Here is a 54,478-nt window from a genome sequence, read left to right as displayed (position 1 = left end):
ATCCCGGTCGCGGCCAACCGCCGCGAAGGCACCCTCGCGTTCCACGTCACCGCCCCGCCCCCCGCCGAGCACCCCCCGGACGAGGACGGGGCCCCCCGCTCCCCCTGGGAAGGCATCTCCGGTGCCCCGGTCTTCAGCGCAGACCACCTGATCGGGGTCATCACCCGCCACGACCTGCCCGAAGGACCCGGCCGGCTCGTAATCGAACCCGCCACCCGCCCCGACCCCGACGGGCGCACCATCACGGCCCTGCTCGACGCCCCGGGCGGGACCACCCCTGGCGGGTTCACCGAGGTGGTGCCCGCCCCGGCCGGGCAGACGGTCCGGGCCGCCTACCACCGGCAGATCGCCGCCGCCGCCCCCACCGACCTGCAAGACCGGCAGCCAGAGCTCGCCGCGCTGACCGAGTTCTGCGCCGGACCCGGCCAGTACCTGCGGATCGAAGCCGACTACCGGGCCGGTAAGACCGCACTGGCCGCCTGGTACGCCACGCACCCCCCGGCCGGGCTCGAGACGACCACGTTCCTGATCACCCGCCGCCAGGCCGGCCAAGCCGACACCGACGCGTTCCTGACCGCGGTCACCGACCAGCTCGGCTACCTGGCCCCCACCCTCGCGGGCGCCGCGCCGAACCGGCCCGGCCGGCTCGGGCACTTCTGGCAGCTGCTCGACGCCGCCGCCGAACGGCTCGAGCAGCACGGGCAGCGGCTGGTCCTGATCGTCGACGGGCTCGATGAGGACATCGCCGGCACCGCCCCCGGCCCGGGCCGAAGCTCGATCGCCGCGGCGCTGCCGGCCCGCCCACACCACAACCTGCGGGTCATCGTGACCAGCCGCCCCGACCGGGACCTACCGGCCGACCTGCCCGACGAACACCCCCTGCGCGGCTGCCCGGTCATGACGCTGACCCCCTCACCGGTAGCCCGCCGCGAGGCCGCGCACGCCGACGCCGAGCTGGACGAGATCTTCACCACCGGCGGGCCCGGCCTGCAGATCATCGGCTGGATCGCGGCCGCCCGCGGCGGGCTGACCGGCCCCGACCTGGCCGGGCTGACCGACCAGATCCCCTACCAGGTCAACGCGTTCCTGACCAGCCGCGCCTCCCGCTGCCTACAACCCCGGCCCGGCGGGGACCTAGACACCCCCAGCGACGACCCCGCCACGCGCACCTGGCAGTTCTTCCACGAGACCATCGCGGCCGCCGCCGAAACCAACCTCGGCCCCCGGCTGCTGCGCGGCTACCGCCACCAGCTGCACGACTGGGTCACCGGCTACGCGCAAGCCGGCTGGCCCGCGCACACCCCCAGCTACTGCGCCACCGGCTACCCCGCCCTGCTCGCCGACACCACCAACCCCGCCGCCGACCCCACCGACGACACCACCCGGCTGGCCCGCCTGGCCACCGACCCCGCCCGCCACCACTGGCTGTACACCAGCACCGGCACCGACCACGCCGCCCAGCACCAGCTGCGCACCGCCCAAACCCTGCTCGCCCAACAAACCCCACCCCCCCTGACCGACCTCCTGAACCTCGCCGTCCACCGCCACCAACTCGACCAACACGCCCACACCATCCCCGAGGCCCTACCCGCCCTCTGGGCCACCCTCGGCCGACCCCACCACGCCGAACACCTCGCCCGCACCATCCCCAACCCCGACCAACAAGCCCAAGCCCTCACCACCATCGCCGCCGCCATCACCAACACCGACCCCGACCACGCCACCCGCCTCACCGACGAGGCCGAGCAGCTCGCCCACACCATCACCGACCCGGACCTGCAGGCGTACGCGCTGTCCGGCATAGCCCGCGCTCTCGCCGGCATCGACCCCGACCGGGCCGAACGCCTCGCCGCCACCATCACCGATCCGGACCTGCAGGCGTACGCGCTGTCCGGCATCGCCCGCGCTCTCGCCGGGGTCGACCCCGACCGGGCCGAACGGATCGCCCACACCATCACCCGGCCCGACCCGCAGGCGCGGGCCCTGTCCGGCATCGCCGCGGCGGTGGCCTGGACCGACCTAGGGCGGGCTGGGCGGATCGTCGCCACCATCACCGAGCCCGGCCAGCAAGCGCAGGCGCTGGCCGGCATCGCCGCCGCCATCGCCGGGGTCGACCCCGACCGGGCCGTGCGTCTGGCCGAGGCCGCCGAACACGCTGCCCGCACCATCACCAGGCCCGACCAGCAGGAGTACGCGCTGACCGGCATCGTCGCCGCCCTCGCCAGGGTCGACCCGGACCGGGCCGCGCGGATCGCCCGCACCATCACCGACCCTGGCCTGCAAGCGCAGGCGTTGGCCGAGCTCGCCCGCGCCCTCGCCGAGACCGATCCAGACCGCGCCACCCGCCTGGCCGAGGCCGCCGAACAGGCCGCCCACACCATCCCAGGGCAGCGGGCAGATGCCTTAGTTCGCCTCGCCACCACCCTCGCCAGGGCCGACCCTGACCGGGCCGAACGGATCGCCCGCACCATCACCGGGCCCGACCAGCAGGCAGATGCCCTAGTTCGCCTCGCCGCCGCCCTGGCCGGCACCGACCCGGACCGGGCCGCGCGTCTGGCCGAGGCCGCCGAACAGGCCACCCGCACCTTCACCAACCCGGCTGCGAAGGCGCAGGTGTTGACCGCCCTCGCCCGCGCCCTCGTCGGCACCGACCCCGACCGGGCCGAACGGATCGCCCACAACATCACGGACCCGGCAGCGCGGGCGCAGGCGTTGGCCGAACTCGCCCGCGCCTTGGCCTGGACCGACCCGGACCGGGCCGAACGGATCGCCCGCACCATCACCGACCCCGGCCAGCAAACGCAGGCGTTGGCCGGCATCGCCGCCGCCCTGGCCGGCACCGACCCGGACCGGGCCATGCGTCTGGCCGAGGCCGCCGAACAGGCTGCCCACACCACCACCAACTCGTGGCTGCAGGAGTACGCGTTGGCCGGCATAGCCGCCGCCCTCGCCAGGACAGACCCCGACCGGGCCGAACGGATCGCCCGCACCATCACCGACCCCGGCCAGCAGGCAGATGCCCTAGTTCGCATCGCCGCCGCCGTCGCCGGCACCGACCCGGACCGGGCCATGCGTCTGGCCGAGGCCGCCGAACAGGCCGCCCAAGCCATCACCAGCTCGTGGCTGCGGGCGCGGGCCCTGTCCGGCATCGCCGCGGCGGTGGCCTGGACCGACCTAGGGCGGGCTGGGCGGATCGTCGCCACCATCACCGAGCCCGGCCAGCAAGCGCAGGCGCTGGCCGGCGTCGCCGCCGCCATCGCCGCCACCGACCCCGACCGGGCCGAACGCCTCGCCGAGGCCGCCGAACACACCGCCGCCACCATCACCGACCCTGGCCTGCAAGCGCAGGCGTTGGCCGAGCTCGCCCGCGCCCTCGCCGAGACCGATCCAGACCGCGCCACCCGCCTGGCCGAGGCCGCCGAACAGGCCGCCCACACCATCCCAGGGCAGCGGGCAGATGCCTTAGTTCGCCTCGCCACCACCCTCGCCAGGGCCGACCCTGACCGGGCCGAACGGATCGCCCGCACCATCACCGGGCCCGACCAGCAGGCAGATGCCCTAGTTCGCCTCGCCGCCGCCCTGGCCGGCACCGACCCGGACCGGGCCGCGCGTCTGGCCGAGGCCGCCGAACAGGCCACCCGCACCTTCACCAACCCGGCTGCGAAGGCGCAGGTGTTGACCGCCCTCGCCCGCGCCCTCGTCGGCACCGACCCCGACCGGGCCGAACGCCTCGCCGAAGCCGCCGAACAGGCCACCCGCACCATTACCGACCCGGCTGCGAAGGCGCAGGCGTTGGCCGAACTCGCCCATACCATCACCGATCCCGACCAGCAGATGCCGGCACTTTCCGGCATCGCCGATACGCTCAGCATGCGCAGGACCCAGGAGTGGGCCACCAATCAAACCCTGTCGCGGGCCCTGGTGGCGCTGTTGACCGGCCCGCACTGGGAGCACGCGGTCCCTGTCATGGTCCGGCTCCAGCCCGAGGCGACCCTCCAAGCTGTGTCGATGCTCCTCGAACCATAGGAGCCCCACGACGATGTAGGTTCCCGGTCGATCTGTCGGGTGAGGTTCCCCCCGACTCGTGGAGGTCTTCCCTATGCGGCCGTGTCGGTGCTCCTGGAGCCATAGACGGCTCCCGGTTGCGAGGTTGATGTCCGTTCAACCACCACTGGCGCGGTGGGGTCACGCTCGCGGGTGCAGGTCGGTGCGTGTCCCTCGCCCGGGGCGGGTGGCCAGCCAGTGGGTGATCGCGGCGGGGTCCCACATCAGGGAGCGGCCGAACCGGGTCGGGGCCGGGGCCAGCCCTTGGGCGGCGTAGTGGCGCAGCGTGTCTGGTTTGATCCCGGCCCGCCGGGCGGCTTGCTCGGTGGTGAGCCACCCGCTACCCGCGTCCATGTCAGCCACGCCCTGCCGCCGGGCCGGAGGCTAGGAGGGCGGCTAGGCCGCCGGCTAGGTCCGGCGTGCTTATTGCGGCTGGCAGTGTCGCCACGGTCAGCAGGAACCCGAGCCCGATCGAGGGGGCCATCGGGACCGGCCCGGACCGGCCCGCGGCCCGCATGACGGCCGCGCACAGGCCACCAACGACGAACCCGGCCCCGACCACCCAGACTGCCGGGAGCCACCCGACCCAGCCCAGGCACAAGGCCGCCGTGCCGAACAGCTGCACATCGGCGAACCCCAGCCCCGTGACCAGAGCGAGCCCGAAAACGGCCAGCCACGCGGTCACCCCGGCGGCTACCGCCCGCCCGAGGCTGCCCCAGTCGCCGGTCACCAGCGCGCCGGTCAGCAGGAGAGCCACGACGCCGGCCTGCATGGTGAGCACCAACGGCTCGGGCACCCGATGCACCGCCAGGTCCACCACCGCCCCGGGGGCCGCCGCGAGCACGAAGACCAGCCCGGCCAGCCCGGCCGGCCACCAGCCCGGCCGCAGCAGGCCCCACCCGACCAGCGCGCCGGCGGCGCCCATCAACCCGGCCAGCAGCACCCGCACCGAGGGTAGGCGGGGCAGGGCCGCCTGCTCGCCGGGCCGGCGCCAGCCGCCGCGCTCAAGCCACCGGGCCGCCCGCAGACCGGCCGCGGCAGACCCGACCACAACAACGACGATCACCCATCCGGCCACCCGATCCCGAGCCTCCTCCCGCGATCCCCCGCGACTATACCCTGTCACGGGGTATAGTCACGGGGGTGAGTGAGGACGCCGGCCGGTACGCGTGGTCCCCGGCGCAGCTGCGCCAGGCGATCTGGCTCGGCTACGGCGGCCGGTCCGCGACCGCGCTGCCCACCCGGGCGTTCGCGGGCGAGGTCGGGGTCAGCCAGCGCACCGTCCAACGCTGGCTCGCCGGCACCAGCCGGCCCAACCCGGCCCACGCCGCCCGGCTGCGCGGGCTGCTGACCCCACCGGCCGATGTGCTGGCCCGCCAGGCCAAGGACCGCTCGCACCTGCAGGCCCAGCTGATCGCGATCCGCTCCCCCCGCGGCCGGGCGATCAGCGCGCAGGTGCGGGCGATGGGCTGGCACGAGCCGCACCGGCTGATCCACCTGACCCACACCGGGTACGGCCTGAACCGGCTCATGGTGGTGATCCTGCACTCGGTCAAACCCGCCCCGATCCCCCCCGGCTGGGCCGTCACCGCGGCGATCACCTACGAGAACCGGCCCCTGGCGCTGATCGCCAAACACCAGATCCTCGAGCAGGTCGCGCCCTGGCGGATCGCCGTCCGGGCCGACCTGCTCGCCAAGGGCCGCCACGAAGCCTGGCTCGACACCGCACCGCCGATCGACATCACCACCCTGCCCCACTAGCACCCCGGCCTCACCCGTCAACCAGGCAGCAAGTCGTCCCGGCAGATTCGTCGGCTTGGCCCGTGGCCCCTGCCCACAAGCACCCAACAGCCCAGGGCCCCCGCGGGTGAGGCGGTGACTCAGTAGTGGGTGCTGGTGGCCCAGTCGAGGGTCTCGATGGATTTGAAGTGCCAGTCGCCCATGTAGTGCTCGTTGAAGTGTTGGTGCAGGAAGGCGCTCAGGCCGGCCTCGCCGTGTTCGACCCACGTCTGTTGCATGGCGGCCAGGTCGGTGTCGGTGACCTGCACGGCGGTGGTGCGGGGCCGGTAGTTGCCGGTCTGCCCGGACAGGACGCCTTGGATCCCGCCGACCGCGATCGCGTTCTTGCCCGGTGGGCGCCTGCTCAGCCCGGCCGTCTTGATCGCGCGGGCCCGGCCGCGTTTGGTGGTCATGGCCCGCCGGGAGGCGCTGCGCAGCTTCGAGGCGTGTCGTCTGGTGATGCCGCCGCCGGCCAGCCAGCGCTGCACGGAGCGTTGGCTGACGCCGAGGGCCTTGGCCGCGGCGGCGGTGTCGGGCCGGGTGGGGTCGCGTCGGGAGGCGCCGTACGCGGCGATCAGCTGGGTGCGCGGGTCGCCCTCGTCGAGGGCGCCTTCGACGTCGCGGCCGGTCATGAACCCGAAGATGGTCTCGCGGGTCGCGGAGGAGTGCGCGTGGTACGGGTCGAGCCCGGGCGGCTGCCCCGGGGTGATGCCCGGATCGTCGGGGCCGGGACTCACTGGCGCTCACCAGGCTGGGCCTGTTCGGGGTCGCTGGGGTGATAGTCGGTGGTGGCCTCCAGGCCATGCCACTGCTGCCCGGTCAGGTAGGTGGCGTGCTCGGGTAGGGGCGCGTGCCGGGCGGGTTTGTACGCGCCGGGGGTGCGGCCGAGCTTGGCCGGGTTGCCGGGCCAGCCGGTGTCGCCGAGCTGGTCGACGGCGTAGCCGATCAGGTCGTTGTTGGCCACGACCAGCGGCCAGGGCCCGGCCCCGTGGATCCCGCCGCCGGTGGCCAGGATCTGGTGCAGGATCGCGACCCGGGCCTGGGCGATCGTGGCGTGGAACCAGTACGGCTGGTGCAGCTCGGACTTGGCGGCCGCGGCGTGGTCGGAGGTGAAGTAGCCGGAGAACTGCTTGTAGACGGTCTTGACCATGACCTCGACGGCCCGCGCGTCCGGCCCGGGCTGCTGGTCGAGCTGTTTGAGGGCTAGCCGGATCACCCCGTAGAACTTCTCCAGGGCGCGGGCGGACCGCTCGGGCGGCCACACCCAGGCCTCGCTGATCGCCACGGTGGCCTCGAGGTGCTCGATGGCGTAGGCCAGCGCGGGGGTGGTGACCCAGCGCTGCTGCCCGGCGCTGGTGCCGTGCGGGTCGAGCAGGTCGGGGAACGGCTGGCGCATCTGGTGCCCGTCCAGGCGCGGGTCGGGCACGGTGATCCGCCACCAGCCGGGCTGTCTGGGGTTGAACGTGACCGGCCCGGCCAGGTGGGTCGGGGCGCCGAGCCCGACCGGCAGCCGCGACCAGGTGGCCAGGTAGGACTGGCCCCGGTCCCACAGCATCAGGTGTGCCTTGGCCAGCTCGTCCCGGCTCGGGGTGCGGGTCCAGTCGAAGTGCTCCTCGAGGGTGCGCAGGAACGCCGGCGGCACGGCCTCCCAGTCGACGGGGGCCAGCTTGCGGCGGGTCCCGACCGGGGTGACCGCCTCGAACAGGTCGATCGCGGTCGAGATCGGCGAGCCGCCGGCCGCGAACGGGATCCCGACCAGCTCGGTGAACAGCTGCAGGCGCCGCACGATGGTGGCCGGGTCGGCGACCGGCTCGGTGATGCCCCACTCGTCGGGGAACCCGGCGTTCATCAGGATCCGGATCTGGCCGCGGTCCTGCCCGGCCCGGCGCAGCCGGATGCAGCCACGCAGCACCGGGTCGGTGTCGCCGCGGCCGAACACCCATCCGGCCGCGGCCGCGTCGGTCAGGGCGGGCAGCCCCTTTGAGGCCTTCTTGAGCCAGTCGGCCCGCTTCGAGGGCAGCCCGGGCAGCTTGTCGACCTCGACCCCGAGGCTGGCCCACAGCGCCCGGGTCGGCACGACGATGCCTGCCTCGGGCCAGTCGTGCCACCCGACCGGTGGCGCGCCCAGACCCAGGTCGCGGCCGAGCTGTTCGAGGTGGCCCAGGTGCTCGATCCGGTAGGGCAGCTGCAACCCGGTGCCGTCCGGCAGCCAGGCCCGGTCCACGTCGATGACAGCGGCCGCGGCCCGGAACGGGCTGGCAGTAGCGGGGGTCCTGGTGGGTCGCGCGGCGCCCGCCGGCGCCGTGTCCGCCGCGGGTGTGGGCTCGTCGGGCATGCCAACACCAGCGGTAGCGGTGCCCGCGGTGGTGGTGCGGGTTTGGATCTCGGCGTGGAGTTGCTCGAGGGTGGCTGCGTGGGTGGCCCAGAAGCAGGGAAGGTGTAGCGGCAGCCCGCCCAGCTCGACACTGCATCGTTGTCCGCACCGGGCGCAGGGGCGGGTGTCGAGGTGGCTGGTCTTGGGCAGGGTCAGCCCGCCGGCGTTGGTGTGCTCGGTCGGTGTGGCCGGCGGCGCCTGCATCTGCTCCTCCTCGGGGTCGGTGCCCCACGGGTCGGTGTCTTCGGTGGGTATGGGTGGCTGGTTCTCGCCGGCGTTGTGCCCGGTGCCCTGGCCGGGCGTGGTGGGCTGGTCCGGGCCGGCGCCGGGCGGGCTGGTCGGGGGCTGGCCCCGCTCGGGTAGGTCCTCACCGAACAGGGCGGGCAGGCGCAGCACGATCCGCTTCTCGCGCAGTGGTTTGCCCGGGTCGCTCACCGATGTCAGGCACCCGATGGTCCGGTCGAGGGTGCGGCGGGTGACCGACCCGCCAGGGCGCAGCTCGTGGCGCACCTTCAGCACGCCTTCTTCCTCGAGGGCGCGCAGCACGGTGCCGGGATCCAGCGCCGAGGTGTCGGGCATCTGCGCGGCCGCGGCCTTCAGGACGGCGGCCAGGGCGGCCTTGTCACACAGCAGCTCCGGGTCCGGGTCGGGCCCGTCCGGTCCGCGGTTGACGTGGCCCAGCAGGATGCCGCGCGGGTCCGGCTTCCAGGACGAGCTGGGGTCGCCGGGCTCGGCCAGGCCCTGCTCGCGCCACCCGAGGCGCCGTTCGAGGAACGGCGGCGCCTTGCCGGTCGCGGCGTCGGCGGCATACGCGATCCCGTTGGTCAGGGCGTACCGCAGCAGCTCGCACGCCCGGGAACCGGTGGAGTCGACCAGGTCCGGGTCGTCGGCGCTCTCCGCGGCGACCAGCAGCGCCTGCTGGACCCGGTCGGCCCAGGCGGCCTGTTCGGGGCCGGTAAGGGCGCCGACGTCGAGCAGGAAGTCGAGCAGCAGCCCCCACCCGGCCCAGATCTCGGCGACCTTGACGCCGTGCTCCTCGATCGCTTTGCGGTTGGCGCTGGTCGCGCCGGCCTTGACCGCGGCGGCGTACTCGTCGCGCAGGTGCTTGGCCCGCAGCAGGCTGCCCTGGTGGTCGGCGGCGACCCAGCGCAGGAACGAGGACATCACCAGGGCCCGGTCGTGCCGGGCATCCATGGCGTCCAGGTCGATGATCCGCCCGATGTCGATCTCGTGCCGGTCCATCGGCACGACCAGCGCGCGGCGCCCGCCGGAGCTGCCGGCCCGCGGCGGCAGCTCGGTGGTGATCAGCCCGGAGGTGCGGGGCCGGGACTCGGGCAGGGTGCCCTGCCCGTTGCGGGTGGCCCGGCCGCGGCCCTCCTGGTTGTGGATCATCCGGATCGTCGTCTCGAGCCGCTCCCACGCCTGGGTGGCCCCGTTCGTGGGGGCGTTGTCGTCCAGGAACAGCACCGCGTCCTTGGCCTGGTGCGCGTAGATCCGCAACGCGTTCGCGGTCGCGCCGTTGCCCGACATCGAGGACACCGACCGGTTGCGGTCCCACATCTCGCCGAAGAAGTGCATGGCCAGCGACGCCAGCCCGGTCTTGCCGGCGCCCGGGCTCGCGCTGAGCACGGTCACCCACTCGTTGGGGGCGATCGCGGCCCGGAACGCCTGCCCGACCAGCACCGCCCCGACCCGGTCCGGGAACTGCTCGACCAGCGGGGCGGCGCCGCGGGTGAAGGCCTGCCGGATCCGGGCCGCCTCGTCGCTCGGGTTGGGCAGGTCGAACCGGGCCATCGCCCCGCCCAGGTTGGTGGGCACGTCCAGGAAGCCCTTGGCCCCGATCGCGCCGGCCGCGGTCAGGTAGATCGAGGACCCGTCCGGCTGCCGCCGCCACCCGGTGGCCCGGTAGGAGGTGCGGATCTCGGTGTGCGGGGACACGTAGTTGATCGCGGTGATCACCTTGTCCCGCCCGGCCCGCGAGCGCGCGTAGTTCAGGTGCGGCACCGGCAGGTGGGCCAGGAAGCTGCCGTCCTCGTACTCCTCGTGCGGGATCCGGACCAGGGCCTGGCTGCCGTCGGGTGCCGGCACCGTCAGCACCACGTGGGTCATCGCGGTCAGGTTGCTCACCCGCGCGGTGGCGCCGCGGCCCTGCCGGTCGCCGAGCGCGGCCAGGTCGATGTTCTCCAGGTCGATGTCCTCCTCGGACTCGGCCATCTCCTTGGCGTGCAACGTGATCGGCACGTTGATGACCCGCTTGTAGGTCCGGGTCGCCTCCGCGCCGGCGGACTTCCAGAACACCTGGGTCAGCTCGTCACCGACGATCGCGAACTCGTCGTGCTCGATGCGCACCCCGGCCAGACCGCCGCCTCCCCCGCCGCCGGGGATCACCGCGAAGGTGGGCCGGCCCGGCTCCAGCCCGGGATCGGCGGCGTCCTCGTGCAGGGCGGGTCCGGGGCGCGCGGGTTGGGCCGAGGCGGTGACCGGGTCGGCACGGGTGATCGCGGCGGCCGTGACCTCGGGCGGGACGATCTGGCCGACCTGCTCGAACAGGCCGGCCACGATCCCGGTCAGGGTGCGCAGCCGGGTCTCGGCGATCTCGAGGGCCTGCTCGGCCCACGCCCGCCCGGCCGGGTCGGTGATCTGGTCGGTGATGGCCGCGATCGCCTGCGCGCCGTCGACGAGCCGGGCATGCGCCCGGCTCGCCTCCTTGGCCCACCGGGTGGCGTACCGGCGGTTGTCCCCGGCGGCCGCCTTGCGGCCCTGCTTGCGTTCGTGCTCGGCCAGCCGGAGCCGGGCGTGCACCTCCTCCAGGCAGGTCTCGATCGTCGTCTCGGCGGGGGTGACCTTCGTGCCGAGCTGGTGCCATGCCTGGAACGCCGCGATCGGCAGCTCGAGCAGGCCGGTCACGTCGTGGCCGGCCTGGATGTGGTCGGTGAAGTCCGACTTGGCCGCCTCGGTCGCCGGCAGGTAGTGGCGCACCTGGCCGGCCTGCACCCCGCGCAGCAGCTCCTCGAGCCGGACCGCGCGGGCATACCCGGTCTCGTCCCGGTCGTGCACGCAGTTGACCCGCGCGGCGCCGGCCAGCGGCTCGGCCAGGTGCGCGGCGAAGTTGCGTCCCCCGCCGGGGTTGGTGGTGGCGACCAGCCCGGCCGCCTCGGCGGTGTGCACGTCCTTCTCGCCCTCGAGGATCCACACGTCCCGGCCGGCGGCGACGGCAGCCTCGACCTCGGCCTGCCGGTAGAGCCGGGTGCTCCACGACGCGCCGATCCCGGCCCTCTTCTGCGTCGAGAACCAGTGCGCCTGCCTGGCCGGGTCGGCGCCGGGCGTCAGGTACTCCTGCGGGAAGTTCTTGGCGCCGCAACCCGGTGTGCGGCACTTGTGTCGGTGCACCCGGTGGAACGGCTTCCCGCCGGCGTCGAGGTAGTCGTAGGTCTCGACGGCGACCCAGTCGTGCTCGTGCCCGCTGGACGGAGCCAGCTCCGGCTGCGGGCCGGGCTGGCCGAGCAGCCCCGGCAGGTCCGTGGCGATCGGTTTGGGCAGCGGGCCGAGCCGGCCGAACGTGGCCCCGGTCCGGCGCTGGCGTACCGGCTTGCGGCGGCCCGGCCCGGCCCGCCCGTCGGGGTGGCGCAGGTTCCACCGCCGGTCATCGAACAGGTCGTCGGCCTCCAGCCCGCACCAGTTGGCATAGTCCTCCTGCGAGCAGGCCTGCTCACAGGAGGCGCAGTGGAACAGGGTGCGCCCGCCGTGCTCGGTGACCACGTGCGAGATGTGCATGCTCGGGTGCCGGTCGGGGTGGCCCGGGTTGACGCAGTTGGCCAGCAGGCTGCCATCGCCCAGCTGCCGGACCGATGCGACCCGGCCGGTGAGGGCGGCCCGGACCCGCTCCAGGCTGTCCCCGACACTCCAGGCCGGGCCGGTGCTCGCCGGCAGGCTCACCGCGGCTCACCCCCGCCGCGCCGGCCGCTCGTCAGCTGCCGGGCTCGGCCCCCGCTCGCCGGCGTCGTTCCGCGCGGGCCGCCCGGGCGCGGGCCGCGGCGTCCTGCCGCCTGCGGCGCTTCTGGGTGGTCATCTGGACGGCCACCTGCCGCACCTGCTGCTGAACCGCGGGGTCTTCGACCCAGACCTGCACCAGCGCCGCCAACCGGGTGGGCGGGCTCGCGCCATCGGCCCGCTCGGCGGCCTCCAGCTGGTGGACGTGCTCGATCGGCAGGTCGACGCTCTTGCGCTGCATCCCGTCGGGGATCAAGGAGCCTCCGCAGGTCCTGGACAAGGTGGCCAGCGCCAGCGTAGCCGCGCTCAGATACCAGCCGCCTAGAACGCATCGCTAGTGTCAATGACACGCCGACCGGAGGCATCTCAGGTATGCCCCATCGCACGTTGGGTATGCTCGAACCCAGAACCTCCTTCAAGCCGAGAACCTCCTTCCTCGCTCGAAGGTGAACCAACTGAAGATTTCGCCAGTCGAGCGGCTACTCGGTCTGGCCCGGCGGATCCCCCGGCTAGGGGATCCCCGCCTACCCGTTGAAGTCCTCGCCTCGCCAAAGGCGGGGACTTCGCCTTTGTCAGCTCGCCACGGCGCGCCTCCCATCCCGGTTGACAGGGATGAGCTCGTCCTGCACCACACGTGGGCGAAGCTCATCGGCCGACTCGTACCCGGCCGCAAGACGCAGGATGCTGCGCACATAGGCCGCGTAGTCCACGTCGTGCTCATCGCACCAGGCGTTGATCCGCTCGCCGAGCTCCTCGTCGAGCCGTAGCAGGGCGACGCGGGTGGGAACATCCGATCGGACCGGGGTGCACCGCTCCGGGCTGGACCGCAGCTCAGCCACGTACGCTTGCAGCTCTTGTGCATCGACGGCTGTCGGCAGAGGCTGCATCGTCGGGCGCAGGAAAGGCGACTCGAAGCCGTGCGCCAAGGAGACCACCCGTTCGAGGTACGTGGTCTTCGGGATGCCGGCCTCCGCGCTCTGCTTGACGAGCCGGTCGATGACCTGCGCCTCGATGGACGGTCCGTACGCGAGACGGGAACGACCCAACCGTGGGCGCCCCAGTGACTTCGCACGTCGCATGGGGACAAGTGAACCGCCAATCGGTGGCCATTTCTGAAAGGCGGCCACCTGCGGCGTGTCGCAGCGCTCTCGGTTGTCACGGCACGTGTCTCCCTTCGACCTGGAACGGGTCCCTTTGGTGGCTATGTAGGTGTGCCTGTGCGACTCGGTGTGACATGCCAGCCGAAGGTTTGCGCGAGACCACCCGAAGGACCCTCGGCTCGAGACCGTCCGCGGGCTGATCGGCGGCCCTTCCCAACCGCGCGGTCCGCCATGTGCTGGGCCCGGCCCGCCGGCAGCGCGTGGCAGCGCAGAGCTTGGTAAGACACGTTCCCCTCCTTCTGCTTTCCTAGGGTCTGGTCCAGGAAAGTGGCGTTTGTGGCGCGCAGACTCCACGAAAGTGGCGTTTGCGCAGGTCAGGGACGGTTTTGCCGCGCGCCACCAAGGTGGCGCGCGCAGTGGCGCGCGATACGCCGAAAGTGGCGTTTGCGCAGGTCAGACCCGGTCTTGCCGCGCGCCACCTATCAGGTGGCGCGCAGCCCCCAGAGCTTGGCAAGACACGATCTGGCATGGCTTGCCAAGCCCTGGCCGGTCGAAGGAAGGAGCTCAAACTCGCGCGCCGGCCTCGCCGCAACCCGCCGACCCGGTGCGCAGGTAAGCGGCAAGGGCTCGACCGTGATCGGTGAGCCGTGCCGGGGCATCTGCCTACGGCGATGCGGCACGACTGGAACGTAAAGAGTTGTTCAAGAAACTGGTGGAACCGGCCGACCCGCGAAGTCCCGGCGAGAAGATGACCGGGACGCGTCAAGGAAGGCGAACCCTCCCCGCTGGTCCTTCTCCGAGGCCCTTGACCGTCGGCTTGAAGCGATCCCCCCGGATCGCGTGCTCCCAGGCGAGGGGGCCGAGATGCTCCCCCCGCGTCTCGCCCCTCGCAGCTGGGCTCGGGTGGAGAGCGCCAGCGGGACAGTCTAGTGCTACGCCGGCTGATGCCGCCCGTTCGGTCTGTCGCACCTCGTGGCTACGGTGATCGCCATGACGGTCACGACACCGGTAACAGCGGGGCACTCGCTCGGGCTGCTGCCCCTGCTCCGGCGTGTTCGGGCCCGCCGGAGAGTCAGGCTCATGCTGGACCCGCAGCGCTCGGTGCTCGTGGATGTCGAGACGACCGATCTGCACGGTGCGGTCTGTGAGATCGCCGTCATCTCCCCCACCGGGAAGGTCTTGCTCGACACGCTGGTGAACCCTGGATGCCCCATCGCGGCCGCTGCCACACGGGTGCATGGCATCACCTGCGACGATGTCGCAGGCGCCCCGAGGTGGGAGGAGGTGCTGCCCTGGCTGGAGGATGCGGTGGGCGGCCGGCGTCTGGTGGCGTACAACGCCGAGTACGACCGCGGCGCCGTCGCGCTCATGTCGGGTGCCTGGCACCCGTTGGCGAACCCGGCCCGCTGGGACTGCGCCATGCGGGCCCGAGCCGATATCGAGGGTCGCCCGTGGTGCCGCCTTGACGGCGGCCACCGGGCGCTCGGCGACACGTTCGCGATGCTGCATGTCCTGTGGTCAATGGACTGTTCATAAGCGAGGCCGGCCCGGTCGTGCACGGTAGATTGCCTCCGTGCAACTACCACTCCGACCTCGGTCGCGCCGCGGCCAAGTCGGGTTGTTCGATGCAGGACGTGATCCGATCCGAGGGCTGCCGCGGGTGCCGGTCTCGAAGTTGCGGTACCAGGCGACGAGCTGAGCGATGCGACGGTGGATGCCTACACGATCACGGGTACACGGTGAGCGACCGTGGTCCTGAACTGATCTCCTATGGACATGCGGTTCAGGGCTGCGAACCCCCGCCACGAGCCCTGGCCGCGATCTGACTGGACGCGAGCCGTCGGGACCGCGCGCTTGGCAGCGCCTCGGTACGACGGTGCACACTGTGATACTCGCCCCACCTCGTCGAATACCGAGAGCCGCTGGCCACCCGCGTCTGGGAGCTCGGTGCCGAGCCGGTCCGGGCCAACGTCGTCAAGATCGCCGTGAACTTCCTGCTCGCCGCCGCGATCGAGGCGACCAGCGAGGCGACCGCCCTCGTCGAGGGCTACGGGGTCGCAGCGACCGACTTCATCGAGCTGGTCTCCGCCAGCGTGTTCCCTGGCCCGGTCTACAGCACGTACGGCGGGCTCATGGCCACCCGGGCCCACGAGCCGGCAGGCTTCACGGCCCGGCTAGGACGTCAAGGACGTCCGGCTCGCCCTGGCCGCCGCCCACGATCGGTCCATGCCGCTACCCACCGGCAGCCTGATCCAAGACGCCCTGCTCGAGGCGATCTCGGCCGGCTGGTCCGAACGCGACTGGGCCACCCTCGCCGAGCTCGCCCGCAGGCGAGCGGGACACGCCTGACCATCAAGATGCGTGGGTCAGGGGCAGCAGCGCGTACACACCAATGCCCTCGTCCTGCAAGGTGGACAGCTGCCGTCCCTGATCGGGGTCGGCGAGGTCGACGCGTCCGCTGGGGACGATGACGACCACGACCCGGTCATCGAGCGCACTGACGGCTTGCCACCATCCGGGTGGGGCGGCCGGGTTGGTGGAGTCCTCGAGCAGGGTCTCACCCTCGATGATGAGGCGGAGCCCCTCACCGGGTGAGATGTGCACGGTCCCCGGGGCTGGGGAGGGTCCTGCCTGCCCGAACGTGGTCCAACCGAGGGCCGTCAGCTGTGGGAACAGGATGTCGCCGAGCGGGGTCGTGGCGGTGATCGTGGGCACGGCGAGCGCCGGTCCTGGGATGAGGGTCTTGGCATACACGCGCTCGGCTCGCTTCAGACGGTGGGGATGCCCCAGCCGCGGGCGGGGTCGAGCCGCCCACGGGTGAGGACCTGGACGGTCCGGTAGGCGAGGCTGCTGGCCCAGTACCGGTGCTTGAGGGCGTGCAGCAGGTGCCCAGCCAGCCAAGCGAGCACACCGATGGCCACGATCAGCAGCGTGGTGAGGTCGCCGGTGACGATCATGGTGAGCGCGCCCATGAGCACGAGCAGGACCCCGGCGATGCGCAGGACGATCGAGCCGAGGGCCCAGGCGAGGACCGCGGCCAGGAGGGTGGCTCCGATGACAGCGGCGATCACGGGGCACTCATCTCTTGGCGCCGGCAGGCGGTGGCCTCGGAAGGCGGGGCCTGGGTGGACATGGTCTGGTCCTGTCTGTGGTGGTGTGCCTGCTCGGGTGTCAGCGTTCGATGATGACCTGGTACTCGCCGATGGCGAGGCTGGTCGTCGAGGAGGTGGTCGGGTTGAGGGTGCCGGTGTAGGCGCCGGAGAAGACGACGTCGTAGGTGGCGGTCGCGCGCAGGGTGTAGCGCCCGTCGGGCTGGTTCCGGGAGGTCTTCTGGTACCGGTAGCCGCAGTCGGGTGAGTCACGGAAACCCCAGGAGAGGTCGAACTTGGTTCCTGGCGTGGCGCAAGTGACGGTGTGCCCGTCGCCCATCGACCAGGCCACGGAGCTCATCCGGGCCTGGACGTTGACGGTGATGCCGGCGACACTGGCCGACGCGGTGATCGGGCGCCAGTTCGCCGGGTCGGTCCACAGCCAGACCGGGACCCCGACGGCGCCCATACAGTTCGCGGCCGAGCAGGGCGCCGACCCGATCGTCGGCTTCGGCAGGGTGATCTTCGCGCGCGCCATCTGCGCGACCTGCACGGGTGTGGCTGTGGGCGCGGCGGCCGCGACCGGAGCGGCAGTCACAGGGTCATCGAAAGTGATCATCGGTATCTTCATGCCGAACGACGTCCCGGGATCGACGAGGCTGAGTTTGAAGCTACCGAAGTCTGCACCCCAACGCCCCGGCCCAAGCCCGGTGATTGGGGGGAACCAGAACTCGTCAGGGCCGTCCTCCACGACAGGACTGGATGCGACATGCGCATCTCTCCCGCCTCCGCCTCCTGCAGATCGCGGTGTTGCCACAGTTGCTTCGCACCATGTTGCGCCGTTGGGCAGTTTGATGCACTTGCCGGCGCTGCCGGCGGCAGCAAAGGGGGCGAACCCGATCGCCAATATCGTTGCTGTTGCAACGCTAGCCCCGAGCCGCCTCAACATTGGATCCCGACCTCTCCCGAGTAGACAAAGGTGTCGACCTTCCAGGTCTTTCCGTGGTCGGTGGACACCAGTTGGATCTGGTTGGCGCGAGCTGTGGTTGTCGGTTGCGCGCGCTTGCCGTCCTTGGTGATGGTGACGTCCTTGCCGTTCTTGTCGAAGAATCGGGTGTTTGTCACTGCGCACACCTGTAGCTGGGTGAGTTTGCCGATCTCGTATTTAGTGCCGATGATGTCCTTGATCTTCTGGGTCCACACCATGGTTGCCCCGCTTGCTTTGACTGGAGCGGCCCGCTTGATTTCACCTGTGATACTGGCGATGACCTCAGGCGTGCCTGTAGCCCGGTCGAGCTTTGTGGCGTCGAAGGTTCTTGCGGCTTTGGCGTAGCTGGCGGTGAAGGCGCGGTAGGCCTTCTCGGCGTCGGCGTAGGCCTGTTCCATCTCGGTGAGGGATGTGGCGCTGGGTATGGGTGTGCTGGTCACGGCGGGGGTCGTGATCGTGGTGGTGGGGTGGGCGCTGTCGGCGCCGGCGGGTTCGCTGGTGCACCCGGTCGCGGCCAGGATGGTCGCGGCGGCCGTGGTGAGGGCGGCGAGCCGGGTCAGGGTGCTGCTGCTGGTGGTCATGGGTGGTCCTTCAGGCGGGTGCGGGCTGGCGGGTGATCTGGTCGATGAGGGTTTCGGTGTCGGGTTCGAGGTCGACGCCGAGGGCGTTCATCTGGGCGTGCAGGTCGTGGATGACCTGGTCGACCCGGTCGGGGTCGCGTAGCTGGTGGGCGGCTTTGAGCAGGCCGCGCCAGAGGGTCTCGTTCTCGGGGGCGACGCCCAGGCCTTTGCCGAGCGCCCACAGCGCGGCGCGGGGCTTGCCGTCGTGCAGGTAGCGTTCGCCGAGCTCGTGCGCGACGGCGACGACCATGTCGATGATGGCGGCCTCGTGGTCGACGGCGTAGGCGAGCCGCGGCTTGGACAGGGGCTTGCCGTAGACCAGGTGCAGCGCGTCGGCGAGGTCCTGGCTGTCGGCGGCCGCGACACGGGGGCCGGCCAGGTCCTGGAAGAGGGCCCAGTCGATGGTCATGGCAGTGTCGAGCCGGTATCCGCCGTCGTCGGTGTGCAGCGCCAGGTAGGGGCGCCCGGCCTGGCCGGTGCCGACCCATTTGCGGGCGTGGGCCAGCGCTGCGGCCCGGGAGCCGGTGCGGGTGTTCTGGCCGGGCCACACGGCCTGGTCGAGCTCTTCGTGGTGTCCTCCGGGGGCGAGGGCCAGGTGGGTGAGGATCTTCAGCGCGGTGCCGGGCGCGGCCGGTCGTGGGCCGCGCGGGTTGTCCAGCCGGATCGGGCCGAGCAGCCGCAGGACCGGCCGGTCGGTGGGCAGGGTGCGCGCCGGGGCGGGGATGACGTCGGCGAGGTGGGCCAGGTCCTGCTCGGGGTCGATGATGGCGGCCAGCTCACCGGTGTCGGGCCCGCGCCTGGTCTCGGTCACGGTGCCCGCCGACCCGGGCGGTGCGCCTACCGGGGTGTCGCCGCTGGGGGGTGTCGCCTCGGGGTGGGGCAGAGCGTCGGGGAGCCGCTCGAGGGGGGTCTCGTCGGTGATCCCGTCGGCCCAGGCCGGCCGGTCGGGGTGGGCGGTGTCGGCGGCGCGGAACCCGTCGATGACCCGGGCGAGCGTGTCCGGGTCGAGCCGCTGTGGGGTCAGCTCGATCCCGGCGGGCTGCAGCAGCGCCGCGGCTGCCCCGGTGACCTGCAGCCGCCACTGCCCGAGGGCCTGCTCGGGGTGCTGGGTCTCGAGGACGGCGGCGATCGCGGTGTGCGGCCGCCCGGCGAGGATGGCCTCCAGGCGGCGCCGCTGCGCCCCGGTGGGGGCTGACCCGGTGATGAGCAGGTGCGGGGTCCAGGCGTCCGGCTCGAGCCCGGCGGCGCGGGCCTGGGTGGGGGTGTCGACGTCCGCGACCGTCATGGCCTGGGTGGTGACGGCCGCGGTGTGCTTGAGCCCGGCCAGGACCTGCTCGAGGGTGTCGACGTAGGTGACGTTGCCGGCGCCGAGCGCGTCGGCGAGCTCGGGCAGGATCCCGACGAGGGTGATGTCCGCGGCGTCGGCCCACCCGGAGGCGATCAGCTCGACCGCGAGCGCGGCGAGGACCGGCTGCGCGTCCTCGTGCCGGCCGGTGATGGTCAGGGTGCGGAGCTGTTCGAGGTTGACGAGCAGGTGTGCCTGGTTCTCGTCGTGTCCGATGGTGACGAGTGTCGGGTAGGGCGCGAGGGTGGCCTCGGCCTGGGTTGGTTCGAGCAGGGTGTTGTCCAGGTCGGCCCGGTGCAGGGTCCATACGCCCGGGTCGTCGACGGCGGGGGTGAACGGGTCGGGTAGCTGGCTGGCCGGGTCGGCGAGGTACAGCTCGATCGTGTCGGGGGTGATCCGTGCGGCGCGCAGCGCGGGGATAGGCAGCTGCTGGGTGGTGGCGTTGTGGGCGAGGGTGCGTAGGGCTAGGTCCAGGTGGTGGACGGTGATCGGGTCGGCGGCGGCGCGGAGCTGGGCCTCGGTGAGGGCGGCCTCCCCGGTGGGCAGGGTGATGGGCTGTCCGGGCCGGCGGGTGCGGGCCTGTCGGGCGCGGCGCCGGGTGTAGAGCGCGAGCAGCCCGGCTGCGGCGAGGGCGCCCAGCCCGGTGACGGTGCGGACCGGCCCGTGCCCGCCAGGGTCGGGGGCCGGCGCGGCTGCGCTGCTGATGGTGGAGCTCTGGGTCGGGGCCGGTGTGGGGGTTGGGGTCGGCTGGGGCTGGGCTCGGGGGGTTGTCGCGGTGCCGGGCCTGGTGGGCGCCTGCTCGGCGGGTGTCGCGGGTGTGGATGCCGCGGGGGGTGGGGTCGGTGGCGGGCCGGCGCTGGTCTGGCCGTCCTTGTGGTGGCTGGCTGTCCGGGGTGTTGTCGTGGTGACGGTGTCGGTCTTGCCGGGAATGCTCAGGTGCAGCCCGGGCTGGATCAGGTCGGGGTCGGTCAGGTGCCCGCCGGCCTGGGGGGCCCCCTGGTTGGCGGCGAACAGCTCGTCCCACTGGTATCCGGTGCCGTACTGCTGCTGGGAGATCCCCCACAGGGTGTCGCCGGTCTCGACGGTGACCACGCGGGGCACATGCCTGGTGACCGTTGTAGTGCCGGGCAGGCCGTCACGCTGGCTGGCCGCGGCTGGGACGGGGGTGGCTGCAGCAGCGGCCGCGGCGGTGGGCTGGGCCTGTCCCGCGGTGATGGCGTGGGCGGGTGCCGCGCCGGCCGGCAGGGTGATGGCGGCCGCGCCGAGCGCGAGCACGGCCGCGACGAGGCGGGCGATCCAGTCCGCGCGGACCAGCCGGGGCACCGTCGCGGTGATGACCTTCCCGTGGTGGGCGGAGCGGATCTGGCGCAGCTGGGCGGCCGCGTGGCTGGCCAGGCTGGCCAGGAACCACAGCCACCCGGCCCACCCGGCGTACTTGAGGGCACCGAGCAGCAGGGTGCCGTCCTCGGGCCGGGCCAGGACCGCGCGGACCTGCTCGAGGCTGGGCAGCGTGTCGGGTATGGCCGGGCCGGCGAGCGCGTGCAGCGCGACCGGGATACCGGCGGTGAGCGCGGCCAGGGCGGTCAGGGCGGCGAGCCCGGTCAGGAGGGTGCGTGCGGCGCGGCTCATGGGGCGGTGTCCTGTCATTGGCGGAGGACGCGGGCGGTTGCCTGTCCGGTCATGGCGCGGGTCGCGGTGGTGGCGCCGAACAGGGCGAAGACGGTCGGGGTCCAGGCCTTGCTGGTGGTGATGTGGATGGTTTGCCCGGTGACGGTGACGGTGCCGGCGAGGTCGGCGGCGCGCAGGTAGGCGCGGGCGGCGGCGGCAGCCTTGGCGGTGTCGACCGGCGCGTTGGCCCCGGTCACGGCCTGTGCGCTCAGGTGTTGTCCGGCGGCTCGGGCGGCCTCCTGCGCGCCGGTGGTGGCGGCGCGAGCGGCCATGATCATGTTGCCCTGGTCGTAGGAGAACATGGCCAGCACGATCAGGGTCAGGCCGAGCACGGCGAACTGGATCGCGAAGGAGCCGCGGTCCCGCTCCCCCAGGAGCCGGTGGATGCGCCCGGTCATGGGGTGGTCCTTTCTCGGTAGGTGTCGAGGGCGGAGACTGCGGTGGCGTCGATGGTGCGGGACCCGCCGAGGCCGGGGATGGCCAGGTCGGCGAGGGCGACCTGACAGGTGATGCGGGCGGTGACCTGGGCGGGGGTGCCGGCGGGGGCGTGGAACCCGGTCAGGTCGAGGTGGGTGCTGGCCCCGCCGGAGCAGGTGGTGCCCTGCCGGCCGAGGGCGGCGGCGGCGGCGTGGGCGGCGTCGGTGCGGGCCTGGCCGGGGGTGCGGGCGATCGAGGCGGCCCGGGCGGCGGCGTAGGCGGCCTGGTCGACGGTGGTGGCGGCGCGGGAGATCCGCCCGGCGGCGATGGCGAGCAGGATCAGCACGAGGACGGCTGGGGCGATGATGGCCAGCTGGATGGCGGCGCTGCCGGACTCGCGGTCCCGGACCAGCCGGGTAGCACGGCGGGGGCAGGCGCGGAGGGGGTTGGTCATGGGGTTGTGGTTCTTTCGACGGCGCCGCTGGCCTCGGCGCGGATCGGGGGCAGGGTCAGCAGGGGGATCACCGAGGGGGCGGTGCCGGTGACGGTGACGGTGGCGTGGGCGGGCCCCCGGTTGGCGGTAACCTGCAGGTTGGTGATGCCGCCGACCGCGGCCGCGTTCTGTAGGGCGGCCTGCTGTCCGGCGCGGGCGCTGCCGTGTTGCACCCGGGTGGCCTGCAGCCCGGCTTGGGCGGCGGAGCGGGCGGTGTTGCCGGCGGCGTAGTACAGCCACGCCTGCACGATGGTGAAGATGGCCAGGATGGCGGTCCCGGCGAGCACCGCGAACTGTGTGGCCTCGCCGCGTTCCCGGTGCGCGCGGCTGCCCAGCCGGCCCAGCGGGTGGGTCGACTGTGGGTGCGGGCGCGGCGCGGGCATCCGGGTCAGGGCGCTACTTGATCTGGCTGATGCGGCTGTTGATGGCGGCGGTGAAGGCTGCCACCAGGGCGAGCGCGACGAGCAGCCCGCCGACGATGATGACGGCGTACTGGATGCCGTCGCCGCGGTCGCGGTTGGTCAGCAGCTCGGCGAGACGTTCGCGGGCCTGGTGGGTGATGGTCTGGTAGCGGGCGCTGAGTCGGGTGGTCATGCCGGGTCCTTCCGTGGTTGCTCTGCTCGGGTGCGGGTTGCGTGCTCGGGGATAGGTGGGTTTGTCACGGTTCAGGCTAGGTGCTGGTTGCGACAGGCCGCCTGTTGAACGGAGTGGTCAGGTGGTCATGAGTGTGGTCATGACGGGGTAGAGGATGAAGATCATCAGGACCCCGACGAGCGCGCCGACGGGTGCGTTGACGTTGGTGGCGGCGGTCAGGGCCTGGGTCTGGTCCTCGGCCATGATCCGGTCGCTGAGGGTTTTGGCGCGGGCCAGCAGCGGCTCGTAGACGGCGCCGCCGGCGTCGCCGGCCAGGCGCATGATCTCGCCGACCTCGCTCAGCTCGGGGATGCCGGTGCGGGCGCCGAGCTGTTCGAGGCCTTCCCAGGCGGGGATGCCGGTGACCTGGGCGCGGCGGATCTCCTCACGCAGCCGGGTGAACATCCACGAGTCGCTGATGTCGGCGGCCTCGCGCAGCGCGGTGGTCGCGCCGGCCTCGGCGCGGCGGTGGATCGCGACGATCTGCAGGTAGGCGACGGCGGCCCGGACGAACTGGCTGCGCCGTTGGGCGGCCTTCTTGCGGATCGACTGGTCGGGCAGGAACCAGAACAGCCCGGCCAGCAGGGGGGAGGCGATCGCGGGCAGGGCGGCCGGGACCGGGCTGGCGAGCATGAGGTTGGCCAGGTGCAGCACGATCGGGGCCAGGAACCCGAGGGCGGCGGTGATGGCCTTGTCGCCCCAGTAGGAGCCGGGGCTGATCTGCAGGACCTGCAGGTCGGCGGTGGGGGCGGCCAGCAGCCCGGTTCGGCCGGCGAGCCGCTGTTCGACCCAGCGGCCGATCCGGTCGCGGCGCAGCTGCGCCGCGGTGCCGGCCGGGCCGGTGGCCGGGTCGCGGCGGCGCAGGTTGTCCGGGCCGAGCCGGGCCAGCGCGCCGGCCAGCTGCGGGTTGGGTGGCACGGCTGCCTTGATCAGCAGCCACACCCCGGCCCCGACGATCATGCCGGCCAGGGCGGTCAGGACGGTCAGGGTGCTCATCGCTGCCCCCCGCCCAGCTGGGCCCGGATGTGGGCGGGGGTGCGGATGAACCGGGGCACGACCGGGGGCAGGGAGGCGGCGCGGATCCACCAGAGCAGCCCGCCGTAGATGACGCTCAGGGCGAGCAGGACCAGCTGCCCGAGCGGCTGCTGGTAGGCGGCGCCCTGCGGGGTGAAGAAGACGAACCCGATAAGGATCAGGGTGACGATGCCGGTCACCACCCGGGCGGTGGTGCGCGGGCCGGCCTGGGCGGCGGCGAGCTGGTGGCGGTAGTGGACCTCGTCGGCGGTCATCCGGGCGAGCTCGCCCAGGATCGCGGCGACCGCGCTGGAGGTGACCGTGGCGGCCTTGATGAGGGCCGCGACGACCTTGTCCGCGACGGGGTCGGCCATCTCGTCGCCGAACTGGTAGAGCGCCAGGTGCACGGGTTGCCGGGCCCGGATCCGGTTGACCAGGGCCTGCACCTGCGGCTGGATCGCCGGCGGGGTGGCGCGGGCCGAGGCGATCAGGGCCTCGTTGAGCTGGTGGCCGGACTCGATCAGCCCGGCCACCCGCCGGGTCCACTGGGCCAGCGCGTCGAGCCGCGCCACGGGGGTGGCCGGCGGGGCGGCGAGCAGCCGGGGCAGCCCCCACGCGGCAGCCGGCGCCAGCAGCGCGGCGGCCCAGAACCCGGTCCGCGCCGCGTAGCTGAGCCCGGCCAGGGCGGTCACGGCCAGGATGAGCAGCTCCCGCCTCGTCACGGCCCCGGCCAGCCCGGCCCGGGCCCGCGGGAACAGCCCCGCCCTGGCGCCTGTTGGTGGTGGGGGCCGGTCGCGGCGGGTGGCGCCGAGGTAGACCAGCAGGGCCCCGCCGGTCAGCAGCATCCCGGCCAGGGCGCCCAGCGGGCCGGCCGGGGTCATGACCCGCTCCTGGTGTTCCGGATGCTCGGTAGCGGCTCGGGCCAGGCCGAGCGCCGGCCGCGCAGGTAGTAGCCGGCGTCGAACCCGTACGGTTGCAGGTCCTCGATCCAGTCGGGCAGCTGGCCGGTGGGGACCCCGCGCCCGTCGGGCCCGGGCTGGTAGAGCATCTCGCCGGAGACGAGGGCGTCGCCGGAGTAGGCCGGCGCGTAGATCTCGTCGACGAACCGCAGCTTGCGCCCACCGATCGGCTCCTCGTCGAGCACGGCCAGGTGCACGATCAGGTCGACGGTGTGCGCGATCTGCCGGTAGGCCCAGCTCTCGGTGGCCCCGCCGAACCGGACCGCGCAGGAGACGATCCGGTCGATGGTGCCGCGCGCGTCGGAGGCGTGGATCGTCGAGACCGACGCGGTGCCGATCTGCATGGCGTCGAGCATCGCGATGACCTCATCGGAGCGGACCTCGCCGACGACGATGATGTTGACCGAGTCGCGCAGCGAGATGGGGATGGCCTTCGAGACGGTGATCCCGCCCTCGCCGCCCTCGCCGCCGGTCAGCTCCTGGGCGGGCCACACCTCGCGGTGCCGGTGCGGCAGCCGGTGCAGGTGCAGCTCGAAGTCGGTCTCGATGGTGGCGATCGGCACGTCGGGGTGCAGCTCGTTCAGCACCGCCCGGATGGCCGTGGTCTTGCCGGCCTTCGGTTGCCCGGAGACCACGATCGTCTTGCCGGCCCGGATGCCGGCGCGCAGCAGCGCCTGCATCCCCTCATCGATGGCCCCCATCCGCAGCAGGTCGCCGGTGTCGATGTCGAGCAGTGGGTGGCGGCGGATGGTGACGGTGGGCCAGGCGGTGAACCAGGCGGACGCGGACAGGCGGCTGCCGTCCGTCAGGGCCAGGTCGAGGTGCGGGTTGGCCCGGTTGAACGGCCGCTCGTTCTTGACCGTGCTCGCCCATCGGCGGATGTCCTCGATGAGCTCCTCGTCGGTGTCGGCGACCGGCGGGCACTGCACCACCTTGCCGTCGGCGAAGCGCAGCCGCACGTTGTGCGGGCCGCGGATGACCAGGTCCTGCACGTCGGGCAGCTCGAGCAGCGCCTGGGCGCGGCCGAGCTTGAACAGCGCGTCGTGCACCGCCTTGTGCAGCTGTGCCCGTTCGGGGCCGGTCAGGGGCGGCTGCCCGGCCGCGAGCCGGTTCTGCTGCCACGTGTCGATCTCGTCGTCGATACGCTCCCTGGCCGCGTCGGCCTCCAGGCTGGCCTGCTGCCCGTCGACGCTGTTGCCCAGTGCGGCGCGGATCTCGCGGACGGCCCGGTGGTCGAACGGCTGGTCGTCGAGCAGGTGCAGCCGCCCGTGGCGCTCGATGATCCGGAAGCTGGTCTGGTCCCAGTCCCGGGTCGGGGTCAGCGGCTGGCTCAGCGGCCCGGGGCGACTGGCCGGGCCACCCCGGCCCGCCCGCCCGGGCTGGCTCGATGAGGTGTCCTGCCGCGGGTTCGGCGCGCTGGTGGTGGGCTCGTCCGGCCCGGTGCGGGCCTGCGTCCCGGCGTGAGCCGGGGGGCTGCCCGGGGTGGGGTGCAGCGGCCCGGCCAGGCGGCGCGCCTGCGGGCGCGCCGCCGTCCGGGGCGGGGCCGCGGTGGATGGGGCGGCGGGTCGCGCGGCGATCAGCGGCGGCAGCGCGGCCGGGTCGGGGCTGGCGTGGGTGTCGGTCATCGGTGGTCCTTGTTGTGGGTTAGCCGGCGGCCGCGCTGCCGTCGACGTGGTCGGCTGCGGCGGCCATGAGCGTGCTCACCGCGCGGCTGTAGGCGCCCTGGGTCCAGTCCTTCGGGGCGAGGGTGGCGTGGGCGTAGACCTGGGCCTGCTCCGGGCGCCACGGCAGCGGGCCGAGCACGGCGGTCGGGTCGATGGCCCGGGCGATCTCGGCCTGGCTCCACGGCTGGGCCGCGGCGGTCGGGTCCTGCCGGCGCAGCAGCCCACGGGTCAGCCCGGTCGCGGCCCGGACGGGGACCACGGCGAGCCGGTCGGGGTCCCCCGAGGCTTGCAGGGTGTCGCGGAGCTCATCGAGGGCCCACACGACGGTGTTGATGCCCGGCAGGGTGGCGCTGGTCAGGACCAGGACGGCGTCGGCGGCCGGCAGCAGCGCCCGGGCCGAGTACTCCAGGGTGAGCCGGCCCAGGTCGAGCAGCACGTCGGTGCCGGTGCCGGCCGAGAAGTGCTGGACCGTGTCGGCCAGGCCCGGCCAGGTCCCGGCCAGGGCGCGGGCCTGAGCGTGGCTGGCCACGGCGGGCAGGACCTTGCGGTCGGTGGTCTCGGGCAGCGCGATGGCGTGGTGCCACATCCACTCCTGCAGCTCGGCCGGGTCCCGCTCGGCCAGCAGCAGCACGGAGGTGTCGTGCAGCAGGTTGCCGCGGAACGGGCCGGCCAGGATCGGTGACCCGCCGGTGGGGTCGGCCTCCAGGATCAGGGTCGGCCGGGTGTTCTGGTAGGCCCAGGCGATCGCGAGGGTGGTCACCCCGGGCGCGCCGGACAGGCTGGTCAGGGCGTAGACGGCCACCGGGTCACTCCCCCGCCGATGCCGCGGCGTTCGCGCTGCCCTGATCGAGGACGGCGGCCAGGTTGCCGCCGCCGGCGGCCGCGGCGAGCGGCCCGGCGACCGCCTGGCTGACCTGCACGTCGACGGTGGTGCTGCCCTCGTCGTTGGGCGTCCCGACCGTGACGACGCGGGCCGGCCACAGGGTGCCGGTGGGCTGGTCCCGTCCTGGGGCGGTGCCGGGCTGCGCGGAGGTGATCACGAGGCGCACCTGGTCGCCGGGCAGCAGGCCGCGGGCGGGCAGCTGGGAGGGTTTGAGGGCGACCCCGACGATGGACTGGCCCTTGGGCGGGTAGAGCCCGTCCTGCAGCTGGCTGGGCGCGAGCAGCGCGCCCTTGGGCAGGTTGGTGTTGGCGTACTTGCCCGGCAGGTCGGGCAGCTGCGCGGCCGGGATGGTGTCCAGGCCGGTCCCGGCGGGCAGCTCGATGCTGCCCAGCTGCGCCGCGGTCACCGGCTGCCCGGCCCGGATCGGCGCGGTGAGGGCGACCACGCTCACCTGCTGCCCGCCCTGGCTGGCCAGGTAGGCGCCGGCGAGGCCGCCGAGCGCGACGACGGCCAGGCCGAGCCCGGCAAGCTTGGGGTTGCGCCGCTGCCGGTGGCTCGGCGCCGGGGCGGGCCGGGCAGGTGGGGCCGGCCGGGTGGCCGGGTCGGTGGTGATGGTCATGGTTGGTCCCCGAGAGATGTGGTGTGGGTTGGGTTCAGGTCGCCGGGGTGATGACCCCGGCGTCGGTGAGCAGCTGGCGGATGGCCAGGGCGAACATGTGGCTGCGGTCCCTGGCGGTGGTGCCGGCCAGGGTGGTCTCGATCACCTCGAGCTGGGCGCCGGTGGGGGTGATCTCCACCTGCCGGCGCGCCTGCCGGACGGTGGGCAGGACCTCGTCGAACAGCTCGCCGGGCACGACCCGGGTGCTGCTCTCGCGGGCGGCCAGCTCGTCGATGTGGCGCCAGTGCGCGTTCAGGGCCCGCAGCGCGAGCTGGGTGTTGGTCACGCCCTCGGCGCCCCGGTAGACGCGCATCGGCTCGAGCAGGTCCTCGGGCAGGTAGAGGATCCGGGCGACGGCCGTGCCGGTGGCGCCGGCCTTGACGGCCTGCGCGGCGCCGTCGCGGCCCTTGCGCACGCCGCGGCGGCGTCCCGACGGGGCGGGACGGCCGGCCCGCGCCGGCCCCTCCCCCGCCTGGTCGCTGCCCGCGCCGCGACCAGCAGCGCCAGGCCCAGGGCTAGGCGGGCTGCTAGGGCTGCTGCTAGGTGAGGGGTGGGTGGTCGGGGTGGGTGCCGTGGTCGTGCTGGTGGCCTCACGTGGTTCGGGGACGGGCCGCAGCGGGGTCGGCGCGTCGGCGATGGCCTCGAGGTTGCGCTCGCGCAGGCTGCGGCGTTTCGGCGTGGCCATGCCCCTACTCCCCCACGCTCGCGCCGGCTGTGGCCGGGTGCCCGGTGCTCGCGGCGAGCACCGGTGCCAGCGCCACCTGGTAGTCGAGGGCGGGGTTGGACTGCGGCGCGTAGACGGAGACCGGCATCCCGCACGTGTAGGCGTCCTTGACGGCCACGCCCTCGCGGACGGCGGCGGTGACCTTGCCCGGGTGTCGTTCCTGGGCCATCTCGAGGATCTCCTTGTCGAGGGTTCGGTGCCCGTTGTAGCGGGTCGGCACGATCCACGAGATGTGTAGGCCGGGGCGGATCCGCCGGGAGATCTTGCGTTCGATGACCTCCTCGAGCCGGGCGATCTGGTCGAAGCTCTCGACCTCGCATGCCATGGACACGACGACGACGTCGGCGGCCGCGAGGCCGGCCAGGGTCAGCGGGGCGAGGCTGGGTGGGGTGTCGATGACGATGTCGTCCCAGTGGTGCCCGTCGCTGGCCAGGTGGTCGCGCAGGCCGGTGACCAGGTCGGGCACGAGGGTCGTGTCGATCTCGATCAGGTCGTTGGTGCCTGCGATGATCTGCGCGCCGGGGACCGTCGGGGCCGGGATCGCGGCCTCGCGGGCGGTGACCTCGGCGGTCAGGACGTCGGCGGTGACCCCGGCCACCTCGGTGTCCGGGGTCACGCCCATCCGCATGGTCAGGTTGCCCTGCTGGTCCAGGTCGATCGCCAGGACCCGGCGGCCGCGGCGGGCGAGTCCGGCGACGAGCTCGGCGGCCGTGGTGGTCTTGGTCGAGCCTCCCTTGGACAGGGCGACACAGTAGGTGGTCATCCGCAGCAGTGCCTTTCTGGACGCCCGGAAGGCTCCCCGGCACGCCCTGTTGTCAGTGACAATAGAGTGGGCGGTGGCCGGTCGGCAAGTAGCACCGGGCTGCCTGACGGGTGGCCACCACCACCTGATACCCCCCCACCGTGCAGTCTCCATGGTGGAGACCCATGACGGGGGGGTGTGGGTCTAGAACCGTGTAGCAACCATGATGGAGACCGTAGCCGAAGCACCATGGTCATACCCCACAGCGACACGACACAATGGGCAACCCGTCTACGAAGGGCACGGTATCAACCGCGTGGCTAACCCAATTTGGATATGCACTCTGGGCTGCCAGTGTGATACTGCATCTGCCAGTGCCCAATCGGGGGGCACGACTGGGAAACCATCGGTGATCACCATAATGGATAGACATGCAGGAAACATAATTGGGCCGATCCCTGGGTAACAACATATGCGCCATCCATCATGGAGCGCCATATGTGAGCCCCATCATGCATGCCTAGCCATTAACCTAGCCAGCCGAGACCCCTTGCGTCCTCCTCGCTCCGAGGATCCCTTGCGCTGGGGAGGAGGAGTCATGCTCCTTCCTCGGGGGGAAAGTTCCGGAGGTGGGCGGAGGTTGGGACAGTCACATCGGTGGGGTTGCCCCGGGGAGCCGGGGCGTGATCGAGACCCCCCCGGGATCAACCCCAGTCGTGGACAATCGGGGGCGTGCCCTTTCCTGTGCGCGGCCCTGTCGCTTCCACCTCCGACGACCTCGTCGAGTTCTACCGTTCGCTGCCCAAGGGTCCTTCGGCCCCGAAGGATCTGTGGTTCCACCAGGGCGAGATGGTTCGGTCATACGCACAACCAGAGCATCTACGTGCGAGCGACGTAGCCCTCGAGCTGCCGCCAGGCGCGGGCAAGACACTCGTGGGCGGAACGATCGGCGAGTGGCGCCGACGCAAGCAGAGCGAGCGTGTCGTGTACGCCTGCGCGACCAAAGGACTGGCCAAGCAAAGCTTCGAGAAGCTGAAGGACTACGGCATGGACTCCGTACTCCTCATCGGCAACAACCGCGACTGGCCGGCCGCCGACAGACTGCGGTATACGAGCGCCCAAGCCATTGCGGTGACGACCTACTGGTCGATCTTCAACTCCAACCCACCGCTGTCGGATGCCCAACTGCTGATCCTTGACGACGCCCACGCTGCCGAGACCGCGGTGTCCGCGCCGTGGTCGATCAAGATCGAGCGCACCGACGAGGCGTACAGTTCGGTCCTCACGGTCCTGGAGCCTGCGCTCGACTCGCTGGTCGTCGCGCGGTTACGCGCGGAGGGCCCTAGCGGCAAGTACGCGAGCGAGATCTACATGGCCAGCAGCGTCGGAGTCGAGGCTAGGTCCGCCGAGCTTGCTGAGGTGCTTCGCCGGGCCGTCGATGCGCGCAGCGTGGACCGCCATGTGACGTATGCGCTGCGTCTAGTGGAGACGCACTTTGACAGGATGCTCGTTTTCGTAAGCAGGCGCGCGATCCTCATCCGCCCCTTCATCGCGCCGACCGCAACGTTGGGGGCCTTCGATGGCGCAACCCAGCGCCTGTACATGAGTGCCACCCTTGGTGAGGGCGGTGAACTGGAGCGTGCGTTCGGCCGCAAGAAGATCCGGAGGCTTCCCATCCCGAGTGGGTGGGATCGGCGCGGCAACGGGCGGAGGTTCTTCGCCTTCCCGGAGTCGACGACTGATCTCTCGGAAGCAGACCCGGTCACTCGCCAGGCATACGTCAAGGACGTCATCGCGAAGTTCGGCCGTGCGGTCGTTCTTGCGCCGGATACCTACACGATGGAGGACTTTCTTTCGGTCTGTGTACCTACCGGGGTCACGGTCCTCCGCCCGAAAGACGTCGAGGACTCTCTCGCACCCTTCTCCACGGCACAGAGCGCGATCCTTGGGATGGCGAACCGGTACGACGGGCTCGACCTGCCGGACGACTCGTGCCGGCTGGTCATCATTGCTGGGCTTCCGGCGCGTGGTGATCTGCAGGAGCGCTTCCTCGCGAAAGGTCTGGGTGCGATCGAGGTTCTCCAGGAGCGCATCCGTGCTCGGATCACGCAAGGTGCCGGACGAGCGACGCGAAACCCAACGGATTACGCAGCCGTCCTCATGCTCGGCAGCGACCTCACCTCGTTCACGGGGCGCCAGGACGTCCAAAGAGCACTTCACCCGGAGTTACACGCCGAGATGGAGTTCGGACTTGAGGCCTCGCTCGAGAACGACTCGGACGAACTCATGATCCTCTTCGACCACTTCCTGCGGCAGAACCTGGAGTGGAAGTCCGCCGAGGCGACGATAACCTCGTGGCGCGACGGGTACACACAGGCCAGCCCGGCGGGTACGGCGGAACTCGACAACTCCGCCGCCGACGAAGTCGCCGCGTGGCAAGCACTCTGGCAGGGGGAGTGGGATCGAGCGCGTAGGCATGCCAAGTCTGTCGTAGACATCGTCCAGGTCGGCAAAGGTAGTCGACGCTACGCCGCGTTCTGGAACTACCTTCTGGGCAGTTGGACGACCATCCACGCATCAAGGGACCCCGGGGCGGCCTCGCTCGACGCGGCGAGGGCCGCGTTCAGCTCGGCGAGGGCGGGCGCGCGAGGCACGATGTGGTTGGCGCACCTCGAGTCAGCTGCCGACCGTGCGGCGATGACGGGCGCAACAAGTGATGTCGACCCAGTAGACGAAGCCGCGGTGACGCAGGCCATCCACGTGTTCGACCGGCTCCGTCGCCCCAGCGTGTACGACCCGCTTATCGAGGAAATCAAGGCGGGGCTAGCCGAGACGAAGGCGACATCGTTCGAGAGTGCGCTCGTCAAACTCGGCGAGTTCGCCGGCGCCAGGGATGTCTGCGGCGATCGCGGGGGGACAGCCCAGCCGGACGCGTCGTGGGACTTCTCCGGCGTTCTTTGGGTCACGTGGGAGGCCAAGAGCGCGGCGCGGCCGGCCACAGAGATCGACGTGTCAAGCATCGACCAGACCAACCGGCACCTGCGGAGTATGCAGGAGCGCCTCGGTACGGCCATCCCGTCGGGGTCGGTCTCTATCCTCACGACGCCGCAGAAGAAGTTCAACGCGGCAGCACGTGGGGTTGCTGAGGAGCACTCCCATTGGGTGAGCATCGAGTTCGTCCGAGAACTCGCCGACCGGCTCGACCGCGCGTGGCGTGCCATCAAGACCTCGCTCGCTCCCGGCTCGGAGGACGAGCTCATGCGACGGGTCATCCGTGAGGCGCTGCACGCCGAGGAGGTGCTTCCCACCCAGTGGCTGGGCCGGATCTCGCGCATCCATACGGACGACGAGGGGGCTGTGGGCTGAACTCTAGGGCACAGTTCATCCGGGACGCCCACCGGCGCGTACCCAACCCAGAGGCACCGACCCGGTTCCGTTCCGGTCTATGGATCTCCACCACCGGTGGGCAGGCCCAGGCAGGCGCCGGCCTAGCGGGGGCGGCGACCCCAGTTCCGAATCTGCACTCCAGATGAGGAGTCGCTGCTTCCTTACACTTACACAGAGTGCTGCGCAAGAGCGGTCCTCGAGCCGTCGCCGCGCCACGACAACACAAGGTCACGCGGCCGGCTCGTCGAGGCGGGTCGTGATGGCGGCGGCGAGGGCGCGGATGGCTCGGCTGTGGCGTTGGCGCAGCGCGGCGTGGGTGATCCCCATCCGGCCTGCGAGCTCGCGCATCGTGAGGGTGGGCTCGTTGTCGTCAAGGTGCAGCCGGGCCAGCAGCCGGACCTCGGCGGGGGTCAGCACGTCGTGCTCGAGGGCCCAGCCGAGGGTGCGAGGCAGGACGGCGTCGAAGACCTCGTTCGTCTCGGGTGAGTCGGCGGCGCGTCGAGGATGGCTCGCGCCGCCCGGGTCGGGGTGGGTCTCGGCCTGCAGACCGGCGGGTATCTCGCGGGCTGTCGCGGCCGGGCCGAGCCGGCGCAGGGTGTCCAGGGCCAGGTTCCCGGCGACCGAGCTGGCCCGGTGCAGCGGGTAGGTCCGGATGGTTTCCCACATCGCTGCGATCACGGTCTCGAACGGGTCGATGGTGCCGCGCTTCTTGGCCGTGTAGGCCATCCGGGTCGCCTTGCCGAGCATGGCCTGCAGGACGGTGCGCCCGGCCAGCTGGTCTCCCGCGGCGTGCAGGGCCAGCAGCGCGTGCAGCAGCGCGTCCCGCCGGGCTGCTTGCGGCGCGGCCCGGACGCCGGCCAGCACGTCCTCGGCGGTGGCGAACCCGGCCAGGGTGGGCGCGGCCCGCCATGGCGCCGGTATGACAGTGGCGCCCAGGGTGGCCCACTCGGTGTTCAGCAGGCCGATGGTCCCGGTCGTCAGGGGCGGCCGGGACGCGCGCGGCCGGGCGGCGGTGTGGACGGTCATGGGGGAGCGCTCCTTGACTGTGCGTGCGTGACGCGTCCACGTTTCGGGCCGCCCCGTGGGGTCCGGGTTGCCGCGCCGGCCACCCCCAGCGGGCCGGCAAGGCCCCGCAAGGGGGCGGGCGGGCAATCGTCTCGGGCCGTGTTTGCGCAGGCCAGCAGGGGTGACAAGGGGTGCTGCGGCGGGCCGGCGGAAAAAAGGTTGCCGGGCCGGGGTCACACCCGGCCTTCGCGGCCTACCTACATGGCCAGTGACACACATCTGCGGGGGCACAAGGAGGTGGCCGCCATGGCCGAGGACACGTGGGAGGCCGAGCTGGCCGAGGGCCGGGCGTGGCTGCGGGACGCGGGCGCCGTGCTCGGGACCCGTCGTCAGCTGGATGGGCTCGCGTTGGACGTGCTGGCCGCCCCGGGTCTCGCCGAGGAGCAGGTCGACCGCTTCCAGGTCTTCTTGCAGGGTCAGTGGCCGCGCGGTGTCGCGGCGGCGGCCCGGCTCCGCGCCGCCACCGGGGCCGACGGGACGCCGCGATGACCGGGCTCGGCCGTAGGCTCCGTGCCGGATCCGACCGGCCGGGCCGGGCGGCCGCCCCCGACGCCGCCGTCGGGGATGCGGCCGGGGGAGTGGGGCGCCGGTCGGCGCGCCGCGCCCGGCCGCGTTCACCGGTGATGTCCGGGACCCCGCAGGTGGCCCTGGCCGCCCGCCTGGTCCCGGTTCTCGCTGCCGCGGCGGTGGCCGCCGGGGTGGCTGCGCAAGTCGAGTTGCGGGTCGCCGGCCCGGCCGCGCCGGCCGCTGCCGGGCCCGCGGCGGTCCCGGGCGCCCCACCCGTGCAGGACACGTCGCTGGCCGCCGACACCGGTGTGCGGGTGCTGCAGGCGTGGGCCGGCGCGAGCACGGCCGGGACCGGCCCGTTGCGCGCGCTCGGCCTGCCGGTGCAGGCCACGCCCGCCACGCCGCTGAAGCTGGCCGGCATCCGGGTCGTGCAGGTCTCCCCGGCCCGGCCCGGTGGCGGGCTCTACCGGGTCCTGCTGACGGCCAGCTTCAGGTCCCGGGTGGCGTACTTCGCGGTCCCGGTGCAGGTGGCCGATGGCCGCGCGGCGCCGGTCGCGCTGCCGAGCCTGGCCGCCGCGCCGGCCCTGTCCGGGCCGGCCGGCCTGGCCTACCCCACCCGGGACGTCGCGGCCGCCTCGCCCCTGGTGACCGCCGTCGAGGCGTTCCTGCAGGCCTACCTGGCCGGCGCGGACGTGACCCGGTTCACCTCGCCCGGGGCCGTCGTGGCCGCGCCGCAGGCCGGCACCGGGCTGCCGCTCGAGCGGGTCCTTCAGGTGGACACCACCGCGGCCCGGCCAGTCGCCGAGGCCCCGACCCCGGCCGAGGGCAGCCACGCCGGGGTGCTGGTCAGCTACGCGATCCGCACCCCGTCCGGGCCCCTGAACGCGCAGATCGGGCTCGAGCTGCGCGTCCGGGCGGGGCGCTGGGAGATCGCCGCGGTTGCCGCGGCGCCCGAGGTGGCCGCCGCGGCTGCGGCGGTCGGGCCTGCCACCGCGCCGGTGCCCGACTCACCGGACGGCCAGCCCCCGGCGAGGCCGGGGGGAGTAGCGCACGCACCTGAGTCCCTTCGCACAGAAAGCACCGATCCGACATGAACACCCTGCTCCTTTCGAGCATCCAGCCGGCCCTCGAGACCGGCGCGCACCTGGCGGCTCTTCCCGCCGCGATCGACCCCGACGGGAGCCTGGGCACCGTCCAGCGGCTGTTGACCGACGGAGCCGCGCTGGTCAAGCTCGCCGGCACCGTCGCCTTCGTCGCCTGGGGCGTCTACCGGATGGTCCGGGCCGGGATGGCCGCGGCCGCGGTCGTGGGCGCCATCCTGGTCACCGCCCTGGCGCTCTGGTGGATCCAGGGCGGCCTGAGCGACACCAGCGACAAGATGGACAAGGACCTCGGCGCGTCCGCCCGTATCGTGCCGGCACCCACCGGCCCGCACGGTGACCTCGTGGTGACGCCCCGGCCGGCCGGCCCCGGCGTGCCGGCCTGACCCGGTGCCCACTGTGTCATCGATGAGCCCACCCGCGCCGCGGGTGATGCGCCAGTTCACCCGCGCCTTCAAGATCCCGGTCCTGGTCGGGAAGATCGAGGGCTTCAGCCTGCCCGGCGGGCCCTACACCCTGACCCAGCTGGTCGTCACGGTGCTCGTCTTCGTCCTGGCGTGCTGGCTGCGCCCGCTCTGGGGGCACTGGGGGGTGCTGGACTTCGCCGCCGCCGCCGCCGGCGCCGCACCGTGCGGGTTCCTGGCCGGGAAGCTCTCCTTCGGGGCCCGCGACCCGCTGGCGATCGCCTCGAGCGTGCTCGCCGGGCTGGTGTCGCCCCGGTTCGGCAGGCACCAGGGCCGACCCGTCCGGTGGCCCGCGCCCCGGCCCGGGCGCGCCGCCCGTCCCGGCGCGGCGCGCGTGCTGGTCATCGGGCCAGCCGAGACCCACCACCCCACCGCACCCGCCGCGGTCACGGTGTTCCCGGCCGCGGCAGGCCACCCACACCGGCCGGTGCCGGACCGGCCCCCGGTCACCGCCCTGGCCGGCCTGCTGGTGGCCGCACGGGAGGCGAGCTGATGCCTCCCGAGGTCCCCTACACCGTCATGCACCGCAACCTCGCCTGGACCCGCAACGGCACCGTGTGGGCCGGGTGGCGGATCGCCGGGCTGCCCTACGGCGCCCGCGGCGCCGGCGAGAAGGAGGCGGTCGCCGACCTGCACCGGCTGCTGCTGCGCACCCTGCCGGCCGGCGAGGCCCTGCTGCTGGGGCTGGTGATCACCACCTGCCCGGTGACGGTCGTGCAGAACATGCTGACCGGCATCCCCGAGACCGCCTGGGACGAGTACCCGGGCTGGCTCGAGGAGTGCGAGGCCAGCTTCGACACCCTCGAGCAGTACCCGCTCGGGTCCCGGGTCAGGTACCTGTACCTGCCGTTGGCCAACACCGGCCGGGACGTGCTGGCCGAGCCGGCCGCGGCCGGCCTGGACCGGGTCCGGGCCGCGCTCAACCTGCCCCCGGCCCTGATCGGCCCGGCCCGCGTCGAACGGCGCCTGCAGCAGGCCGAGATGATCATGCGGCGCCTGCCCGCGCCGTTCCGGCCCACCCCGGTCACGGTCGCCGAGACGGTCTGGGTGTGGGAGCACGCCGCGGCCCGCTGGCTGCGCACCGACCCCTTCGAGCCGGCCGGCGAGTCGCGCCCGCACCCGGTCACCGCGCGGGTGCTCTCGGCGCCCGTGCTGGATGTCGGCGGCCGGTCCGACCACGACCGGACGACCGTGGCCCGCCTCGACCCGATGCGCCACCGGTTCCTGAAGGTGTCCACCCCGGCCCTGATCGACACCGGCCTCGAGGAGGCGTCCTACCAGTCGATGCTCGCCCTGACCGGGTTCCCCCCGAACGGGATGAGCTTCCCCGGCTCGGAGTACCTCGGCCGGATCGACGAGTGCGGCGTGGCCGGCGTCGACTGGGCGGTGCGGCTGCGCAAGGTCGACCGCCAGGTCGCGCTGCGCAAGACCGCCTCCGCGGTGGCCAACCTCAACGACCAGTACTACCAGCGCGAGCACGCCGTCACGACCGGCGAGCACGCCCTCGACGAGTCCGGGCGGCTGCTGACCGACTACCAGGCGATCCTGCAGAACGACCCCAACGAGGCCGAGCTGAACCACGCCACATTCTTCGCGGTCCCCGGCCCGGACGGGCCCACCGCCCAGGAACAGGCCAAGCGGCTGCAACGCTGGTTCACCGCCGCGGACTGCCAGACGGACCGGCCGGCCGGCACCGCCCAGGAACAGCTGTGGCTGGCCATGCTGCCGGGCGTGGCCCGATCGGGCATCGTGCGCGCCTACGAGCAGAAGACGACCACCTCGGACCTGGCGCTGGCCGTGCCGTTCGTCGACGCCGGCCTCGGGGACCCGGGCGGCACCTTCACGGGCCTGAACATCACCGAGCCGGGCCTGCTCGCCCCGCTGCACCTCGACCTGATCCGGTACAGCCAAAACGGGATCGGCGGCAACCTCGGGATCACCGGGCAGAAGGGCCGCGGCAAGTCCGCCTTCCTCAAGACGATGACCCTGGCCGTGTGCCTGCAAGGCGCGCAGGTCCTGGTGATCGACCGCACCCCCGAGTGCGAGTACGGGCGCCTATCGCAGCACGTGCCCGGCGGTGTGCTGATCGACCCGGCCGCGCCGGCCTACACGATGGACCCGCTGCAGATCTTCGAGCCCGCCCAGGGCGCCGAGATCCTGGCCGACTTCCTGGTGTGCCTGACCGGGCTGGGCCCGAACCACGACCTGGGCGCCACCCTCGCCCTGGCGCTCGACCCGGGCTACCTGCGCCGGCAGGCCATCGACACCGCGACCGGGCTGCTCGAGCACCTCGAGTCCCCGGCCTGCGAGCTGCCCGACGCCGCCACGGTGGCCCGCCGGATCCGGGTCCACGCCGGGCGCGGCTACGCCCGGGCCGTGTTCGAGGCGGGCCTGCCGGTCCCGGACCTGACCGGCGCCCTGGTCATCTTCCGCACCGCGGGCCTCGAGCTGCCCAGCGCCGGCGAGCTGTCCCTGACCCACCAGTTCGACCAGCTGCGCGGGCCCAAGCTGTTCGGCCGCGCCTACTACGCGCTGCTGATGGGGGTGGCCCGCATCCAGGCCTACCGGGACCGGTCCCGGTTCACCGTCGTGGTCGCCGACGAGGCCTCCTACGTGACCAGCTCCCCGGAGGCCGAACGCTCCACCCTCGAGCTGGTCCGCGAGTCCCGGCGGGCCTCGTTCGCGGTGTGGCTCGCCTCGCAGCTGGTGGACGACCTGGGCTCGCCGGAGCTGCGCGGCCTGCTCGAGACCCGGGTCGCGTTCGGGCAGGCCGACCGGGCCGCGGCCGCCGCCACGCTGCGCTGGCTCGGGTTCACCGACACCGACCCGCAGTTCGAGCCGTACGCGCGCCGGCTCGCCGAGGACATCTCCCCGATCGACCCGTCGACCAAACGGGTCATGGCCGGCCGGGAGGGGGAGGCGTGGATCTCGTGCGCCAACGGGACCGCCGGGTGGGCCAAGATGCTGCTGCCCGCCGTGCCGGCCCGACGCCTGGCCTGCCTGTCCGACCCGCCGCCCGCGCACCCGGCCCGGCAGGAGCACCGTGTCCGGTAACGGCGGGACCCTCGACACCTTCGGCGTGCTCTCGAGCGCCGGGCTGAGAATGAGCCAGTACCAGCTGTCGCTGGACCCGCAGACCAACGCGCTCGGGTTCAGCTTCAACGCGGTCTTCGTCGGGATGACCCAGTTCCTGTGGTGGGTCTACAGGTTCGTCTGCGCGTTCCTGGTCTGGGTCGTCAACATGGCCGCCGGGTTCGGCTGGCTGGGCTTCATCCGGGACGGGCTGACCGTCATCGCCACCCCGATCCAGGCGATGATCGCCGAGGTCGGCCTGGTGCCGCTGATGACCGCGGTCGCCGCGCTGGTCGCCGGGTTCCTGCTGGTCACCGGCCGGGTCGGGTCCGGCCTGACCGAGATGGCCACCTCGGCGACGATCGCCGCCCTGTTCGCCGGCGTGCTGGCCAACCCGATCCGGTTCGTCACCGGCCCCGACGGGATCCTGCTGCAGGCCCGCGACCTCGGCCTGTCCGCCGCCGCCAGCATCGGCACCGAGGACACCGGCGGCAAGGCCCTGCCCGGCGCGGCCGGGGCCCGGCTGGTCGACCTGTTCGTCGACCTGCCGGCCCAGCTGATCAACTTCGGCAAGCCCCTGTCGGCCCAGTGCGTCAAGGTGTGGCATGACGCGCTGGCCGCCGGCCCGCGCGGCGACGACGCGCCGTGGGTGCGTCAGGTCGTGGCCGGCTGCGACAGCGCGGCGCAGGCCGTCGACGGGATCACCGCGCTCGGTACCGGGATCGTGCTGAGCCCCTCGACGGTCTCGCTGCTGTGCATCGCCTTCGTCATCGCCATCGGGTTGCTCCTGCTCGGTGTCATCGCGGTCAAGGACACCGTCAAGCTGCTCTTCTACACCCCCCGCGCGATCGCCCCCGGCGAGGGGCGGACCGAGTTCTTCCGCTGCCTGACCAGCGCGGCCATGTGCGCGTTCGGGATCCTGATGCTGCTGATCCTGCTGACCATCCAGCTCGAGCTGCTCGAGCTGGTGTTCACCAACGCCGTCAAACCCGCCGCGCAGGGCGGCGGCGGGTACAACCCGATCCTCGCGTTCTTCCTGACCGACCTGCTGCTGGTCATCGGCGGCGTCATGCTGCTGACCCACCTGGCCCGCAACCGCAAGAAGGCCCGCGCCGCCGCGGAACGGCTCGCCAAGAAGACCACCGGCGCCACCGGCTCGCAGCGCCCCTCCATGCTGACCGCGGCCCGCCGGGGCGTCGCGACGGTCAGCCAGCTCAAGCTCACCCGGGCCGCGGCCGGTCTCGCGGCCGGCCCCGCCGCGGCCGCCGCCGTCGGCGCGGTCGGAGCCGCCGCGGCACCCGGGCAGCACGCCCCACCGGGCCACCCGCCTCGTCGCGTCGAGCAGTTGCGCACCGCCGCGCGGGTCACCGGGGCCGTCGGCGGCGCCGCCGCGAAACTCGCGTGGGGCACCACCTTGGGGGCCCCGGTCTCGGTGCCGCGCTGGACCCGCGCCGGCAAGGCCGCCGCCACCCAGACCACGGAGGCCCTGCGCGAGAAGATCTCGGCGAGCCGACAAGCCGCCACCGACCGGGTCGTCCGCCGCGTCGCGGCCGCGGGCGCCTACCGCGACGAGTACACGCACAACCTCGCCGCCGCCGCCCGGTTCGCCGGCCGCGCCACCGGGAAGCGAACCACCCCACCCACCCAACCAGACACCCCAGCTACTCCACACGGACCGGCAGGCTTCACCCACCAGCAGCCCCCGGCGGACCCGTTCGAGAAAGGCCGCACCTCCCGCCCGGGCGTCCCGGCCCCGACACCACCGCCGGCGACCTCCCCCTCGCGCCCACCCCGACCCGGCCCGCTACCCCCGGGCTCACCCGCCGCCGGCGAGCCCCACCCAGCAGAGGCACCCGGCCCGCAGCGTGAGCCCGGCGACCGGGTCAAGGCTCGCCTGAACGCCAACCCGCCACGCCGACCCCCCGGGAGCCTGCCGTGAGCAGCTACGCGCGGCGCCGCGGCGCTTGGCTGATCGTGCTGGCCCTGCTCGCCGCAGGCGCCGCCATGCTGTGGCCCCACCCCGACCACACCAGCCCCACCCCGCCCGCCGCGCACGCGGGAGCGAGCAGCACGGCCCCTAACCCGGCGGCAACCGCGCCGCGCCCCGGGGACGGGTCGGTGACCCCGCCTGCCGCCCCATCCTTGAGCCCATCGGTGTCCACGCCGGGGTCGGCACTCGATCCGGCCCGTCGCGCACCGGGCGCGCCCATGGACGCCGGCCCCGCCGACCCCGCGGAGCCGCTCGCACCCCCGACGATCGCAGCCAGGCCGGGCTCCACCGCCGCCCGAGCGGCCGTGGAGCGGGCCACCAGGTTCGTGCGCGCCTACGCCCGGCCCACCCAGGCAACACCCGCCGCGGCATGGTGGGCCGCGGTCACCCCGCACCTGTCACCCCAGGCGGTCGAGGACTACCGGGGCACTGACCCGGCCACGGTCCCGTGGGACCGTGTGACCGGTCCCGGCCGCCTCGTTCCCCTCGGGAACGGGACCGAGGCCGTGCTCGCGGTCGCCGTCCCGACCGACGCGGGACCGGTCACGGTCCACCTGGTGCCCGGCCCGGCCCGCGGCTGGGTCGTGACCCGGGCCGTGCTCCCGGACGGGCCAGCGTGAGCAAGAAGATCGTCCTGGCCGGGATCGCCGCGCTCACCGTGCTCGGCGTCGGCCCCGCCGCGTTCGTCCTCATGCTCGTCCTGTTCGCCGCCGGTGGGGGAGCCGCGGCGGCCGCGTGCGCACCGGTCGCTGGGGGCGCCGGCCTGGTGGTGCTCGATGCCGGCGGACCGGTCCGGGTCCCGCTGGTGGGCCGGTTCGTGGTGATGAGCGAGTTCAACCCCGCACGGCGTGACCCGGTCGACGGGAGAGTGCGAGCGCACAAGGGAATCGACCTGGCGAGCATCCCGGCCGGCGGTGACGTGGTCGCGATGAAGGCCGGCGTGATCACCTACGTCGGGCCCGAGCCGTGGGGCGCGCTGACCGTCGAGATCAACCACGGCGGCGGGTTCACCTCCAGATACCTGCACCTGGCCCGGTGGACCGTCCAACAGGGCCAGCACGTGGCCGCCGGGCAGCGGATCGGCATCGAAGGCAGCACCGGCCACTCCACCGGGCCCCACCTGCACTGGGAGATCCGGGCCGGTGGGAAGCTGGTCAACCCCCGCGACTGGGCCACCGCGCACGGCCTGCGCCTGCCGCCCACCGACGGGACCGGCACCGCCCCAGCACAGACCCCACCCGTCGCCCCACCAGCAGCGTCCACCACCAACGGTGTGCCACCATCGCTGCCCGCCCGGGTCGGCACCTGGCGGCGACCGCAGCTGCAGGTCGCGGCCGGCATCATCCGGGCCGGCCAGGCCCGCCACCTGGACGACTGGACCCTCACCGTCGGGGTCATGACCAGCATGGCCGAGTCCTCCCTGCGGCCCCTTGCCCACGGCGACGCCGTCCGCCGCGACACCGTCGGCCCGTTCCAGCAGGGCCCGGAGTGGGGCCCCCTCGCGGTCCGGCTCGACCCGCACGGCTCCGCGGGCCTCTTCTTCGACGCCCTCACGAAGATCCCCGGCTACCGGCAGCTCGCCCCGACGATCGCCGCGCACCGCACCCAACGCAACACCGACCCCTTCGCCTACGCCCCGTACTGGGCCGACGCGGGAGCAGTCGTCGCCGCCCTGAAGGGAGCCAGCCAGGACACGGCTGGCGTCCTCGGCGCCGACCCCGCCGCAGCCGCCTGCCCCACCGACCCAACCCCTAACGGTGCCGCGTCCCCTGCCGGGGATGGGTCATTCGGCAGCACTGTGCCGACCATGCCCGGCGCCCCAGCCAGCGCCTGCGCCCCGACCCGCCTGCCGGCGGAGAAGCAGGCCACCGCGCCCGCACGGCGCGTCATCCGGTGCACCGTAGCCGCCTTCCCCGGCATCGACCCCACGGCCACCGCCACCCGGCCTGACACCATCGATGTGCCCATCCCCATCTTCCGGACCCCCACCGGGCGGCAGTCCGGTTGGGTCGTCGCCCGCTGGCTGCAAGCCAACGCCAACTCCCTCGGCGTCCAGACGGTCATCTACGACACCAGGATCTGGACCGCCGACCGCGCCGCGGAAGGATGGCGCCCCTACCGTCCTCTCGGGTGGGCAATCGACGACACCATCGCACACCGGGATCACGTTGAGGCTCGCACCCGATAGCGACCCCGGTCTGCTCTTGACCAGGCGTCGACCCCCGCGGATGGAGGCAGCCAACGAACGGAGTCGCCGAAGTGGCACTCGAGATTACGCGACCGTGCCGTCCTCGTCTGAGTAACTCATTCTCATCCTGCGCACCACTTCCGACCCTGGGCGCGATGTGGCCAGGATCGGCTTGGCATGTCTGGGTTTGGAGACCCGGTCAGGGCAGGAGTTTGAGATGAGCCTGTTTCCTCCGAGCTCCGATCAGCGAGCCGACCTCCGGGCACGCTGGGCTGAGCGGCCAGTCATCGTAACTGCGGTGAACCCACGCACGGCACAGTCGATCAAGCTGGGGCGGCGGGCCGGAACGCTAGCATCGGCAGGCGCCGGCCAGATCTTCCTTGGCTGCATCGGGTACACCACCCAACTCTCAGCCCGGTTGCTGACGGTGCAATCTGTGGTGGGCCTCACTGCACATGGTTGAGTGCGACCCGAGGTGGCCGGGTGGTTCGGTAGTTGTCACGGCCCCACCCGCGTTGTGGCCGAGGCGGCCATCTTGCTGCGGGACACCGACTCCAGACTGACCGTGCCAGATCCAGAGTCCGCCATAGTGCCGGCCTCCAATGTTCACCGACCCCTTGGCTTCATGGCCCGCCGTATTTGACGCTTCTCGGATGACGGGCTGGTCAGTCGTACTGTGCTGATTGGACGAGGAGTGTGTCGACGGTGACGCCGCGTTCGAGGTCGACGAGGTAGGCGACCGTGGCCGCGATGTTCTCCACGCCGATGACGAGGCTACGGTCCATGTCGGGTGTGGCCGCCCATCGCATCGGGGTGTCGACGGGGCCGGGGCAGATCGGGACGACGCGGATGCGTTCTGGCGCGAGCTCGACGGAGAGGGCGCGTGCCATGCCGAGAACGCCGGCCTTGGCTGCGGAGTAGGCCACGACGGGGTAGCCCTTCAGGGCTGTTTTCGAGGTGATCAGGATGAGGCTGGGGTTGTCGCTGGCCCGGAGCAGGGGCAATGCTACCTGGGCCACGTGGAAGGCCGAGCTGAGGTTGGCGCTGATCTGCTCCTCCCAGTCCTGCACCGTGGTCTCGTCGAAGGAGCGCATCATGCTGCGCCCGACCGTGTGGACGACGATGTCGAGCCGGGTGCCGATGCCGCCGATCGCTGCTTCTACTTGGTCGCGGTCGGTGGCGTCGAAGGGGAGGGCCTCGCAGCTTCCGCCCGCGTTCTGGATCTCGTCGGCGACCGCGCGAAGCTTTCCCGTGGTGCGTCCGCCGAGGTGTACGTGGGTGCCGGTGGTGGCCGCGAGGCGGCAGGCTATTGCACGGCCCATGCCCTGGCCGGCTCCCACTACCAGTGCGGTGCGTGTCATCTGTGGGGCTCCTTCGTTTCGTGGTTGTCGGCTCGTGCGAGGGGTGGGGTCCGGCGGCGGCCGCCCGGTTCAGGGGAGTGGCTGCCACTGCTCGAGCAGGTCGGTTAGGGTCCGGACCCCGTAGCCGGTGGCGCGCGCGTCTGCGCTGGTTCCGGCCATCGCCGGGCCGGCGATGTCGAGGTGAGCCCAAGGGATTTTGTCGGGTACGAAGGCGCCGAGGAACAGCGCGGCGGTGAGCGCCCGCCCGGTGTCGGTACCGGGGTGGTTGCGCAGCCGCGCACCGGGAGCCCGAGAGCGGATCTGATCTGCGTACCGGGGTGCCCACGGCAGCGGCCACAGGGGCTCACCGACCCGTTCGGCGGCCGTGAGCAAGCGTTGCCCAAGCGTGTCGTCGCGGGCGATCAGGGCGCCGATGTCCACGCCGAGGGCGGTGACTGCTTGGTAGGTCAGAGTAGCAACGTCGATGACTGCCGCGGGGGCCGAGCCAGCCTGGGTGCCTGCGGCGAGCACGAGCGCGTCGGCCATCAGGACGCGACCCTCGAAGTCGGTGTCGACGACTTCGACGCGAGCGCCGTCGAGCATGGTGATGATGTCGCCGGGTCGGGTGGCGCGGGTGCCGGGCAGGTTCTCGGCGAGGGGAAGTAGTGCCCGGACGGGTGTGCCGACGCCGAGGTCGCGTAGCGCGCTCATCGCGGCGAGTACGGTCACGGCGCCGGCCTTGTCGCTGTGCATGCCGACCATGGCTGCGGGCGACTTCATCGACAGGCCGCCGCTGTCGAAGGTGACCCCTTTGCCGACCAGGCAGACGGGCGGGCGTGACTGCTCGCCGCCTGCGGGCTGGTATATGAGTTCAACGAGGGCCGGGGGGTTCGGTGACCCGGATCCCACCGCGATGATGCCGCCCATGCCGGCGGCCGCAGCATCCGCGGCGTCCCAGACCCGGGTGGACAGCCCGGATCGTTCCGCCGTCTCGACGGCTCTGCCTGCCAACACCTTTGGGGTGACCTCGTTCGCGCGGGTATCGATCAGGTCACGGGCTAGCTGGGCGGCTCGGGCATCGACATAGGCTCGTGAACGGGCTTCGGCAAGACCCGGCGCGTCGGGCAGGCCGACCAGGTGGATGCGGCACCCGGTCGCGGCGGCGGGCCCGCCTAGCCCGTCGGTGAGGCCAAGGCATGCAAGCCGGAGCGCTCGCGCGAGCGGCAGGCCACTGTCGGTCAGCGCCGTGACATCGACGAACGTGTCCCCTCCACGTGCCCACGCGTGCGCCTGCAGGCGGCGGCCCACCTCGCGCGCCCACCGGTGGATCGCCTCCGGCGCAGGGACGCGGCCCGGCCGGTTGTCAACGCCCCAGCCGGGGGCTGGGCCGTGCAGTGTCGTCCCGGACTGGTCGCGGGTCAGGTGTTCGGTCTGCCCGGGCGTGGTCGGGACCACTCGCAGGGTCGGGCCGCCGAAGGGCTCCGGGTCGTCTGGGACCAGCGGGATCGTGGTGCTCAACCGTGCCGTCCTCCTGTGCGCCGGCCGCGACTGCGCGGGCATCAGATGACACAGCACAGCACCCTCGCATCGCCCGGCAGGGTGCGGGCAGCCCATAACGGGCACCCGGGACTGGGCGACAGGCACCGTCTTACCGGTTCGTGACTTCCTAGCCTGAGCGGCACCCGGATGGAAGGAACCAGCAGTGGCACAGCAGCGCGTGTCGATGGACATCGGAGGCACCTTCACGGATGTCATCGCCTATGACGAGGAACTGGGCAGCTATCGGGCCGGCAAGGCCTCCACCACGCCGGATGACCTGACCGAGGGGGTCAACACGGCCTTGGGTGCCCTCGTGCGCGACCCGGCCGACATCTCCTTCCTGGTGCATGGCACGACCCAGGGACTCAACGCGTTCTTGACCCGACGCGGAGAACGGGTGCTGCTCCTGGCGAGCGAGGGCGCCAGCCATCAGCTGCACATCGCGCGCGGGCCACGCTGGCGCCTGTATGACCTGCATTACCGCAAACCCGAGCCGCTGGTCCCGCTGACGGACATCGTGCCGATCGCCGGCAGGTTCTCGGCGGAGGGCGAGCAGCTCGTCCCGCTCGACGAGGACGCGGTCCGCCAAGCGGCCGTACGGGCCCGCGCCGAGGGCATCACCGCGATCGCTGTCGGCTACCTGTTCAGTTTCCGCTTCCCGGCGCACGAGCTGCGCACCCGCGAGATCCTGCGGGAGCAGCTCGGCCCCGAGGTGACGATCAGTCTCTCGCACGAGGCGGCTCGGGAGTGGCGTGAGTACGAGCGGACCTCATCGGCCACGATCGAGGCCTACACCGGCCCGGTGGTACGGCGTTACCTGACCCGGCTCGAGGACGACCTGACCGGGCGGGGGTTGGCTGTGCCCCTTCACGTGATGCAGTCCTCCGGCGGCATCCTCACGGTCGACTCTGCCCGCCAGCGGCCGCTGCAGACCTTGCTGTCCGGGCCGGTCGGTGGGGCCATGGGCGGGGTGGCTCTCGGAGAGGCAATCGGGCGTGACCACCTGATCTGCGTGGACATGGGCGGTACCTCGTTCGATGTGTCGCTGGTGATCGGCGGCAAACCTGATCTCACCCCCGAGACCAGCCTGGAGGGCCTGCCCATCCTGATGCCGGTGGTCAACATCCACACGGTCGGCGCCGGCGGCGGCTCGATCGCTTGGCTGGAGCAGGGCGGCCTACGGGTCGGGCCGCAGTCCGCCGGTGCCTCGCCGGGCCCGGCCTGCTACGGGCGCGGAGGGACCGAGCCGACGGTCACAGATGCGAACCTCGTCCTGGGGCGAGTCGATCCAGCCTGGTTCGCCGGTGGTCAGATGGACCTCGACCTCGAGGCGGCCCGCACGGCGGTGGCCGGCCTGGGCGAGCTGCTCGGCCTTCAGACGGACGCCATGGCAGAAGGGATCTGCGATGTCGCCAACGCGAAGATGGCTCAGGCGATCCGGACCATAACCGTCGCCCGCGGCATCGAACCGCGCGACTTCACGCTGGTCGCCTTCGGCGGCGCCGGGCCCATGCATGCGGCCTTCCTGGCCCAGGAGCTCGGCATCCGGGAGGTCGTCGTCCCCAGGTTCCCGGGCGCGTTCTCGGCGTGGGGGATGCTGCAGACCTCCATCCGCACGGACCTGGCCGAGGCCTACTTCTTCCGGGACGTCGACCTCGACCGGGCCGACCTGGCCCGGCATCTCACGGCGATGGGGGAGCAGGCCCACGCCTTCCTCGACGGCGAAGGGGTCCCTGCCGGTGCGCGCACCCTGACCCATGCACTCGATGTGCGCTACGTCGAACAGGAGTACACCCTGACCGTGCCGCTGCTTAGCGCCGAGGAGCCGCACAACGGTGCGTTCCTGACGATGCTTTCCGAACGGTTCGCGCAGATGCACGAGCACCGGTTCGGGCACGCCAACCCCGGCGCACCGATCGAGGTCGTGACCTTGCGCACCACCGGTCTCGGCGATCTGGGCCACGCCAAGACGACGACGGCCCCGCTCGTGGGCGACCAGTCAGCGCGCTCGACCCACCAGGTGGTCTTCGGCGGCAAGCCGGTGCCCGCGACGGTCGCCCGGCGCTCCTCGCTGTCGGCCGGCGACCACCTGCCGTCACCCACGATTGTGCTGGAGGAGACCGCGACCACGGTCGTGCCGCCCGGATTCCGCACGACCGTGGACGACTACGGCAACCTCGTCCTTACCACGGAGGCACCCCTGTGACTACCCAGCCCGACCCCGTCACCGTCGAGATCATCCGCAACGCCCTCACCTCGGCCGCCGCCGACATGAACGCGTCGTTGATCCGGTCCGCCTACACTCCGATCATCTACGAGGGGGGCGACTGCGTGGTTGCCCTGCTTGACGACCAGCATCAGGTCCTGGGCCAGTCCGCGGGGCTGCCCATCTTCCTGGGCAACCTTGAGACGTGCACGATCGCCACCGAGGAGATGTTCGGCCGAGAGGTGTGGCAACCGGGCGATGTCTGGATCCTCAACGACAGCTACCTGGGCGGGACACACCTGAACGACGTCACGATCTTCGGCCCGGTCTTCGTCGACGGCACACTTGTCGGGTTCACCGCCTCCCGCGCCCACTGGATCGACGTGGGCTCGAAGGACCCGGGCGGCTCCATGGACTCGACGTCGATCTTCCAGGAAGGGCTCCGGCTCGGCCCGCAAAAGCTGGTCGCGGCCGGCGGGCCGATCCGCCCGGTCACCGACACGATCACCCGCAACGTCCGGTTCCCCTACCCCACCACCGGGGACATGCACGCGATGATCGCCTGCATCGAGATGGGCCAGACTCGTCTGGCCGAGATCGTCGCCCGGTTCGGGCTCGAGACGGTCCGCGCCGCCCGCGACGACATCTTCGCCCAGACCGAACAGTTCGAGCGGGCCGCTATCGCCGCGATCCCGGACGGCGTCTATGAGGCCGAAGGCTTCCTCGACAATGACGGCGTGGACCTGGACACTCCGGTCCGGGTCCACCTGCGGATCACCGTCACCGGTGACTCGATCGACTTCGACGTCCGCGACTCCGCGGACCAGACCATAGGCCCGGTCAACTGCGGTGTCGCCCAGGCGATCTCGGCATGCCGGGTCGGCTACAAACTGCTCATCAGCCCCGACGTCCCCGGAAACGGCGGCTCGTTCCGCCCGATGACGGTCCAGGTCCGAGACGGCTCCGTGTTCGGCGCGATCGCCCCCGCAGCCTGCCAGTGGTACTTCTCGCACCTGGGTCTGCTCATCGACCTCGTGGCGCAGGCGCTGGCCCCGGTCATGCCGGCCCAGGTCGCCGCGGCCAGCCACGGCGACTCGATGATCGTCATGCTCGCCGGCCACGACCCCCGGGTCGGCCGCGATTACGTCAGCCTGGAGGCGACCCTCGGTGGATGGGGTGCCTGGGATGGCTCCGACGGTGAGAGCGCCCTGATCAACAACGTCAACGGCTCGCTGAAGGATCTGCCGATCGAGGTCTTCGAGTCCCGCTTCCCGTTGCGGGTGCGTGACTACGCCCTGCGGCAGGACAGCGCCGGCGCGGGCAGGTGGCGCGGCGGGGTCGGGGTCGTGCGCGAGTACGAGGCGCTGCACGACTGCACGATCTCCCTGTGGTTCGAGCGGTCCGTCACCCCACCGTGGGGTCTCGAGGGCGGCGCCGCGGGGGTCGGGCCCGAGATCGTCGTCAACCCCGGCACCCCCGACGCGCGGCGACTGCTCAAGTGCAACGGCATGCGTCTTCGCCCCGGCGACCGGGTGCGCTGCCTGACCAGCGGCGGCGGCGGTTATGGCGATCCTGCCGACCGGGACCGCGGCCAGGTGACGGCCGACCTCGCGGCCGGCCTCATCAGCGTTGCCGCCGCGCAGGGCGTCTACGGGGTAAGGATACAGACCGGCTGACAATGCCGGCGGCGCGAGTAGGGATCACATCGGCGCTGTTTGGATCGCCACTGGTCGCGCCGCCTGCAAGTCGGCTCTGCTTCGTATCGGCGGCAACGTGTGTCAGCACCGTCAGTGGCCAAGAAGGTGTGCTGCCATGTGGATGCCGAGCCGGGTGCCGGGGTCGTCGAGGTCGAGGCCGACGCGCCGGATCCGGTCGAGTCGGCCCGAGACTGTGTTGCGGTGGACCCCGAGCAGCTCGGCGGCTCGGCCCGTGGAGCCGCCGCAGTCGAGATAGGCCGCCAGCGTGCGGGCCAGGACCGCGCCGTCCTCGACGTCGACCAGCGGCGCCAGCATGTCACCGGCTGCTTCACGAAGCGCAGGACTTGCGGCCGCGGCGAGGAACGCGCGGGGGCCTACCTCTGTGAACGGGAGCACCCGCGCATCGGGCTCGTCCTGGGCGGCCCTGGCGGCGAGCTCGGCGCGCCGCAGCGACGCGGTGAGCCCGTCGTGATCGACTGGTGTGCCGATTCCTGCGACGAGGGGCACTCCGACAGCGACCTCGTCGAGGCAGCGGCGCAGCAGCGCGAGCAGGGATCGCGTTGCTTGTCGGTCGAGCGCCGGGCCGGGCTCGCCGTCAGGATGGTCGTTCTCGAAGCTGAGCCACACGCCCCAGCCGGCTCCGTGCCGGACCGGCCCGGTCAGGTCGCCAGTCTCGGGCCACGCTGCGGCTAGGGCCAGGTCGAGGTCGTCGTCGACCTGGACGGCCAGGCTCGCGGGCAGGATGCTGCCGGCGATCAGGCGCGGGCCGATCTGCCAGCCGAGCCGTTCGGCCGCGGCGCGGGGTTGCGATGCCGGATGTTCGAGGGCCGCCGGCGCCGACCACGGACCGGTGCTCTCGTGGGCCAGGTGGCTGTCGGTTCGTTCCGGGTCGGTCAGCTGCCGCAGTGCCCATCGCTCGAGCTGGCGCCGGCGCGCCAGCCTGATGCGGCTGGTGGCCTCGCAGGCGATGATCTGCGCCCGGGCGATCTCGAGCACCACGCGCACCGTCCGCGCCCAGGCCACGGACCCGCGATCGATCGTGGCGAGGAGCTCTCTGCCACGGGGGATGTCCATCGGCCCCATCGGCAGCCGGATCCACGGCTCTGGTCCGGCCGGCTCATGGTTGTCCCGGGGTGGGTTGTGCAGGGTGACGTGCACTCCGGGCAGTTCGGCCTCGATGACATGTAGGACCGCGTCGACCTCGCCCTGGCGCGCCAGGCGCTGCGCGCATCTGGCGATGAGCCGGGCGCGGCTTGCCTCGGGGTGAGCCACGACCGCGGACAGCTCGAGCGCCAGGGTCGGTAGGTCTCCCCGGTGGATGCCGAGCGGTACGGACAGCCGTTCGGCAAGGCTGATCACCGACGGCGCGGCGGTGACGTCGAGCCCGCAGATGACCGCCCTGACGTTCCGCTCCCATGCGTACCGGACTGTGATAGCCGTCGCCCAGGCTGTCTGGGCGATGCCGTGCTGCAGGACGACAAGTGTGCCCGGCCGGGCGGCACGGACCTGCTCGACGTCATCGATGAGCCGGATCTCGTCGACGACCCGGCCGAGCCCGGCCAGGGCGTGCATGCGTACGCTGCGCATCGGCTCGGCCCGCAGCACCTCGGCGAGAGTGATGCTCTCGGAGGCGGTGTGAAGGGTCCTCATCGCAGGCCCCTCCGGTAGGGCAGGTGCAGCCCGAAGGCGCGCGGCCCGGCCCGCCCGATCCCATCGGGTGTGTGCCACCGTTCGTGGGCGGGCAGCAGCAGGACGTCCACGGTGTCCCCTTCCTGCAGATCGAGCAGGTCGACCGTTCGCCCGCGCAGCGGATCCAGCAGGCAGATGACATCCGGTGCACAGCCCGCGACGGCCCCGTCGACCAAGGCGAGGACGGCCTCGTTGCGAACCTCCAGAATGATCTCGGCACCGGCGGTGCCGCTCTTGGCCAGGCGGATGGAAACGGGCCCGGCCGGCTGGGTTCTCGGGGCGCCTGGCTCCGCATGCTGGATGATCTCGGTGATCTGCCCGCGCCCGATCATCCGTCCACCGAGCTGCCGCGCCAGACGTGGGCCGAGCTGTCCTCGCCCCGATCGGAGGGTCGCTCCGGCGGCGACGGCCCGTGACAGGCTGCCTGGGATCCCCGCTGCGGCCAGGCGCGTCGCGGGCGCAGGGTAGAGCGCGGTGAGCAGCCACCCTCCCGCGCCGGCGAGAGCGGCCCGCTCCACCGCTTCCCCGCGCCGCAGCGGGGACTGTACTGACAGCACGTCACCCCAGGGACCGACCCCGACCAGCGGTGCGGGGTTCAGCCCGGCCAGCGCGAAGGTTGACTGGTCGATCAGGGGCAGCACCTGTCCCTGCCCGTCCACGTCGATCAGCGGCAGCTCGAGCAGGCACGCTGCGGCGACGGCGAGCAGCGCGTTGATGCCGGCCGCGTTGAGCGGGGCGATGGCGTGCATCCGCACCCCGAGCAGGTGCTCGAGCTGCCGCACTGCGGTAACGGGTTCGTCCCCTGCCGGTGGGATCTCGTAGAGGGCCGCCAGTGATCCGACCAGACCCACCGTGCACGCGTGGGTGTGCTCGCCGAGCCGGCTGGCGGTGTTGCCGGCTGGGATCAGGGGCAGCGGGCCGTGCTGGTCGAGAAGCCGCCCGACCCACCGTTCCAGGGCACCGGCGAAGGTGCTTGCGGCGGTGAGCACGCCGAGCTGGGCTCCGGAGAGCAGGTCATCGAGGTCGTCGCCGGTCAGGACGGTTGGGGCACCGGGGCGGCCGTTGTCGTTGTCGTCCTGGCCGGTTCCACCCTGCTGCGTGGGGGAGTGCACGGGCTCTCAGCTCGTCTCGATCGGCAGGCCGACGACGTGGACGCGCAGCAGCACGGGGCCTGGCAGGAGGAAGGAGAGCGGCGCGTGGTGGTCGGTGAGGGTCCGCAGCTCGACCGGCCGGTCCGTCGCGGCTAGGACACGCCCTTGGGCGATCTGCACTAGGAGGTGACGCATCTGCTGCACCTCGTCGTTGCTGGACGCGACGGCGTATTTGATGATCTCGGACTGTGGCAGCGAGGCGCGGGCGCCGAGGGCGGCGAGCAGGGGTGGGTCCTCGGTGACGACGTGGACATCGGGTAGCTGGCCGCTCAGCACGGCCGTGAATGCCTCGAAGCCGCGGTTGTCTGCGGCCGTGATGCGCGTCAGGACTGTCGGCCGGTCCTCGACGAGGTCACGGGTCAGGTCTGCGGCGGCGGGTCCGGTCAGGATCGACTGGACGGCGTTGCGTTGGCTGAACCGCAGGTCGCCCAGTTGCGTCGAGCGGCGCACCAGCTGGGTGCGTAGGACCCCTTGCCGCATGGTGAGCAGCCGGGCGTGGTCTCCGACCCAGAGGAGGATGACCGCGGTGGTGAGACCGGCCAGTGCTGCGGCGCCTTGGGCGATGAGGGCGTTCGTGGCGCCGAGGAGCCGGGTGGGCATGGCCCGTGCGTCCTCCACGCCGAGCCGGGCACCGTCGGCGCCGGCGAGGCACAGCGCAGATCCGGTGCGTGCCGTGGCCGTCTCGAGGTCGTCTAGAAGGCCGGCGGTCGCGGGCAGGAGCGCGGCGGCCAGGACGGCCGACTTCTCCCGCTCGAGGAACCTGCGGCCCCCGGCGGTGTGGGCCAGAACCACGGGGCACGGCGGCGCCAGGCGGACCAGCTGCTCCGCGACCGAGTACTCGACCTGGCTGTCGAGCAGTGCTCCCATCGCGCTGACACAGATGGCGACCGAGCCCTGCTGCTCTGCCAGCCGAATGGCCTCGCCGATCCTCGAGGTGTCGGTTGGTATGACGCGCCCGCCGTGCAGGTCGATCCCGCCGGTCAGGTGCAGCCACCCGCCGTCGAGCTGGCGGCTTAGGTGGGCGGGCCAGTCGGTGAAGGGGTCTGCGATCGCCCTGGGGGACGGCGCGACCCGGACCACGGTCACCCTGCCCAGCCGACACCCGGGGTTGTGGCCGGTGGGCTGCTGGGCAAGCCATGCGTCGAGAACTGGGCTCACGTCGGCCACGAGCCGGGCACCCTCGATGCCGGCCTCGCGCAGCAGGTCATAGAGACCGTCCGCGACGGCTTGTCCGTGCCGGAGGGCACGGACCCATGAGGACGGCCCGTGTGCGCCGTCCTCACCGGTGATCCTCGCAGCGGTGACCTGCCTCGTGCAGACGCGAACCCCCCAGGTATCGCTCACTGGGTCAGTGTCGCGCATCGCAGGACTACCGCCGGGCTAACGGCGGCGTCGCCTGAGCACCTGGTCGACGCTGACGGCGATGAGGATCAACGCGCCGGTGAGGACCTGCTGGTAGGTGGTGTCCCAGCCAAGCAGGTTGAACCCGTTGCTGAACAGCTGCAGGATCAGCACGCCGGCGGCGGCACGCCAGATCGCTCCCTCGCCGCCCATGATGCTGGTGCCGCCGACAACGGTCGCCGCGATCGCGGTCAGCTCGAGACCGGTGGCAAGGCTCGCTTGGGCCGACCCGCCCCGGGAGGCGAGGATCAGGCCTGCTAGGGCGGCGGTGACGCCGGAGATGACGAGGGTGAGGATCCGCACCCGGGCCACGCTGATGCCCGAGAGCCGTGCCGCCTCGTCGTTGCCGCCGACGGCGTACAACTCGCGCCCGTAGGTCGTGCGGGCCAACAGGAACCAGGTGATGGCGAGCACACCGATGTAGGTCCAGCTCGCGAGGGTCAGCCCGCCCGGGTTCACCTGGTAGTTCAGGACCCGGAACGCGTCGACCTGGCTGGC

The 54,478-nt window shown here is 72.5% G+C and carries 44 protein-coding genes; 15 read left to right on the top strand and 29 right to left on the bottom strand.

The window, feature by feature from the left end; genetic code table 11:
* Window positions 1-4,026 (top strand): hypothetical protein (locus WMI84_RS02330; protein WP_347350391.1); only part of this gene is annotated, 4,026 nt, incomplete at its 5' end.
* Between the two features lie 159 nt (window positions 4,027-4,185).
* Here WMI84_RS02330 and WMI84_RS02325 read toward each other — a convergent pair.
* Window positions 4,186-4,398 carry a MerR family DNA-binding transcriptional regulator gene (locus WMI84_RS02325; protein ID WP_347350390.1) on the bottom strand — a complete coding sequence of 71 codons (213 nt, stop codon included), beginning with the start codon at window positions 4,396-4,398 and terminating at the stop codon, window positions 4,186-4,188.
* A 1-nt stretch (window position 4,399) separates the two neighbouring features.
* Window positions 4,400-5,122 (bottom strand): hypothetical protein, encoded by a 723-nt coding sequence (locus tag WMI84_RS02320; RefSeq protein ID WP_347350389.1) that lies wholly within the window; start codon window positions 5,120-5,122, stop codon window positions 4,400-4,402.
* 65 nt (window positions 5,123-5,187) lie between these two features.
* Between WMI84_RS02320 and WMI84_RS02315 the strand changes: the two genes are divergently transcribed.
* The gene (locus WMI84_RS02315) at window positions 5,188-5,805 is read left to right on the top strand and encodes a hypothetical protein (RefSeq protein WP_347350388.1); all 618 of its coding nucleotides are present in this window, start codon (window positions 5,188-5,190) and stop codon (window positions 5,803-5,805) included.
* A 119-nt stretch (window positions 5,806-5,924) separates the two neighbouring features.
* On the opposite strand, the gene WMI84_RS02310 is transcribed toward WMI84_RS02315, so the two are convergent.
* The 4 genes from WMI84_RS02310 to WMI84_RS02295 all read right to left on the bottom strand — a co-directional run bounded on the left by WMI84_RS02310 (window position 5,925) and on the right by WMI84_RS02295 (window position 13,314).
* Entirely contained in the window at window positions 5,925-6,560 is a 636-nt protein-coding gene (locus WMI84_RS02310) for a hypothetical protein (protein ID WP_347350387.1), read from the bottom strand.
* The gene (locus WMI84_RS02305) at window positions 6,557-12,133 is read right to left on the bottom strand and encodes a hypothetical protein (RefSeq protein ID WP_347350386.1); all 5,577 of its coding nucleotides are present in this window, start codon (window positions 12,131-12,133) and stop codon (window positions 6,557-6,559) included. The genes WMI84_RS02310 and WMI84_RS02305 overlap by 4 nt, the downstream gene beginning before the upstream one ends.
* A gap of 31 nt (window positions 12,134-12,164) precedes the next feature.
* A complete protein-coding gene (locus WMI84_RS02300) occupies window positions 12,165-12,428 on the bottom strand; it encodes a hypothetical protein (RefSeq protein WP_347350385.1) in 264 nt (87 codons plus the stop codon).
* 331 nt (window positions 12,429-12,759) lie between these two features.
* Complete coding sequence (locus WMI84_RS02295) at window positions 12,760-13,314, bottom strand: hypothetical protein (RefSeq protein ID WP_347350384.1); 555 nt, start codon at window positions 13,312-13,314, stop codon at window positions 12,760-12,762.
* Between the two features lie 1,053 nt (window positions 13,315-14,367).
* On the opposite strand from WMI84_RS02295, the gene WMI84_RS02290 reads away from it, so the two are divergent.
* Entirely contained in the window at window positions 14,368-14,823 is a 456-nt protein-coding gene (locus WMI84_RS02290; protein WP_347350383.1) for a 3'-5' exonuclease, read from the top strand.
* A 690-nt stretch (window positions 14,824-15,513) separates the two neighbouring features.
* Window positions 15,514-15,636 carry a hypothetical protein gene (locus WMI84_RS02285; protein WP_347350382.1) on the top strand — a complete coding sequence of 41 codons (123 nt, stop codon included), beginning with the start codon at window positions 15,514-15,516 and terminating at the stop codon, window positions 15,634-15,636.
* 3 nt (window positions 15,637-15,639) lie between these two features.
* On the opposite strand, the gene WMI84_RS02280 is transcribed toward WMI84_RS02285, so the two are convergent.
* The 16 genes from WMI84_RS02280 to WMI84_RS02205 all read right to left on the bottom strand — a co-directional run bounded on the left by WMI84_RS02280 (window position 15,640) and on the right by WMI84_RS02205 (window position 29,205).
* Entirely contained in the window at window positions 15,640-16,041 is a 402-nt protein-coding gene (locus WMI84_RS02280; protein WP_347350381.1) for a hypothetical protein, read from the bottom strand.
* Between the two features lie 14 nt (window positions 16,042-16,055).
* On the bottom strand, window positions 16,056-16,358 hold the full coding sequence (locus WMI84_RS02275) for a hypothetical protein (protein ID WP_347350380.1): 303 nt from the start codon (window positions 16,356-16,358) through the stop codon (window positions 16,056-16,058).
* Window positions 16,359-16,458: 100 nt separating this feature from the next.
* Window positions 16,459-16,974 (bottom strand): hypothetical protein, encoded by a 516-nt coding sequence (locus tag WMI84_RS02270; protein ID WP_347350379.1) that lies wholly within the window; start codon window positions 16,972-16,974, stop codon window positions 16,459-16,461.
* 344 nt (window positions 16,975-17,318) lie between these two features.
* Entirely contained in the window at window positions 17,319-17,945 is a 627-nt protein-coding gene (locus tag WMI84_RS02265; RefSeq protein WP_347350378.1) for a hypothetical protein, read from the bottom strand.
* Between the two features lie 10 nt (window positions 17,946-17,955).
* The gene (locus WMI84_RS02260; protein WP_347350377.1) at window positions 17,956-20,958 is read right to left on the bottom strand and encodes a LysM peptidoglycan-binding domain-containing protein; all 3,003 of its coding nucleotides are present in this window, start codon (window positions 20,956-20,958) and stop codon (window positions 17,956-17,958) included.
* A 14-nt stretch (window positions 20,959-20,972) separates the two neighbouring features.
* Window positions 20,973-21,395: a hypothetical protein gene (locus tag WMI84_RS02255; protein ID WP_347350376.1), complete on the bottom strand. Its 423-nt coding sequence runs from the start codon at window positions 21,393-21,395 to the stop codon at window positions 20,973-20,975.
* Complete coding sequence (locus WMI84_RS02250) at window positions 21,392-21,868, bottom strand: TadE family protein (protein WP_347350375.1); 477 nt, start codon at window positions 21,866-21,868, stop codon at window positions 21,392-21,394. The genes WMI84_RS02255 and WMI84_RS02250 overlap by 4 nt, the downstream gene beginning before the upstream one ends.
* Window positions 21,865-22,290, bottom strand: coding sequence for a hypothetical protein (locus WMI84_RS02245; RefSeq protein WP_347350374.1), 426 nt, complete (start codon window positions 22,288-22,290; stop codon window positions 21,865-21,867). Before WMI84_RS02245 ends, WMI84_RS02250 begins: the two co-directional genes overlap by 4 nt.
* 13 nt (window positions 22,291-22,303) lie before the next feature.
* Window positions 22,304-22,501 carry a hypothetical protein gene (locus WMI84_RS02240; RefSeq protein ID WP_347350373.1) on the bottom strand — a complete coding sequence of 66 codons (198 nt, stop codon included), beginning with the start codon at window positions 22,499-22,501 and terminating at the stop codon, window positions 22,304-22,306.
* A 117-nt stretch (window positions 22,502-22,618) separates the two neighbouring features.
* Window positions 22,619-23,536 carry a type II secretion system F family protein gene (locus WMI84_RS02235; RefSeq protein WP_347350372.1) on the bottom strand — a complete coding sequence of 306 codons (918 nt, stop codon included), beginning with the start codon at window positions 23,534-23,536 and terminating at the stop codon, window positions 22,619-22,621.
* Window positions 23,533-24,435 carry a type II secretion system F family protein gene (locus tag WMI84_RS02230; RefSeq protein WP_347350371.1) on the bottom strand — a complete coding sequence of 301 codons (903 nt, stop codon included), beginning with the start codon at window positions 24,433-24,435 and terminating at the stop codon, window positions 23,533-23,535. Before WMI84_RS02230 ends, WMI84_RS02235 begins: the two co-directional genes overlap by 4 nt.
* Window positions 24,432-26,138 (bottom strand): ATPase, T2SS/T4P/T4SS family, encoded by a 1,707-nt coding sequence (locus WMI84_RS02225; RefSeq protein WP_347350370.1) that lies wholly within the window; start codon window positions 26,136-26,138, stop codon window positions 24,432-24,434. Before WMI84_RS02225 ends, WMI84_RS02230 begins: the two co-directional genes overlap by 4 nt.
* Before the next feature lie 19 nt (window positions 26,139-26,157).
* Entirely contained in the window at window positions 26,158-26,979 is an 822-nt protein-coding gene (locus WMI84_RS02220) for a hypothetical protein (RefSeq protein ID WP_347350369.1), read from the bottom strand.
* Window positions 26,980-26,983: 4 nt separating this feature from the next.
* A complete protein-coding gene (locus WMI84_RS02215) occupies window positions 26,984-27,679 on the bottom strand; it encodes an SAF domain-containing protein (RefSeq protein WP_347350368.1) in 696 nt (231 codons plus the stop codon).
* A 34-nt stretch (window positions 27,680-27,713) separates the two neighbouring features.
* Complete coding sequence (locus tag WMI84_RS02210; protein WP_347350367.1) at window positions 27,714-28,133, bottom strand: hypothetical protein; 420 nt, start codon at window positions 28,131-28,133, stop codon at window positions 27,714-27,716.
* A gap of 274 nt (window positions 28,134-28,407) precedes the next feature.
* Window positions 28,408-29,205 (bottom strand): ParA family protein, encoded by a 798-nt coding sequence (locus WMI84_RS02205; protein WP_347350366.1) that lies wholly within the window; start codon window positions 29,203-29,205, stop codon window positions 28,408-28,410.
* A 711-nt stretch (window positions 29,206-29,916) separates the two neighbouring features.
* Between WMI84_RS02205 and WMI84_RS02200 the strand changes: the two genes are divergently transcribed.
* Window positions 29,917-32,550 (top strand): DEAD/DEAH box helicase, encoded by a 2,634-nt coding sequence (locus tag WMI84_RS02200; protein WP_347350365.1) that lies wholly within the window; start codon window positions 29,917-29,919, stop codon window positions 32,548-32,550.
* A gap of 249 nt (window positions 32,551-32,799) precedes the next feature.
* On the opposite strand, the gene WMI84_RS02195 is transcribed toward WMI84_RS02200, so the two are convergent.
* Window positions 32,800-33,597, bottom strand: a complete 798-nt coding sequence (locus WMI84_RS02195; RefSeq protein WP_347350364.1) for a hypothetical protein — start codon at window positions 33,595-33,597, stop codon at window positions 32,800-32,802.
* 240 nt (window positions 33,598-33,837) lie between these two features.
* On the opposite strand from WMI84_RS02195, the gene WMI84_RS02190 reads away from it, so the two are divergent.
* The 8 genes from WMI84_RS02190 to WMI84_RS02155 all read left to right on the top strand — a co-directional run bounded on the left by WMI84_RS02190 (window position 33,838) and on the right by WMI84_RS02155 (window position 42,957).
* Window positions 33,838-34,125 carry a hypothetical protein gene (locus tag WMI84_RS02190; RefSeq protein ID WP_347350363.1) on the top strand — a complete coding sequence of 96 codons (288 nt, stop codon included), beginning with the start codon at window positions 33,838-33,840 and terminating at the stop codon, window positions 34,123-34,125.
* 134 nt (window positions 34,126-34,259) lie between these two features.
* A complete protein-coding gene (locus WMI84_RS02185) occupies window positions 34,260-35,237 on the top strand; it encodes a conjugal transfer protein (protein WP_347350362.1) in 978 nt (325 codons plus the stop codon).
* Window positions 35,234-35,629, top strand: a complete 396-nt coding sequence (locus WMI84_RS02180; RefSeq protein ID WP_347350361.1) for a hypothetical protein — start codon at window positions 35,234-35,236, stop codon at window positions 35,627-35,629. The genes WMI84_RS02185 and WMI84_RS02180 overlap by 4 nt, the downstream gene beginning before the upstream one ends.
* A 22-nt stretch (window positions 35,630-35,651) precedes the next feature.
* Window positions 35,652-36,200, top strand: coding sequence for a hypothetical protein (locus tag WMI84_RS02175; protein WP_347350360.1), 549 nt, complete (start codon window positions 35,652-35,654; stop codon window positions 36,198-36,200).
* Entirely contained in the window at window positions 36,200-38,761 is a 2,562-nt protein-coding gene (locus tag WMI84_RS02170; protein WP_347350359.1) for an ATP-binding protein, read from the top strand. The genes WMI84_RS02175 and WMI84_RS02170 overlap by 1 nt, the downstream gene beginning before the upstream one ends.
* Window positions 38,751-40,718, top strand: coding sequence for a hypothetical protein (locus WMI84_RS02165; RefSeq protein WP_347350358.1), 1,968 nt, complete (start codon window positions 38,751-38,753; stop codon window positions 40,716-40,718). The genes WMI84_RS02170 and WMI84_RS02165 overlap by 11 nt, the downstream gene beginning before the upstream one ends.
* Window positions 40,715-41,389: a hypothetical protein gene (locus WMI84_RS02160; protein WP_347350357.1), complete on the top strand. Its 675-nt coding sequence runs from the start codon at window positions 40,715-40,717 to the stop codon at window positions 41,387-41,389. Before WMI84_RS02165 ends, WMI84_RS02160 begins: the two co-directional genes overlap by 4 nt.
* Window positions 41,386-42,957: a peptidoglycan DD-metalloendopeptidase family protein gene (locus WMI84_RS02155; RefSeq protein WP_347350356.1), complete on the top strand. Its 1,572-nt coding sequence runs from the start codon at window positions 41,386-41,388 to the stop codon at window positions 42,955-42,957. Before WMI84_RS02160 ends, WMI84_RS02155 begins: the two co-directional genes overlap by 4 nt.
* 665 nt (window positions 42,958-43,622) lie before the next feature.
* Here WMI84_RS02155 and WMI84_RS02150 read toward each other — a convergent pair.
* Together WMI84_RS02150 and WMI84_RS02145 are read right to left on the bottom strand one after the other, a co-directional pair.
* Entirely contained in the window at window positions 43,623-44,318 is a 696-nt protein-coding gene (locus tag WMI84_RS02150; RefSeq protein WP_347350355.1) for an SDR family NAD(P)-dependent oxidoreductase, read from the bottom strand.
* Window positions 44,319-44,387: 69 nt separating this feature from the next.
* Window positions 44,388-45,752 carry a leucyl aminopeptidase family protein gene (locus WMI84_RS02145; RefSeq protein WP_347350354.1) on the bottom strand — a complete coding sequence of 455 codons (1,365 nt, stop codon included), beginning with the start codon at window positions 45,750-45,752 and terminating at the stop codon, window positions 44,388-44,390.
* 247 nt (window positions 45,753-45,999) lie between these two features.
* Between WMI84_RS02145 and WMI84_RS02140 the strand changes: the two genes are divergently transcribed.
* Together WMI84_RS02140 and WMI84_RS02135 are read left to right on the top strand one after the other, a co-directional pair.
* The gene (locus tag WMI84_RS02140) at window positions 46,000-48,042 is read left to right on the top strand and encodes a hydantoinase/oxoprolinase family protein (RefSeq protein WP_347350353.1); all 2,043 of its coding nucleotides are present in this window, start codon (window positions 46,000-46,002) and stop codon (window positions 48,040-48,042) included.
* Entirely contained in the window at window positions 48,039-49,718 is a 1,680-nt protein-coding gene (locus WMI84_RS02135; protein WP_347350352.1) for a hydantoinase B/oxoprolinase family protein, read from the top strand. Before WMI84_RS02140 ends, WMI84_RS02135 begins: the two co-directional genes overlap by 4 nt.
* A 111-nt stretch (window positions 49,719-49,829) precedes the next feature.
* Here WMI84_RS02135 and WMI84_RS02130 read toward each other — a convergent pair whose 3' ends face one another.
* The 4 genes from WMI84_RS02130 to WMI84_RS02115 all read right to left on the bottom strand — a co-directional run.
* Window positions 49,830-51,389: a helix-turn-helix domain-containing protein gene (locus WMI84_RS02130; RefSeq protein ID WP_347350351.1), complete on the bottom strand. Its 1,560-nt coding sequence runs from the start codon at window positions 51,387-51,389 to the stop codon at window positions 49,830-49,832.
* Window positions 51,386-52,540 (bottom strand): DUF917 domain-containing protein, encoded by a 1,155-nt coding sequence (locus WMI84_RS02125; protein ID WP_347350350.1) that lies wholly within the window; start codon window positions 52,538-52,540, stop codon window positions 51,386-51,388. Before WMI84_RS02125 ends, WMI84_RS02130 begins: the two co-directional genes overlap by 4 nt.
* A 6-nt stretch (window positions 52,541-52,546) precedes the next feature.
* Window positions 52,547-53,923, bottom strand: coding sequence for a hypothetical protein (locus WMI84_RS02120; RefSeq protein ID WP_347350349.1), 1,377 nt, complete (start codon window positions 53,921-53,923; stop codon window positions 52,547-52,549).
* A gap of 36 nt (window positions 53,924-53,959) precedes the next feature.
* On the bottom strand, window positions 53,960-54,478 hold a 519-nt coding region (locus WMI84_RS02115; protein WP_347350348.1), incomplete at its 5' end, for an ABC transporter permease.

Source organism: Intrasporangium sp. (genome assembly GCF_039812505.1).
Lineage (GTDB): Bacteria > Actinomycetota > Actinomycetes > Actinomycetales > Dermatophilaceae > Intrasporangium_A.
The sequence above is the reverse complement of the archived record's forward strand: the minus strand, read 5'-3'. Positions and strand labels throughout refer to the sequence as shown.

Excerpts from the sequence above, each read along its gene's own strand:
- WMI84_RS02245 (WP_347350374.1), bottom strand. The coding sequence starts at position 22,290 with ATGCCCGCGCCGCGCCCGCACCCACAGTCGACCCACCCGCTGGGCCGG.
- WMI84_RS02290 (WP_347350383.1), top strand. The coding sequence starts at position 14,368 with ATGCTGGACCCGCAGCGCTCGGTGCTCGTGGATGTCGAGACGACCGAT.
- WMI84_RS02180 (WP_347350361.1), top strand. The coding sequence starts at position 35,234 with ATGAACACCCTGCTCCTTTCGAGCATCCAGCCGGCCCTCGAGACCGGC.
- WMI84_RS02195 (WP_347350364.1), bottom strand. The coding sequence starts at position 33,597 with ATGACCGTCCACACCGCCGCCCGGCCGCGCGCGTCCCGGCCGCCCCTG.
- WMI84_RS02255 (WP_347350376.1), bottom strand. The coding sequence starts at position 21,395 with ATGACCGGGCGCATCCACCGGCTCCTGGGGGAGCGGGACCGCGGCTCC.
- WMI84_RS02325 (WP_347350390.1), bottom strand. The coding sequence starts at position 4,398 with ATGGACGCGGGTAGCGGGTGGCTCACCACCGAGCAAGCCGCCCGGCGG.
- WMI84_RS02185 (WP_347350362.1), top strand. The coding sequence starts at position 34,260 with ATGTCCGGGACCCCGCAGGTGGCCCTGGCCGCCCGCCTGGTCCCGGTT.
- WMI84_RS02190 (WP_347350363.1), top strand. The coding sequence starts at position 33,838 with ATGGCCAGTGACACACATCTGCGGGGGCACAAGGAGGTGGCCGCCATG.
- WMI84_RS02205 (WP_347350366.1), bottom strand. The coding sequence starts at position 29,205 with ATGACCACCTACTGTGTCGCCCTGTCCAAGGGAGGCTCGACCAAGACC.
- WMI84_RS02265 (WP_347350378.1), bottom strand. The coding sequence starts at position 17,945 with ATGACCACCAGCAGCAGCACCCTGACCCGGCTCGCCGCCCTCACCACG.
- WMI84_RS02240 (WP_347350373.1), bottom strand. The coding sequence starts at position 22,501 with ATGACCACCCGACTCAGCGCCCGCTACCAGACCATCACCCACCAGGCC.
- WMI84_RS02250 (WP_347350375.1), bottom strand. The coding sequence starts at position 21,868 with ATGACCAACCCCCTCCGCGCCTGCCCCCGCCGTGCTACCCGGCTGGTC.
- WMI84_RS02150 (WP_347350355.1), bottom strand. The coding sequence starts at position 44,318 with ATGACACGCACCGCACTGGTAGTGGGAGCCGGCCAGGGCATGGGCCGT.
- WMI84_RS02285 (WP_347350382.1), top strand. The coding sequence starts at position 15,514 with ATGCCGCTACCCACCGGCAGCCTGATCCAAGACGCCCTGCTCGAGGCG.
- WMI84_RS02170 (WP_347350359.1), top strand. The coding sequence starts at position 36,200 with ATGCCTCCCGAGGTCCCCTACACCGTCATGCACCGCAACCTCGCCTGG.
- WMI84_RS02215 (WP_347350368.1), bottom strand. The coding sequence starts at position 27,679 with ATGACCATCACCACCGACCCGGCCACCCGGCCGGCCCCACCTGCCCGG.
- WMI84_RS02235 (WP_347350372.1), bottom strand. The coding sequence starts at position 23,536 with ATGAGCACCCTGACCGTCCTGACCGCCCTGGCCGGCATGATCGTCGGG.
- WMI84_RS02230 (WP_347350371.1), bottom strand. The coding sequence starts at position 24,435 with ATGACCCCGGCCGGCCCGCTGGGCGCCCTGGCCGGGATGCTGCTGACC.
- WMI84_RS02130 (WP_347350351.1), bottom strand. The coding sequence starts at position 51,389 with ATGAGGACCCTTCACACCGCCTCCGAGAGCATCACTCTCGCCGAGGTG.
- WMI84_RS02260 (WP_347350377.1), bottom strand. The coding sequence starts at position 20,958 with ATGAGCCGCGCCGCACGCACCCTCCTGACCGGGCTCGCCGCCCTGACC.
- WMI84_RS02300 (WP_347350385.1), bottom strand. The coding sequence starts at position 12,428 with ATGCAGCGCAAGAGCGTCGACCTGCCGATCGAGCACGTCCACCAGCTG.
- WMI84_RS02175 (WP_347350360.1), top strand. The coding sequence starts at position 35,652 with ATGAGCCCACCCGCGCCGCGGGTGATGCGCCAGTTCACCCGCGCCTTC.
- WMI84_RS02225 (WP_347350370.1), bottom strand. The coding sequence starts at position 26,138 with ATGACCGACACCCACGCCAGCCCCGACCCGGCCGCGCTGCCGCCGCTG.